The 57,671-nt window shown below is 47.3% G+C and carries 50 protein-coding genes (2 of these 50 cut by a window edge); 37 read left to right on the top strand and 13 right to left on the bottom strand.

Translation table 11 applies throughout. The features are described from left to right. The 18 genes from Q0090_RS02420 to queG all read left to right on the top strand — a co-directional run. Positions 1–201 carry the 3' portion of an OAM dimerization domain-containing protein gene (locus tag Q0090_RS02420; protein ID WP_297947088.1) on the top strand. 603 nt of this gene lie to the left of the window's left edge, so 201 of the gene's 804 nt are visible here — the last part of the coding sequence; the start codon falls outside the window, past its left edge; its stop codon occupies positions 199–201. Between the two features lie 45 nt (positions 202–246). After that, a complete protein-coding gene (locus Q0090_RS02415) occupies positions 247–909 on the top strand; it encodes a 3-oxoacid CoA-transferase subunit B (protein WP_297947086.1) in 663 nt (220 codons plus the stop codon). Positions 910–950: 41 nt separating this feature from the next. After that, positions 951–2,090: an acyl-CoA dehydrogenase gene (locus tag Q0090_RS02410; protein ID WP_004334333.1), complete on the top strand. Its 1,140-nt coding sequence runs from the start codon at positions 951–953 to the stop codon at positions 2,088–2,090. An 18-nt stretch (positions 2,091–2,108) separates the two neighbouring features. Next, on the top strand, positions 2,109–2,894 hold the full coding sequence (locus Q0090_RS02405) for an electron transfer flavoprotein subunit beta/FixA family protein (RefSeq protein WP_297947128.1): 786 nt from the start codon (positions 2,109–2,111) through the stop codon (positions 2,892–2,894). An 8-nt stretch (positions 2,895–2,902) separates the two neighbouring features. Then, positions 2,903–3,916 carry an electron transfer flavoprotein subunit alpha/FixB family protein gene (locus tag Q0090_RS02400; RefSeq protein WP_297947083.1) on the top strand — a complete coding sequence of 338 codons (1,014 nt, stop codon included), beginning with the start codon at positions 2,903–2,905 and terminating at the stop codon, positions 3,914–3,916. A 21-nt stretch (positions 3,917–3,937) separates the two neighbouring features. Further along, a complete protein-coding gene (locus Q0090_RS02395) occupies positions 3,938–4,714 on the top strand; it encodes an enoyl-CoA hydratase-related protein (protein ID WP_297947081.1) in 777 nt (258 codons plus the stop codon). 62 nt (positions 4,715–4,776) lie between these two features. Beyond that, positions 4,777–5,622 carry a 3-hydroxyacyl-CoA dehydrogenase NAD-binding domain-containing protein gene (locus Q0090_RS02390; RefSeq protein WP_297947079.1) on the top strand — a complete coding sequence of 282 codons (846 nt, stop codon included), beginning with the start codon at positions 4,777–4,779 and terminating at the stop codon, positions 5,620–5,622. A gap of 511 nt (positions 5,623–6,133) precedes the next feature. Beyond that, on the top strand, positions 6,134–6,889 hold the full coding sequence (locus Q0090_RS02385) for a CPBP family intramembrane glutamic endopeptidase (protein ID WP_297947077.1): 756 nt from the start codon (positions 6,134–6,136) through the stop codon (positions 6,887–6,889). Positions 6,890–6,898: 9 nt separating this feature from the next. Beyond that, a complete protein-coding gene (locus Q0090_RS02380; RefSeq protein ID WP_297947075.1) occupies positions 6,899–9,964 on the top strand; it encodes a PD-(D/E)XK nuclease family protein in 3,066 nt (1,021 codons plus the stop codon). Between the two features lie 91 nt (positions 9,965–10,055). Beyond that, positions 10,056–11,915, top strand: a complete 1,860-nt coding sequence (gene mutA / locus Q0090_RS02375) for a methylmalonyl-CoA mutase small subunit (RefSeq protein WP_297947073.1) — start codon at positions 10,056–10,058, stop codon at positions 11,913–11,915. A gap of 16 nt (positions 11,916–11,931) precedes the next feature. Beyond that, entirely contained in the window at positions 11,932–14,094 is a 2,163-nt protein-coding gene (gene scpA / locus Q0090_RS02370; RefSeq protein WP_297947071.1) for a methylmalonyl-CoA mutase, read from the top strand. 180 nt (positions 14,095–14,274) lie between these two features. Continuing rightward, positions 14,275–14,967, top strand: coding sequence for a tRNA (guanosine(37)-N1)-methyltransferase TrmD (gene trmD / locus Q0090_RS02365; protein ID WP_297947126.1), 693 nt, complete (start codon positions 14,275–14,277; stop codon positions 14,965–14,967). A gap of 13 nt (positions 14,968–14,980) precedes the next feature. Next, entirely contained in the window at positions 14,981–15,616 is a 636-nt protein-coding gene (gene pyrE, locus Q0090_RS02360; protein WP_297947069.1) for an orotate phosphoribosyltransferase, read from the top strand. A 27-nt stretch (positions 15,617–15,643) separates the two neighbouring features. Next, positions 15,644–16,060: a hypothetical protein gene (locus tag Q0090_RS02355; protein ID WP_297947067.1), complete on the top strand. Its 417-nt coding sequence runs from the start codon at positions 15,644–15,646 to the stop codon at positions 16,058–16,060. An 18-nt stretch (positions 16,061–16,078) separates the two neighbouring features. Beyond that, positions 16,079–16,537, top strand: a complete 459-nt coding sequence (locus Q0090_RS02350) for a hypothetical protein (RefSeq protein ID WP_297947065.1) — start codon at positions 16,079–16,081, stop codon at positions 16,535–16,537. 12 nt (positions 16,538–16,549) lie between these two features. Next, positions 16,550–18,613, top strand: a complete 2,064-nt coding sequence (locus tag Q0090_RS02345) for a putative porin (RefSeq protein WP_297947064.1) — start codon at positions 16,550–16,552, stop codon at positions 18,611–18,613. 78 nt (positions 18,614–18,691) lie between these two features. Further along, entirely contained in the window at positions 18,692–19,717 is a 1,026-nt protein-coding gene (locus Q0090_RS02340) for an SPOR domain-containing protein (RefSeq protein ID WP_297947062.1), read from the top strand. Between the two features lie 32 nt (positions 19,718–19,749). Then, a complete protein-coding gene (gene queG / locus Q0090_RS02335) occupies positions 19,750–20,715 on the top strand; it encodes a tRNA epoxyqueuosine(34) reductase QueG (RefSeq protein ID WP_297947060.1) in 966 nt (321 codons plus the stop codon). Here the strand turns inward: queG and Q0090_RS02330 are convergent. Then, the gene (locus Q0090_RS02330; RefSeq protein WP_297947058.1) at positions 20,696–21,469 is read right to left on the bottom strand and encodes a porin family protein; all 774 of its coding nucleotides are present in this window, start codon (positions 21,467–21,469) and stop codon (positions 20,696–20,698) included. The genes queG and Q0090_RS02330 overlap by 20 nt on opposite strands. A 69-nt stretch (positions 21,470–21,538) precedes the next feature. On the opposite strand from Q0090_RS02330, the gene upp reads away from it, so the two are divergent. From upp to Q0090_RS02290, 8 genes are all read left to right on the top strand, one after another. Then, on the top strand, positions 21,539–22,195 hold the full coding sequence (upp, locus tag Q0090_RS02325) for a uracil phosphoribosyltransferase (protein ID WP_297947124.1): 657 nt from the start codon (positions 21,539–21,541) through the stop codon (positions 22,193–22,195). 12 nt (positions 22,196–22,207) lie between these two features. Next, complete coding sequence (locus Q0090_RS02320; protein WP_297947056.1) at positions 22,208–24,073, top strand: U32 family peptidase; 1,866 nt, start codon at positions 22,208–22,210, stop codon at positions 24,071–24,073. 132 nt (positions 24,074–24,205) lie between these two features. After that, positions 24,206–24,475 (top strand): 30S ribosomal protein S15, encoded by a 270-nt coding sequence (gene rpsO / locus Q0090_RS02315; protein ID WP_004334214.1) that lies wholly within the window; start codon positions 24,206–24,208, stop codon positions 24,473–24,475. A 334-nt stretch (positions 24,476–24,809) separates the two neighbouring features. Next, complete coding sequence (sppA, locus tag Q0090_RS02310; protein WP_297947053.1) at positions 24,810–26,561, top strand: signal peptide peptidase SppA; 1,752 nt, start codon at positions 24,810–24,812, stop codon at positions 26,559–26,561. 110 nt (positions 26,562–26,671) lie between these two features. Then, on the top strand, positions 26,672–27,748 hold the full coding sequence (lpxK, locus tag Q0090_RS02305; protein ID WP_297947051.1) for a tetraacyldisaccharide 4'-kinase: 1,077 nt from the start codon (positions 26,672–26,674) through the stop codon (positions 27,746–27,748). Positions 27,749–27,780: 32 nt separating this feature from the next. Continuing rightward, entirely contained in the window at positions 27,781–28,854 is a 1,074-nt protein-coding gene (gene thiL / locus Q0090_RS02300; RefSeq protein WP_297947049.1) for a thiamine-phosphate kinase, read from the top strand. Continuing rightward, complete coding sequence (locus Q0090_RS02295; RefSeq protein ID WP_297947047.1) at positions 28,851–29,621, top strand: ABC transporter permease; 771 nt, start codon at positions 28,851–28,853, stop codon at positions 29,619–29,621. The genes thiL and Q0090_RS02295 overlap by 4 nt, the downstream gene beginning before the upstream one ends. Positions 29,622–29,627: 6 nt before the next feature. Further along, complete coding sequence (locus Q0090_RS02290; RefSeq protein WP_297947045.1) at positions 29,628–30,344, top strand: ATP-binding cassette domain-containing protein; 717 nt, start codon at positions 29,628–29,630, stop codon at positions 30,342–30,344. Positions 30,345–30,704: 360 nt separating this feature from the next. Here the strand turns inward: Q0090_RS02290 and Q0090_RS02285 are convergent, their stop codons facing one another. The 4 genes from Q0090_RS02285 to Q0090_RS02270 form a co-directional block, all read right to left on the bottom strand. Continuing rightward, complete coding sequence (locus Q0090_RS02285; RefSeq protein ID WP_297947043.1) at positions 30,705–31,250, bottom strand: DUF1697 domain-containing protein; 546 nt, start codon at positions 31,248–31,250, stop codon at positions 30,705–30,707. A gap of 153 nt (positions 31,251–31,403) precedes the next feature. Next, positions 31,404–31,883 (bottom strand): cytidine deaminase, encoded by a 480-nt coding sequence (gene cdd / locus Q0090_RS02280; protein WP_297947122.1) that lies wholly within the window; start codon positions 31,881–31,883, stop codon positions 31,404–31,406. 6 nt (positions 31,884–31,889) lie between these two features. After that, a complete protein-coding gene (locus Q0090_RS02275) occupies positions 31,890–33,578 on the bottom strand; it encodes an outer membrane protein transport protein (RefSeq protein ID WP_297947041.1) in 1,689 nt (562 codons plus the stop codon). A gap of 57 nt (positions 33,579–33,635) precedes the next feature. Beyond that, entirely contained in the window at positions 33,636–35,204 is a 1,569-nt protein-coding gene (locus Q0090_RS02270) for a hypothetical protein (RefSeq protein WP_297947039.1), read from the bottom strand. Between the two features lie 514 nt (positions 35,205–35,718). Between Q0090_RS02270 and Q0090_RS02265 the strand changes: the two genes are divergently transcribed. The 10 genes from Q0090_RS02265 (at position 35,719) to Q0090_RS02220 (ending at position 47,006) form a co-directional block, all read left to right on the top strand. Further along, positions 35,719–37,275: a glycine--tRNA ligase gene (locus tag Q0090_RS02265; protein ID WP_297947037.1), complete on the top strand. Its 1,557-nt coding sequence runs from the start codon at positions 35,719–35,721 to the stop codon at positions 37,273–37,275. Then, positions 37,268–37,822, top strand: coding sequence for an FKBP-type peptidyl-prolyl cis-trans isomerase (locus Q0090_RS02260; protein WP_297947035.1), 555 nt, complete (start codon positions 37,268–37,270; stop codon positions 37,820–37,822). The genes Q0090_RS02265 and Q0090_RS02260 overlap by 8 nt, the downstream gene beginning before the upstream one ends. 48 nt (positions 37,823–37,870) lie before the next feature. Beyond that, positions 37,871–38,650 carry a 5'/3'-nucleotidase SurE gene (gene surE / locus Q0090_RS02255; RefSeq protein ID WP_297947033.1) on the top strand — a complete coding sequence of 260 codons (780 nt, stop codon included), beginning with the start codon at positions 37,871–37,873 and terminating at the stop codon, positions 38,648–38,650. A 15-nt stretch (positions 38,651–38,665) separates the two neighbouring features. Continuing rightward, complete coding sequence (gene lpxB / locus Q0090_RS02250; RefSeq protein ID WP_297947031.1) at positions 38,666–39,811, top strand: lipid-A-disaccharide synthase; 1,146 nt, start codon at positions 38,666–38,668, stop codon at positions 39,809–39,811. Between the two features lie 26 nt (positions 39,812–39,837). Further along, positions 39,838–41,625, top strand: a complete 1,788-nt coding sequence (gene lepA / locus Q0090_RS02245; protein ID WP_297947029.1) for a translation elongation factor 4 — start codon at positions 39,838–39,840, stop codon at positions 41,623–41,625. A 31-nt stretch (positions 41,626–41,656) separates the two neighbouring features. Then, positions 41,657–43,150 carry a replicative DNA helicase gene (gene dnaB / locus Q0090_RS02240; RefSeq protein ID WP_297947027.1) on the top strand — a complete coding sequence of 498 codons (1,494 nt, stop codon included), beginning with the start codon at positions 41,657–41,659 and terminating at the stop codon, positions 43,148–43,150. A gap of 9 nt (positions 43,151–43,159) precedes the next feature. Continuing rightward, entirely contained in the window at positions 43,160–44,497 is a 1,338-nt protein-coding gene (mtaB, locus tag Q0090_RS02235) for a tRNA (N(6)-L-threonylcarbamoyladenosine(37)-C(2))-methylthiotransferase MtaB (RefSeq protein ID WP_297947025.1), read from the top strand. A 6-nt stretch (positions 44,498–44,503) separates the two neighbouring features. After that, the gene (locus Q0090_RS02230; RefSeq protein WP_297947023.1) at positions 44,504–45,517 is read left to right on the top strand and encodes a glycosyltransferase family 2 protein; all 1,014 of its coding nucleotides are present in this window, start codon (positions 44,504–44,506) and stop codon (positions 45,515–45,517) included. Between the two features lie 122 nt (positions 45,518–45,639). Next, positions 45,640–46,350 carry a hemerythrin domain-containing protein gene (locus Q0090_RS02225; protein ID WP_297947021.1) on the top strand — a complete coding sequence of 237 codons (711 nt, stop codon included), beginning with the start codon at positions 45,640–45,642 and terminating at the stop codon, positions 46,348–46,350. Positions 46,351–46,406: 56 nt separating this feature from the next. Further along, entirely contained in the window at positions 46,407–47,006 is a 600-nt protein-coding gene (locus tag Q0090_RS02220) for a LuxR C-terminal-related transcriptional regulator (protein WP_297947019.1), read from the top strand. Between the two features lie 550 nt (positions 47,007–47,556). Here the strand turns inward: Q0090_RS02220 and Q0090_RS02215 are convergent. Next, positions 47,557–48,432: a PepSY-like domain-containing protein gene (locus Q0090_RS02215; protein ID WP_297947017.1), complete on the bottom strand. Its 876-nt coding sequence runs from the start codon at positions 48,430–48,432 to the stop codon at positions 47,557–47,559. A gap of 66 nt (positions 48,433–48,498) precedes the next feature. Beyond that, complete coding sequence (locus Q0090_RS02210) at positions 48,499–48,948, bottom strand: PepSY-like domain-containing protein (RefSeq protein ID WP_297947016.1); 450 nt, start codon at positions 48,946–48,948, stop codon at positions 48,499–48,501. Positions 48,949–49,707: 759 nt separating this feature from the next. Between Q0090_RS02210 and Q0090_RS02205 the strand changes: the two genes are divergently transcribed. Beyond that, entirely contained in the window at positions 49,708–50,100 is a 393-nt protein-coding gene (locus Q0090_RS02205; RefSeq protein WP_297947014.1) for a hypothetical protein, read from the top strand. A gap of 916 nt (positions 50,101–51,016) precedes the next feature. Here Q0090_RS02205 and Q0090_RS02200 read toward each other — a convergent pair. The 6 genes in view from Q0090_RS02200 to Q0090_RS02175 are tightly spaced (at most 50 nt apart) and all read right to left on the bottom strand, a layout consistent with a single transcriptional unit that may run on beyond the window. Beyond that, a complete protein-coding gene (locus Q0090_RS02200) occupies positions 51,017–51,496 on the bottom strand; it encodes an ATPase (RefSeq protein ID WP_297947013.1) in 480 nt (159 codons plus the stop codon). 50 nt (positions 51,497–51,546) lie between these two features. Beyond that, positions 51,547–53,373 carry a V-type ATPase 116kDa subunit family protein gene (locus Q0090_RS02195; protein WP_297947012.1) on the bottom strand — a complete coding sequence of 609 codons (1,827 nt, stop codon included), beginning with the start codon at positions 53,371–53,373 and terminating at the stop codon, positions 51,547–51,549. Continuing rightward, positions 53,370–53,987 (bottom strand): V-type ATP synthase subunit D, encoded by a 618-nt coding sequence (locus tag Q0090_RS02190; protein ID WP_004334374.1) that lies wholly within the window; start codon positions 53,985–53,987, stop codon positions 53,370–53,372. Before Q0090_RS02190 ends, Q0090_RS02195 begins: the two co-directional genes overlap by 4 nt. A gap of 12 nt (positions 53,988–53,999) precedes the next feature. Continuing rightward, entirely contained in the window at positions 54,000–55,331 is a 1,332-nt protein-coding gene (locus tag Q0090_RS02185; RefSeq protein WP_297947009.1) for a V-type ATP synthase subunit B, read from the bottom strand. Positions 55,332–55,370: 39 nt separating this feature from the next. After that, positions 55,371–57,122: a V-type ATP synthase subunit A gene (locus tag Q0090_RS02180; RefSeq protein ID WP_297947007.1), complete on the bottom strand. Its 1,752-nt coding sequence runs from the start codon at positions 57,120–57,122 to the stop codon at positions 55,371–55,373. A gap of 7 nt (positions 57,123–57,129) precedes the next feature. Continuing rightward, positions 57,130–57,671: the 3' portion of a DUF2764 family protein gene (locus Q0090_RS02175; protein WP_297947005.1), read on the bottom strand. The gene runs 370 nt beyond the window's last position; the window shows 542 of its 912 coding nt (coding positions 371–912); its start codon lies off the right edge, out of view; it ends in the stop codon at positions 57,130–57,132.

Below are 57,671 nucleotides of genomic sequence, written 5' to 3'. Positions count from 1 at the left end.
GAACTCGTAGAGTTGCTCGAAGCAGAAGGTCTCCGAGATAAGGTTATATTGGCTTGTGGTGGTCCTCGTATTACGCATGAGCTTGCCAAAGAGCTCGGGTATGATGCAGGTTTTGGTGCTAATACTTTTGCAGACGATGTGGCATCCTATATAGCACAAGAGCTCCACCGTCGTATGGAAGAAGGGCTAGTAGAAAAATAAATCTCTGAACAAGACAATAAGAAGATTCAATAAAAACATATAGCCATGGATAAGAATGAGATAAGAGAGACTATTGCACGTCGTGTGGCTCTCGAATTGAAGGATGGAGATGTTGTTAACCTCGGTATAGGTCTGCCGACAATGGTTCCCAATTACCTCAAAGCTGATGTTGAGGTGATGCTCCAGAGTGAAAATGGAATGATCGGTATGGGGCCTGCTGCCAAAGAAGGCGAAGAGGCCGAAGAATGGACCAATGCCGGAGGCGGTTTTATCACACCGGTACCAGGTGCTGCTTCATTTGATAGTGCCACTTCGTTTGGGATCATCCGTGGTGGACATGTGGATGTAAGTATTTTGGGAGCTCTCGAAGTAGATGAAAACGGAGACCTCGCAAACTGGATCATCCCGGGCAAAAAAGCTCCGGGGATGGGAGGGGCTATGGACCTCCTCGTAGGTACTCGTAAAGTAATTCTTGCTATGGAGCATACCGCAAAAGGGACTCCAAAGATTCTCAAAAAGTGCCGTCTTCCTCTTACAGCACAGGGGCAAGTAGATTTGATTATCACAGAAATGTGTGTAATCGAGGTGCGCAAAGGTGAGGGTTTGGTAGTAACAGAGCTTAATGAGCACTTTACTCGCGAAGAAGTTATTGCAGCTACAGAAGCATCTATTATCTTTGCAGAAGATTTGCGCCCAATGCGTCAATAAGAAGAAAAGAGAGACTATTATTAAGATTCAAATAAATCACTATGGATTTTTCACAAACTCCACAAGAGCAACTGTTCTTGCAGATGATCACTGCTTTTGCAGAGAAGGAAGTAAAACCCTTAGCTGCAGAGATTGATGAACAAGAACGCTTCCCCATCGAAACAGTTAAGAAGATGGCGAAGTTGGGTATTATGGGGATCCCCATTCCTACTCAATATGGCGGTGCCGGTGCAACCAACCAAATGTACTCTATGGCTGTAGAGGAACTAAGCCGCGTATGCGCTACCACTGGGGTAGTCGTATCGGCTCACACCTCTTTGTGTTGTGCTCCTATTCTTGAGCATGGTACTGAGGAACAAAAGATGAAGTATCTACCCAAGCTTGCCTCTGGTGAGTGGATCGGTGCATTTGGTCTCACAGAGCCCAACGCCGGAACAGATGCCTCTGCACAACAAACCTTCGCTGTAGATAATGGCGATCACTGGGTGCTCAATGGTACTAAGATCTTCATTACCAACGCTGAGTACGCTCACGTGTACATCATCTTTGCAATGACAGATAAGAGCCAAGGTAATCATGGTATTTCTGCATTTATTGTAGAAAAGGATATGCCCGGCTTTAGCATCGGTAAGAAAGAGCTTAAGCTCGGTATTCGTGGTTCTGCTACGTGCGAGCTTATTATGGAGAACTGCATTGTTCCCAAAGAAAACCTCCTCGGCAAGATCGGAGGTGGCTTCAAGATTGCTATGAAGACCCTTGATGGTGGTCGTGTTGGTATCGCATCTCAAGCTGTAGGGATTGCCCGCGGTGCTATGGACGAAACGGTTAAGTACACTAAAGAACGTAAGCAGTTTGGTCGCAGCATTGCCAAGTTCCAAAACACACAATTCCAGCTTGCAGATCTACAAACTCGCATCGAATGTGCTCAGCTTCTCATCCGTCGTGCCTCTTGGCTCAAGGATGCCCAGCTCCCCTACTCTGTAGCTGCAGCTGAAGCAAAGCTCTTCTGTGCAGAGACTGCTATGGAGGTAACAACCAAGGCTGTACAGTTCCATGGTGGTTATGGTTATACTCGCGAATATCCTGTTGAACGTATGATGCGCGATGCCAAGATTACTGAGATTTACGAAGGAACCAGCGAAGTTCAACGCATGGTTATTTCTGCAAACCTATTAAAATAAGAAGGAGGACTATAGATGTTGAAAATAGTTGTTTGTATCAAACAAGTTCCCGATACAACTGAGATTAAGCTCGATCCCGTAAAAGGAACGCTCATCCGTGATGGGGTACCTAGCATTATGAACCCCGATGATAAGGGTGCGCTAGAGCAAGCCCTTCTCTTCAAAGACAAGTTTGGTGCTGAGGTGACCTGTATTACGATGGGACCTCCTCAAGCAAAGGAAATCATCCGTGAAGCTTTCGCTATGGGTGTAGACAAGGGTTATCTTGTAACAGACCGTCGTTTTGGTGGTGCTGATACCCTTGCAACAAGCTACACTATCTCTCAAGCTCTTCGTACTATCGACTATGATATTATCTTGGCAGGACGTCAAGCTATCGACGGGGATACCGCTCAAGTTGGTCCTCAGATTGCTGAACAACTCGATCTCCCCCAGGTTACCTATGTTGAGAACGTTGAGTTCGATGGTAAGGACCTATTGACCGTTCGTCGCAATGTAGAAGAGGGTCACGAAGTACTCGAAGTAAAGCTTCCTTGTATGCTTACCTTCCTTGCTTCTGCCTACGAACCTCGCTACATGAACGTACGTGGTATCATGGAAGCCTTCGACAAAGAAATTGTAGAATTGAATGCTGATAGCTTCCCCGTAGATCCCGAACGTTTGGGTCTTAAGGGATCTCCTACGAGCGTTAAGAAGTCATTTACCAAGGGAGCTAAGGCTATGGGGACTCTCCACGACGAGATCACTCCGGAAGAGGCTGCCGATATTATTATCGAAAAACTCAAAGAGAAATTCATTATCTAAAGCATACTATGGATAAGGAACAATATAAAGGAATTCAAGTCTTTGCGGAACAACGTGAAGGTGTAGTTCAGAACGTTGCATTCGAGCTAATCGGTAAGGCACGTGAATTGGCAGACTCCATCGGAGAAAAGGTTACAGCTGTTCTTCTCGGACAGAATGTAGCAAACCTCAGCCAAGAGCTTATTGCTGCCGGTGCAGACCGTGTACTCCTTGTTGAGCACGATCTTCTCAAAGACTATGTAACAGAGCAATACGCACAAGCTATTACTCACATCCTCAATACATACAAACCCGAGATATTCCTCTTAGGAGCTACAACGATAGGTCGTGACCTCGGTCCCCGCCTCTCTGCACGTATGCACACCGGTCTTACAGCAGACTGTACCTCTCTTGAGATCAATGAAGATCGCAATCTTCTCATGACCCGTCCCGCCTTTGGTGGTAACCTTATGGCTACAATTATCTGTAAGGAACATCGTCCTCAGATGTCTACAGTACGTCCCGGCGTGATGCGTAGAAAGGAAAGCGATCCCTCTCGTAAGGGTGAAGTAGAAAAGGTAGAAGTACCTTTTGACGAATCTAAATGCCGCGTTCGCTTAGTACGTAAGGAGCGTGAAGAAAAGAACCTCATCGACATTACAGAAGCAACAGTACTCGTATCTGGAGGTCGTGGTGTTGGTACCAATGATGGTTTCGAAAAGCTCAACGCTCTTGCTACAACCCTCGGAGCAGAAGTTTCTTCTTCTCGTGCAATGGTTGACGCTGGCATTATGTCACACGATCGTCAGGTAGGTCAGACAGGTAAGACTGTTCGTCCTGACCTCTATATTGCATTGGGTATTTCCGGAGCTATTCAGCACCTTGCTGGTATGGAAGAGTCTGAATACATTATCGCCATCAATAAGGATAAGTTTGCTCCTATCTTCCAAGTTGCAGACCTTGGTCTCGTAGGCGACCTCCACAAGATTGTACCCATTCTCAACGAAAAGCTGAAAGTAGAACTTGCTAAGTCGGGTCGCTAATCCCGCTTAAAAAGATTTGCTATGAGTACTTCGTACACAACAATTCGTCTCGATTGTAACGGTGCTATAGCAACGCTTACAATCGACCGACCAGAAAGCCTCAATGCGCTCTCTCGTAAAGTATTGGAGGAGCTAGAACAGGCTTTGCACGAAGTCGCTAGTAATACGGAAATCCGCGTCCTTCTCCTCACCGGAGAGGGGCGCGCTTTTGTTGCCGGAGCCGACATTGCCGAGATGCGCTCGCTCACCCCGTCCGAAGCTAAGGACTTTGGAGCGTTGGGTAGTAGAGTATTTCGCACGATCGAATTAATGCCAATGCCGGTCATCGCAGCCATCAACGGATTTTGTTTGGGAGGTGGATGTGAAATGGCACTTAGTGCAGATATCCGTATTGCTTCGTCTAAAGCAAAGTTTGGGCAACCTGAGGTGGGCTTGGGTATTACGCCCGGCTTTAGTGGCACACAGCGCTTACCTCGTACAATTGGTGTAGGGAAAGCAAAAGAATTGATCTATACGGGTCGCATTATCAAAGCAGAAGAAGCTCTCGCCATAGGCTTGGTCAACCACGTTGTAGAGCCGGAAGAACTTATAAACACAGCTCTTGAGCTCGCCCAGGAGATTGCATCCCAATCGCCTAATGCGGTGCGCCTATCCAAAGAGGCCATCAATAGAGGGTTACAAAGCGACATTGATACAGGTATTGCAGCAGAGAACACGCTCTTTGGTCTTACCTTTGCACATCCCGATCAACAAGAAGGGATTGGAGCATTCTTGGAGAAGCGTAAACCTCAATTCTAAATCAAAGAATAGACATTCTCCCCTTTTTGGGAGGTTGTATTCAAATTAATACTACAGATAAGATGAAAATAGCAGTTATCGGTAATGGTACCATGGGTGCAGGCATTGTACAATGCGCTGCTCAGCACAATATGGATATCATAATGAAAGGGCGTAGCAAGGAGTCTCTTGATAAGGCAATGCTCAAGCTAAAAAAGAACTTCGCACGCCTCGTAGAAAAGGGTAAGATTACAGAAGAACAATCTGCTCAGTACTATGCTCACATTAAGACTACGCAAGACTTTACAGATATAGCCGACGCCGATCTCATTATCGAAGCTCTCTCCGAGGATATGGAGGTAAAAAAGGCAACGCTTCGCAATCTTGATGGTATCATCAAACCAGAAGCAATCTTTGCTACCAACACGTCTTCTCTGAGTATTACAGAACTAGCCTCGGTAACGAATCGCCCTACAAAGGTGATCGGTATGCACTTCTTCAATCCAGTTCCTCAGATGAAGTTGGTAGAAGTGATCAGCGGACAATGTACATGTCCTGAGGTGCTCGCTGTAGTTCTTGACCTTTGCGCACAACTCGAAAAGACCGCAGTGCGTGTGAGCGAAGCTCCCGGGTTCGTTGTAAATAGGATTCTTATCCCCATGATTAACGAAGCTATCGGTGAACTTGCTGATGGCGTAGCTACTGCAGAAGAGATTGATGCCGCTATGAAGCTTGGAGCCAATCACCCCATGGGTCCTCTCGAATTGGGAGACTTTATCGGGCTTGATGTTTGCCTTGCCATTATGGAAGTGCTTTATAATGAGTATGGCGACGATAAGTATCGCCCCCATCCTCTCTTGCGCAAGAAGGTACGCGCCGGTCAGCTCGGACGTAAAACGGGATATGGCATCTACGATTATTCTAAATAAGATCGCCACCGTTTAAGGTCATTCTAAGCTAAACAATATCGCAGGGTTGAATGCACCATGGGGTGTATTCAACCCTATTCTTTTTCTATTCATTTGCCATTGGGAGGTACCTCGAAGCATCCTTTTTGAAAAGGAGAAGAGAGGGTATTGATCCCCTTCCTTCTCTTTTTCTAGAAATCTAGTACCACACAAAAGGCTCCATTTCTGCCAAAAAATCTTTTCCCTCTTACCTAAAAAAGGAACCCGATTTCACCCAAAAGGAGGGGACACTTTCAGCTAAAAAGGGCCCCAATTCTACCTGAGAAAGATTTCTATTTTAGCTAAATATGGGGAGAGTTCTTCCTCAACCTTTTCTCTGTACCTGCAATAAGTCCATTAATCATACCTATTTCCTTTTCCTTATTACGAGAGAAAGAGGTACGGGACCTAGCCTATTTTGTATCTTTGTAATAACTATTCAGAAGACCATTTTAGTAAGAAATAATAGACTCATCTACCAATAGGATCCTCTATGATTTTGCACTCCCCCGCACGACTCATTTCGCCACGTCCCGGTATCTCTCCGGCGAAAGAAATCCTCGTTTTTATCTTGAGTCTTCTTTTGGGATTTGGGCTGTTTGGCGCAATTTACGCCCTGCTTTCTCCCCTATTGTCACACTCTATATTCGGTATTGCCATTACGCAAAATGTCGTTGTTTTCTTGGGGTCAGCAGTGCTCTATGCCTATTTTGTCTTCTATCGAAAGGCTCCCAAAGCATTGGGTCTAAGAGCAGCACAGCCTATTATCCGAGGTAAAAACAGATGGTATGAAGGGGCAATTATATTGGGAATAACCTTGCTTGTTTGGGGTCTATCGGCTCTACTGCAATATGCCGTGGGCGAAGCCATCCAGGCACTCCCCAAGGATGTAAGCGCATGGATTAGCCAATTCGATGCGGAAAGTGAGGCAATGCTAGAGAAGTTGCAAAACGATAGAGAGATGGCAAGTCGCCTCAAACAACTCCTTATTATCGGTATCCTAACGGGCATTTGCGAAGAGATTTTGCTAAGAGGGGCTTTACAACCTCTGCTTATACGCCTAACTCATAGTCCCATTGCCGGCATTCTCTTGACAGCTATCATCTTTAGCTTACTACATCAGTCTGTCCTCAACTTTCTTCCCATCATGGTACTAGCCCTCTGGTTTGGCTGTCTTCGTCACTATTCCGGATCTATCGTTTGGGGGGTACTTATCCATATACTCAACAATAGCTTAGCTCTCTTTTAATCGCCTATCATGATGCAATCTCAAGAAGACTCTTTTCTCGCTCTCCTTGCCTCTCGCTGTATCGATAAATATGGTGCCGAACTTCATCAATGCTGTTTTGTATTCCCATCACAGCGTGCCGGCACCTTCTTTCGCTATGAGCTAAGTAAACGCCTAAATCAGCCCTCCTTTTCTCCACAGATTATCACAGTCGCAAGCCTTACAGAGAAGCTATCCGGGCTTAAATTAGCACAGCGCACCCAGCAAGTTTGCCTTCTCTATCGCGAGATTGTAACCCTAAGAGAGGAACTTGGGTTCCCCATTGACGAAAAAAGCAACCCACACCTTCCCTTTGATCATGCTGAGAAACTTTTGTCAGACTTCAACGATATCGACAACTACCTCGTAGAGCCGGATGAGATTTTCCACAATCTAAAGGCGCTAGACGATCTTACCTCACTTGATTACATAAGCCCGGAGCAAAAAGAAGCAATCGAAATCTTTTTTGGATATCTAAGCCAGGTTAATAGCGACAAGAAAGAGCGCCTAGAAGAGCTATTCTCGGCAATGACCACCGAGATGCAACTACTCTACCATCGATTTCGTGATACCCTAGAGAGTCTGGGATTAGGGTATAGTGGGATGCTTGCCCGCCGTGCCTCAGAAGTAAACGAAGAGGATTTCGACAAGAACTTGCAAAAGCTTCTCTCCCCATCTGTTAGGCATATTATCGTTGCAGGTCTGTACCATATCTCAACGGCTGAGCGAAAGATACTAAAACGCCTGCAATACAGCCACGAGCGCTATACCACCTCATTTTATTGGGAAGAGGTGAAGCTTGCCAATCACACCACCCCTTCTGATTGGGATTATCTTATCGGCAAAACGATGCAGGCGAGTAAGCAAGAACTAAGGGGAGAGTGGCTAAGTCCTCAAGAGCGGCTAGATCCCAAGATAGATATTGTACAGATCCCTTCGGATATAGGACGGAGCAAATTAGTTCCGACTCTACTGCAAGAGCTCATAGACGATGCCCCTCGTGCTGTCGAAGACTTGCAATGTGCCATTGTACTCCCCGAAGTCAATACGTTACTTCCTTTGCTCGATGCCCTGCAAGGGATCTCCCATCCCATCAATATAACCATGGGGTATCCCCTTCATCTCTCCTCCGTGGCGGTATGGCTCCACAGATACATTGAGCTACAGCAGTTTACCCGATGGAGTGAAAAAGGGGAACTTCTCCCACTTGACGCTCTTGAGCACCTCATCAAGCATCCTCTAAGCAACCTCTTGGTAAGTAGCGAGGAATTATCCCCACTCAACGAGGCTCTGCGCTACAACTATTACTATATCGACTATCAAAAGATATGCGCTCTTTACCCTCAAGAGCTACCCGAGCCTCTTCGCCTTCTTATCGAGCCTATATCGGATAAGTCAGCCCTAATCCAAAGACTGATCACCCTACTCGACCAACTTGCCTCTTTGCTCCAAGATGAGGATAATACGGCAGAGGATGAAGCGGACTCAAAGGCGGAGGCCGACCACGTGCACTACATCCGAGTGCTCGAGATAGAGTTCATCAAAAAACTAAGAGACCTCGTAATACAAGTGGGCAACCTGCTCCCTCTGATGGGAGATACGGCAGAGCGCACCATTCTCTACCGCCTACTCTTTAAGTTGGTAGGGGAAGAGACGCTTCCCTTCGAAGGAGAGCCACTAGAGGGGCTACAGATTATGGGATTCTTGGAGAGCAGGCTCATTAACTTCGACTACCTCATTATCCCGGAGAGCAACGAGGGAGCTCTCCCCCACAAACGCCCTATCAACCGAGGATATATCCCGTACAACGTGCGCCAAGGGTACAATATGCCTACCTATCAATCTGATGATTATACAGAGGCTTACTACTTCTATCGCCTTGTAAGTCGTGCTCGTAGGGTTTTCTTCATCGTGGATAGTAGAAGTGAAAAAGAACCCTCTCGCTTCTTGGCACAGCTACGCTACCTATTCCACCTCACACCCCAAGAGCATACCGTAAAGGTATCTATGCTCGCCACCCAAACTCCCAAGATTACCATTCCTAAAGATGAGGCGGTAATGGCAGTTCTTAGGGAATACACAACGAGCAACAGAGACAATGTAAAGAAGGCTCTCTCGGCTAGTAGCCTCTCTACCTACGCCCTGTGTCCTCTACAATTTTACTACAAATACATACGACAGATTCCCGAGGTAGAAGAACGCACAGACCTACTCTCCCCCGGAGACTTTGGTACCGTTATACACAATGTAATGCAGGAGCTATACAAGCCTTATGAGGGTAAGTCGCTCTCTTCTCAAGACTATGAGTGGTTGCTCGATCCCCATACATCTTTACCGAGAATCAGTGCTGTAGTAAACTCCTACTATGCCCAAGATGTTCTACATCAAAAGAGCACTCCCAACGAAATTGAGGGGATGCACCAAATGTACATTAGGATGATCATGGAGGAGGTTTATGCGGTTCTCAAGTTTGATGCACAATACACCCAAGGGGGGCATCAGCTCGCTTATGTAGCCTCCGAGCAGCGAATCGATATGATAGAGTCTCTCCCGGAGCTAGGGATTGATGTACGCTTTAAGGGCTTTATAGACAGATTGGATGAAGTAGATGGTCGCTTGCGCATTGTGGATTACAAAACGGGGACGGACTCTCAAACATTCAAGGATTGGAGTCAGCTCTACTTCGCTCAAGAGAAGACTCAACACCGCAAGGCTATTGCTCAAATCTTCCTTTACTCGGAGGCTGTTCTCCGCTTGGTAGAGAACGGAAGGGCTCAGCAAGAAGGACTAAAGTGGCTACAACCCAGATACAATCAGGTACAACCCTCTCTGTATCAACTAAAGGGAATGTGTAGCAATAAGGAGAGTTACAATCCCTTGATAAGGTTAGAGCAAACAGAGATAGAGGACTATGCAACCTCCGAGATACGTAATTCGTATTGCCACGAGCTGCACGAAGTACTCCTCCGTCTCTTCTCCCCGGATATTCCCTTCACTCAAGCAGAGGATGAAGATGCGTGTCGTTATTGTGCTTTTAAAGCTATTTGTGCTCGCTAGAGTATCGTCAATAGCTTATAAAGTGCTTACTTTGCATAGCCGATAAGCGTATCGGCCCCATTACTTTGAGATAGAAAAGACAATACACAATATGGCAACAAAACAAAATCTTTTTGCAGACTTCTCTCCTACTTCAGCAGAAGAGTGGAAAGCAAAAATTACTGCTGACCTCAAAGGCGCTCCCTACGACAAAAAACTCGTATGGCGCACCAAGGAAGGCTTTGACGTACAACCGTTTTACCGCCGTGAGGATCTCGATGGATTGCTCACCCCTATGGTTGCTCCCGGCGAGTATCCCTATGTACGCTCTACGAAACTGAATAACGAATGGTACACACGGCAGGAGATTCAGGCCTCTTCGCCGGAAGAAGCGAATCGAATAGCTCTTGATTTGCTCTTCAAAGGCGTAGATGCCCCCTCATTTACCCTTGCTACATCATGGATTACCCAAGAGGGTCTCTCCACACTCCTAAAAGATATCGAACCAACAGCTATCGAATTAAACCTTAGCTGCTGTGTATCTCAAGCCGCTCGCTTGGCCCGTGAGCTTACTCAATACTTACAAGGTAGAGGCATTGACCCCGCCCAAGTGATTGGCTCCATCAACTACAACCCCTTCAAGAGAGAGCTTGTACGAGGGAAGCGCAATCCGGATTGGCGCGCTGAGGCTCGTGAGGTCGTAGAGGCAGCTCAAGCCCTCAAGGGGGTGCGAGTACTACAAGTGGATGCTTATATGCTTGCTAATGCAGGGGCATACATAACTCAAGAACTAGGCTATGCCCTAGCCTGGGGAGCCGAGATGCTTTCCGCCCAAGTAGAGGATGGCTATACTGTAGAGGAGGCAACAAAACGTATCAAGTTCAATTTTGGCATCAGCTCTAATTACTTTATGGAGATTGCCAAATTCCGAGCAGCACGTTGGCTTTGGGCGGAGATCGTGGCAGCGCATGGCGAAGAGTATCGCAAGGTGGCAAAAATCAATCAACATGCCATTACTTCGCAATGGAATATGACCCTCTACGATAGCTACGTGAACCTACTCCGTACGCAAACAGAGGCCATGTCCGCAGCCCTTGGCGGCGTAGACTCTATCACAGTACTTCCCTTCGACACCCCTTATGGTTCGAGCGACGACTTCTCCATGCGCATCGCTCGCAATCAACAACTTCTACTCAAAGAAGAGAGTCACTTCGACAAGGTTATAGACCCCTCTGCCGGCTCTTATTATATCGAAACTCTAACCTCAAACATTGCTCACAAAGCCTGGGAATTGTTCCTCTCAATTGAGCAGGAAGGCGGTTTTGCCGGGGCTGTGCGAGAAGGAAAGGTACAAGAGAGAATCAACGCAACCAATCGCTTTCGACACGAAGCAGTGGCCCAACGCAAAGAGTCTCTACTCGGCACCAACGAGTTCCCCAACTTTGGAGAGACAGTACACGACAAGCTCCCTCAGACAAAAGCACACCACCACTCTTGTGGCGTAGACCACTCCAAGGAAGAGGATGTACTCGCTTTGGACTTCAGCCGTGGGGCTTCGGACTTCGAGGCACTACGCCTTAGTACAGAGCAGGCCAGCAAGCAACCCGTAGTTTTCATGCTTACGATTGGTAACCTTGCCATGCGCCTTGCTCGTGCCCAATTTGCGGGCAACTTCTTCGCTTGTGCCGGATATAAACTCATCGATAACCTAGGGTTCGACTCTATCCAAGAGGGAGTAGACGAAGCATTTAGCAAAGGAGCTGATATCATAGTACTCTGCTCTAGCGACGATGAGTATGCCACCTACGCTCCGGAGGCCTATCAAGCCATTGGAGAGAAATGCCCCATGGTAGTAGCAGGGAATCCGGCTTGTCGCCCCGAGCTCGAGGCTCTGGGAATTGAGCATTACATACATGTAAAGAGCGATGTCTTGGCCACGCTCGCTAGTTTCAATAAGCATTTCGGCATCTAATCCGTAGAGCAATATTATGTACACAAGACCCAATTACGCCGCTATCGACATAGATAAGCAGGGCTTTACTACGAACCCTACGGTACAGAGTATGCCCTCTATAGAAGAGGAGGCTTGGCTCACACCCGAGCAAATCCATGTTAAGAAAGTATATACCCACGAGGATATAAAAGACCTAGAGCACCTCGATTTTGTATCGGGGATCCCTCCCTATTTGCGAGGGCCCTATAGTGCGATGTATCCTCTCCGCGCCTGGACGATCCGACAATACGCCGGCTTCTCTACGGCAGAAGAGTCCAACGCATTCTACCGACGCAACCTTGCTTCGGGGCAAAAAGGGCTCTCTGTTGCCTTTGACCTCCCGACACACCGTGGATACGATGCCGACCACCCCCGAGTTGTTGGGGACGTAGGTAAAGCCGGTGTTTCTATCTGCTCTCTAGAGGATATGAAGGTCCTTTTCGATGGGATCCCTCTATCTAAGATGTCCGTTTCGATGACGATGAACGGAGCCGTTCTTCCCATCCTTGCCTTCTACATCAATGCCGGTCTAGAGCAAGGGGCTAAGTTGGAAGAGATGGCAGGTACCATCCAAAATGACATCCTCAAGGAGTTCATGGTACGTAACACATACATCTATCCTCCCGAGTTCTCAATGCATATCATTGCGGATATATTTGAGTACACTTCGCAGAAGATGCCCAAGTTCAACTCTATATCCATCTCAGGCTATCATATGCAAGAAGCCGGGGCTACGGCAGATATCGAAATGGCCTACACTCTTTGCGACGGTATTGAGTACCTCCGTGCCGGGATTAACGCCGGGATAGAAGTGGATAAGTTTGCTCCTCGTCTCTCTTTCTTCTGGGCCATCGGAGTAAATCACTTTATGGAGATTGCCAAGATGCGTGCAGCTCGTATGCTTTGGGCAAAGATTGTCAAAAGTTTTGGAGCTACCAATCCTAAGAGTTTAGCTCTTCGTACACATAGTCAGACGTCGGGCTGGTCGCTTACAGAGCAAGACCCCTTCAACAACGTAGGGCGTACTTGTATCGAAGCCATGGCAGCTGCTCTCGGGCATACTCAGTCTCTGCATACCAATGCATTGGACGAAGCTATTGCCCTTCCTACCGACTTCTCGGCTCGTATCGCTCGCAATACTCAAATCTACATCCAGCAAGAAACTATGATCTGCAAGGAGATTGATCCTTGGGGCGGTTCCTACTATGTAGAGATGCTTACCCACCAGCTCGCCGAGCGTGCCTGGCAGCATATCCAGGAGGTAGAGGCTATGGGCGGTATGGCCAAAGCCATCGAAACTGGGCTTCCCAAGATGCGTATCGAAGAGGCTGCAGCTCGTACCCAAGCTCGCATCGACTCTCATCGCCAGATCATTGTGGGGGTAAACAAGTATCGATTGGAGAAAGAAGCTCCTATCGATATCCTTGAGATTGATAATACAGCCGTGCGTGAGCAACAAATCGCCCGCCTTAAGGAGTTGCGTAGCAACCGCGACGAAAAAGCCGTACAAGAGGCCCTTGCTGCTATTACTCAAGCTGTAAAAACAAAAGAAGGCAACCTGCTGGATCTTGCCGTAAAGGCAGCATCTTTACATGCGTCTCTAGGAGAAATCTCGGATGCATGTGAGGTAGTGGTAGGTCGCTACAAAGCCGTAGTTAGAACAATTTCCGGAGTGTATTCAAAAGAATCTGGCGAGGATAAAGACTTCGCCTATGCTACTAAGTTAGCAAAAGAATTTGCCCAACGTAATGGGAGACAACCACGTATTATGATTGCCAAAATGGGGCAAGATGGTCACGATCGTGGGGCCAAAGTGGTAGCAACGGGATACGCCGATGTTGGGTTCGATGTGGATATGGGTCCTCTCTTCCAAACCCCGGAAGAATCGGCTCGTCAGGCTGTGGAGAATGATGTAAACATCCTGGGAGTTAGCTCTCTTGCTGCCGGGCATAAAACTCTTATTCCTCAAGTTATTGCCGAACTAGAGCGCCTCGGGCGCCCCGATATTATCGTAACGGCCGGAGGGGTTATCCCTGCTCAAGACTACGATTTCCTCTATCAAGCAGGAGTTGCTGCGATATTTGGACCGGGTACTCCCGTTGCCTATTCTGCCGCAAAATGCCTCGAGTTACTCCTCGAAGAGGGGGATAACAAGTAGGCCCTAGCTCATTTTTCCATTTAGGTATCAATCGGAAGTCTCTTTTCGATTGATACCTTTTTTGTGAAGAGCTACCCCAGAGGAGAGCGAGCTCCATGCATTTATCCTTATCACTTGACGCAAGGTACTCGGATATTGGGTAGGTCTTAGTACTTTTGTATTCAGAGTAGAGACTATATGATACGCATCGACATTATAACGGTACTCCCGGAGATGATAGAACCTCTCATAGGATATTCTATACTAGGAAGGGCACAGCGAGAGGGTTTTGCCAAGATTGTTTTACACAATCTTCGGGACTACTCTACCGACAAGTGGCACCGAGTAGACGACTATCCCTTTGGGGGAGAGGCAGGAATGGTTATGAAGATGGAACCCATCGTCAATGCCATAGAAAGCCTACAAAAAGAGCGTACCTACGATGAGGTTATCTATACATCTCCCGATGGAGAGCAGTTTAATCAAGGGATAGCAAACGATCTAAGCCTGAGAGAAAACCTCCTCATCCTATGTGGGCACTACAAGGGTATCGACCACCGCATTCGTGAACATTTCATTACCCGAGAGATATCTGTTGGAGACTATGTACTCACGGGGGGCGAGCTCCCTGCGGCTCTTATGACTGATGCTATTGTACGTCTCTTACCGGGCGTATTGGGAGATGCGGAGAGTGCCCTAAGTGATACATTCCAAGATGATCTGCTAGCTCCACCCATATACACACGCCCTGCCGAATTTAGGGGATGGCGTGTACCCGATATCCTACTCAGTGGGCACGAAGCCAAAATCAATGCATGGCGAGAAAGCCAGGCACTAGAGCGCACAAAAAGACTTCGCCCCGACCTCCTCGAAAAGTACAATAAAAAACCATAGCACTACGATAATTATGTCACAGCTAACCGAACAAACCGTTGCCCGCTACCTCCTTGAGGTCGAAGCCGTAAAGTTACGTCCTAATGAGCCTTTTACCTGGGCATCAGGCTGGAAGAGCCCCATCTACTGCGATAATCGTCGCACCCTATCCTACCCTTCAGCACGCGATTATATCAAGATGGCAATGGCAAAGGAGATTGCCGATCGTTACCCTCAAACAGAGGTAATAGCCGGAGTTGCTACAGGGGCCATCTCTTGGGGGGCTCTAGTGGCAGATGCTTTACACCTCCCCTTTGTGTATGTTCGCTCTCAAGCTAAAGACCACGGTATGCAAAATTTGATTGAGGGTTACCTCCCCGAACAGAGCAAAGTACTCGTGGTAGAAGACCTTATTTCTACCGGAGGGAGTAGCCTCAAAGCGGTAGAGGCTCTACGTGTAGCAGGTGCTGATGTGTTGGCGCTCTATGCAGTATATACCCATGGCTTTGCCGTAGCCGAAGATCTGTTTGCCGAAGCCAAAGTGCCCATGCATACACTGAGCAACTACGGAGCCGTACTTACCGAAGCAGAGAAGATTGGATATATCACACCCGACCTCAAACCTCTACTCGATGAGTGGCGCAAAGATCCTGCGCATTGGCGTCAATAACTTTTTGGAGGAATAATAGTTCGATTCATGTCCGACTTCAAAAGCAAGAAAGCCAACATCGAGGCCCCTTGTGAGGCTGTCTTTGCCAAGCTTTCTAATCTAGAAAACCTTCGTCCGCTTGCTCCGCTTGCAGAGAGCAAGGGTATCGAAATTAAGGATATCACCTCCGATAGTTGTTCGCTCAGCGTGCCCAAAGCCGGGGATATAGCCCTATCTGTAGAGAAGCGTGTACCTCATTCGCTTATTCGTCTTGTGGGGCAAACAGTCCTTACCTCGTCTCTCAGCATTGAGATACAGCTCTCTTCGGAAGCTCCATCTAGCACCGGGCTCGTCCTTGTGTTGGATGCTGATATTCCTTTTTTCGCTCGCATGATGGTAGAGAAGCCCCTCAAGGAGGGCTTAGACAAAGTGGCAAAAATGCTCACTAAGGTACAGTACACTTAAGTAGTCGACACGCTAATCATGGTGCACCCCAAGTCTCTTTATCTCGGGATTACCCTTCTACTCCTCCCTTCGTGTGGGGTAGATGTGCGTTCCACAGTACCCGATGCACCGGTGTACTACGAGATAGACTTTGCCTCGTCGGAGGCAGTCTCATTGCGACAACCCTCCGGTTATCTTCGCATTGAAGAGCGCTCTATTGAGAATAGCGCCATAGGTTTTGGGGGACTCCTCGTTGTTCACAGTATGCTCGAGAATGGAGTTTACTATGCCTACGACCTTGCCTGTCCGCACGAAGTTAGCGCAGATGCCCTTCTCTTTGTAAATGATCAATTGGAAGCCGAGTGCCCCCAATGTCATAGTACTTATAGTATCCTCTATGGGGGAGGTGGACCAACCGGAGGGCCTACCAAGGCTCCTCTCAGGAGTTATGCCACTCAGCGAACCTCTCGCGGTCTCCTTATTTACAATCGCTATTAGCCCTCTGTTTGCATGATCCGTCCGTATCGAGTCCATCGGCCATTTCCCCGGATAAAGCTACTGTTTGCCCTTATCTTCTTGAGTATTTTCTCGAGCAAGAGCCTCTCTGCACAGTCCGACTATAAGATTGGCGTAGCAAAAGATTTTGGCGACACTGAGCTTATCAACCGAGGCGAAACCCTCCGAGGATTCCGTCTGCATCCCTATACAGGCGCTCCCTACCAGAGCAATATCGATACCATGGCGCTCGACTACTACCGACGAAAGATGGTGGAAGGGAAAGGGCTTGCCATGGGATATACCGCCAATCTAATTAGCCCTCGCCACTTCAAAACATTCTTTGACAGGGAGGCCGACTATCCTACTTTTAGTTTTGCTTCGGCTTATCAAGGGATCCTTTACCACCCCGATAACCTACTCTTCTACAATACCAAATCGCCCTACACCAACCTACTCTACCAACGCAATGGTGCCGCAGAGCAGCGAGAGGAAGAGCTAGATATGACCATGGCGGTAAACCTAGGGAAGGCTATCAATTTTGGGGGAGACTTCAACTATTCTTATTCAAGAGGTCAATACATTGCCAACCACTCTAGTGGGGTCAGTTACCGGCTTTTCACGAGTGTTCTACTGCCTAGATATGAGCTATTTGCCTCAGCGGGTAATAATTATATCAAGCAAAACGAAAATGGAGGGTTGGCCAAAGATAGCTACATAGACTCTCCACAAGAGCACGGATCCGGACGTACAAATATTAGCTCTATTGAGATGCCTGTTAAGTACTCTTCGGGAGTAGGTAATGCCATGTGGGTAGGCCATGTTATGTTGGCTCACCGCTATAACTTGGGATCTCTGCGGGACTTCCGTAGGGGAAGTACCCTCCCCAATGGCACAATTTCTGAGCGAGATACCGTCATGTTTGTACCTGTTGGTAGCATCGGACACCGTTTCTCGTATGATCGTGGGGTACGTCTCTTTATTGCACAAAGAGCCGGCTCTCTTCCCTCCGTTTATGGGAATAAATATAGTCATCTGTGGCGGAAACCCGGGGAGGATCGGGATACCCTCTCTTTCTATCCACTGGACTCCACTCGCATGGTTCAGTTCTCCAACACCTTTTCTTTATCCCTCCGCGAGGGCTTCCGCCCCTGGGTAAAGATGGGGATCACAGGCTATGCTCGACTCGAAAATCGTGCGTTTTATGTACAAGACTCAATTGCCGGAAGACAAGATACCAAAGAGTTTGCCACCTATATAGGGGGACGAGTGGAACGGCATAATGGTACCGGATTAAACTTCGATGCAGGAGGAGAAATTGCCGTTCTGGGAGCGGATATAGGCTCTATGCGCTTATCTGGTAATGTATCGTCCCGATTTTCTCTATGGGGAGTACCTGTTGGTATTGAGGCCGATGCACGCTTTCACTTCCTACGGGTCCCCTATTTGTGGAGTCATCACCACGGGTCTTATGTCTGGTGGGACACTAAATTCGGCTTTACAAAGCAATTCGTAGTGGGAGGGACGCTCTCTGCACCTCAGTGGGGTACTGAGTTTTCTCTGCACTCAGCCACACTTGCCAATACCCTCTATTTTGACTCAACACGCACTGCCCAGCAGCATGCAACGCCCATCGAGATACTTGAGGGAAGACTAAAACATCAGTATCATTGGGGTATTTTGGGGTGGCAAGCCGAGGTTGCCTATCAGCTATCCAGCAACCAAACGGTGGTGCCTCTACCTACTCTTTCGGCCTATGGCTCGCTCTATCTAGACTTCTATACGGCACGTGTTATGCGCACTCAGCTAGGGCTCGATTGCCACTATCACACGGAGTACTACGCCCCCTACTACGAACCTGCTGTGCAGCAATTCGTCAATCAGCAAGAGGTAAAAATTGGGAACTTCCCCATGATCAACCTCTTTGCCAACTTCAAACTAAGAAGAGTGCGCTTTTTTGTAATGCTCTACAATGCCGGAGAGATGCTGATCCAGCCCTCTAGACGCTGGTCTCTGGCTCACTATCCTATCAATCCGATGACCCTCCGCTTGGGTATTAATTTCGACTTCAACAACTAACGGAGCCTGCCATCTCGCAAGAATGCCGTATCTTTGTCTCAAAGAAAAAAGGAACAAATAAGGATCTCCTCACCATACATGTACCGACTCGTAAGCCATCTTGATAAGCTACTTGCCCTGCACGATTGTGTGATTATACCTTCGCTAGGAGCTATTATCAAAGAGTACGTACCTGCTCGCTATAGTGATGCAGAGTATATGGTATATCCTATGGAAGAGTGTTTCCATTTCAATGGAGAGCTTCGTGAGCGTGACGGACTTTTGGACGACTTGTATGCCAAGAGCTACCATGTAAGTATGCGCCGAGCTCGCAATTTGGTGGATACCGATGTGGAAGAACTTCGTCGTGAGATGATTCGTCTTGGGGGGATCTCAATAGGTCATGTAGGGCGACTTATGATTGGGGCAGATGGAAAAATGGACTTCCAGCCCGAGCATAATCGTCTCCCTCTTGGGTATGGCGAAGCCTATGGTCTCAGCACCTATACCCTACCTCGCACCTTAGAGAAAGCCCTTACTTCCGTTTTTGTAGAGGCACAAAATCCCCTTACGGAGGATACAGAAGCCACTTCTGAGAAATCAGATACCCTGCAGCAAAAGTCGGATACCAAATACCTGCATTTTCGGGTTTCGCGCCGCGTTGTGGGTTGGGCCGCTGCCGCTGCTGTATTCCTCGTCTGCCTACTCCCGGTAACCACCCACCCCGTACAAGAATACTTTAGTGCCAGCTTTGTTCCTACAGAGACGCAACAGACTTCCATTTTGCCGGGAGAAAAAACTTTGCAACAGGGTAAAATTGCTACAGAAACTACCTGCGAAATGGAAAAATCTCAGGTAGAATCCGAAGAATTATCACCCAGTTCTCTAGGCGATTATTACGTGATAATTGGATCTTTCCGGACCGAGGCTAAAGTAAACGAATTCCTAGAAACTCACAGAGATAGTGCCTTTGCAACCACTATGGGTGCTGTAAAAAAAGGAAAGAATCGCCTGATCTATGCCAAGCGCTTCACCTCGAGCGACGAGGCCGAGAGCTATCTTGCTACCCTTCGCAAGTCCGGAAAGGAATACTCCGAGGCTTGGTTGCTCCACTATAGCGAGTAATCTCTACTCACTTACTTATCTCCCCAAGAGGCGTGGTGCCCCCAAACGTCGTTGAAGAAGTAAAAGCCTTGGCAAAAAGCCTTGGCTTTGTTGCTTTAGGGATTGCGAGGTCACACCCCGTCCCCGAAGAGGTACGAGATAGCTATATATCCAGCCTGCAAGAGCAAGGTGTTGGGGACATGGGGTATCTCGAACGCAACCTAGAAGTACGATTCGATCCCGACAAATTGGTGTCGGGAGCCAAGAGCATCATTGTAGGGGCCTTCAATTACTTTCCTGAAAAAACACAACGCATTGATGCCCCTCAAATTGCCTACTACGCCTACGGAAAAGACTACCATCGGGTAGTAAAAGACAAGCTGTTTACTCTACTCAAGTATTTACAAGAGCGAATAGAAACGCCCTTTTCTTCGCGTGTTTTTGTGGACTCGGCTCCTCTGATGGAACGCTACTGGGCGGTACAATCCGGGGTCGGGAAAGTGGGGCGTAATGGGCTCCTCATAGTACCCCATTTCGGTTCGTTCTGCTTTTTGGGAGAGATTGTAACCACACTAGAACTACCGGCAGATACTCCCAGCGAAGGATCTCCCTGTGGTCGCTGTATGCGCTGTGTAGAGCACTGTCCTGCCCAGGCAATTAGCAAAGATGGTCGCCTCTCTCCAACTCGTTGCCTTAGCTACCAAACTATTGAGCACCACGGAAGCCTCGAACCCAAAGTAATAGCGCAACTCGGAGAGCGTATATATGGCTGCGATGCCTGCCAATTGGTATGCCCTCACAATCGCTTTGCTTATCCGCATCAAGAGGGGCTATTGAAACCTGCTCCCGACCTATTGGAAATGACAAGTGAGGACTGGAAAAATCTGGATAACGAGACGTTTGAACAACTTTTTGAACACTCTGCCGTCCAACGTGTCGGGTTTGATGGACTCCGCCGCAATATCAATTCGCTACTTACCTCCGAGGAGACAGAAGCCACTACTCAAAGTGAAAAGTAAGTAGGATCATACGTGGAGTCGCACTCCTCAAGGCTTGAGTAAACTGGTATCGAGCATCATCCACTATATCGGGTCGCTCGTGCTGTATCGCATCTCCTAAGCCATAGGATAGAGACAACTCGGGACAAAGTTTGAAGAAGGGGAGATAGATATCACATCCGATCCCCACCTTAAGACCATATTCTAGCGGTTTGAAATGAATGACATCGCCTCGCTTTTGCCCGATCTGCAACGCAGCATAACCTCCGGCAAGCATATAGGGACGGATATTGTTCATCCGCTGAGAAGAGTACTTGAGCAATAGAGGGAATTCAATCAAATTGGAGCGTGAAGAGAATCGTTCGATCTGATTTTCGCCATCAGAAAAAGAGATAGATCTCTCCGATAAATGTAGCGTAGGCACAAAGCGAAGCTCCCAATTTAATTTGATTGTATAGTCGGCAATCAAGCCTACCGAGAAGCCCGGGGTGTAGTCCATAACCTCTCCATACAGAGGGCTGCCGGGAGTGCCACTTACCGAAGTTGGGACCACTCCCGAGTTTAGAATTGCGAGGTCTTGCGTGTGCATCCCTACATGGAAACCAAGATGAAACACACGATAATCCGCATAAGGGCGACGCTGAACTACTTGCTTTTGCCCCCATGCAACGGCTACACTCCCCCCTAAGAACAGAAGGGTTAGCAGGAACCATCTCCATAGAGAAGAGGTGTATTGTGCGACTAACTTATGTACTACCACGCTGAGATAACGCACTAGCTTGGCTTTTTATTGTACTTTTGCCCGTTAGATATACTGCAATGAATTAGTAGATAAAATAGTATGATAGAAGTAATCAATTTCTCCGATCGCCCGTCGTTGATGAGTGACTATATGGCTGAGCTCCGAGATGTGAATGTACAAAAAGACTCCATGCGTTTTCGTCGCAACATAGAGCGCATAGGTGAGCTCCTTGCCTACGAAGTAAGCCAGCATCTCAACTATGCAAAAGAGGAAGTACAGACACCGCTTGCCATCGCACACAATTATCGTCTGCAAGATCCTGTGGTTATCGGTACTATCTTACGAGCCGGACTACCTTTCCATGCCGGCTTCTTGAATTACTTCGACCATGCAGAAAATGCCTTTGTATCAGCCTATCGTAAATACAAAGACAAACTCAAATTCGACATTTTTGTAGAGTACATCGCTTGCCCCGATCTCACAAACAAGGTACTCATTCTCACCGATCCCATGCTTGCTACCGGCGGAAGTATGGAACTTGCCTATCGTGCGTTGCTCTCTCATGGCAAGCCCCGCCAAGTACACTTTGTATCGGTAATCGCTAGTCAGCAAGCCGTAGACTATCTAAGAAATGCCATTGATCCGGATACTGATGCAACTATTTGGGTAGCATCCATAGACCCTGAGCTTAACGATCACTCCTACATCGTACCGGGCTTGGGAGACGCCGGAGATCTTGCTTACGGAGAGAAGCTCTAATCATTCCTCTCTTTGGCATCCCCCCCTACCCCTATTCCACTTGAGTTACTTGCCCCTGCCGGGAATCTAGAGTGTGGCTTGGCTGCTCTCTCCTCGGGGGCAGATGCCATATATGTGGGTGCTCCTAAGTTTGGGGCACGGGCGGCGGCCAATGTCTCTTTATCAGACATACAGCACCTTGTCTCCGTAGCACACCGCTATGGGGCAAAGGTCTATGTCGCTTTCAATACCATCCTATACGATAACGAGCTCTCAGAGGCTGAGGCTCTCATTCGTCGTCTCTACCTTATAGGTGTTGATGCTCTTATAGTGCAAGACATGGGGCTCCTCACGCTTGATCTACCCCCTATTGCTCTGCATGCCAGCACGCAATGCCATAATGCCTCAGTAGCTCAATTACAACGCCTGTCCGCCTTAGGTTTTGAGCAGGCCGTTCTCGCTCGTGAGCTTACTATAGAGGAGACGGCTACGCTACATCAAGCAGTTCCTGACCTTCGTCTAGAGACCTTTATCCATGGCGCCCTCTGTGTCAGTTATAGCGGTCATTGCTATCTCTCCCAAGCATTTGCCGGCAGAAGTGCCAATCGAGGAGCCTGCGCACAGTATTGCCGATTACCCTACACATTAGAGGATGCTACGGGGCGCAAGATTGTAGAAGGCAGCCACCTTCTTTCCCTCAAAGACCTGAATAGGTCATCTATTCTCTCCCAACTGGTAGACACAGGTGCAGTTAGTTTCAAGATTGAGGGCCGGCTCAAAAATGCCTCTTATGTACGCAATGTCACCGCCTATTATCACCAACTCTTAGAAGACATTGTTGCGGCTCAACCTGAGCGATATTCAAGGTCTTCGATGGGACGAGTTTCCCTATCTTTCACCCCCGATCCTTTCAAGAGCTTTTCGAGAGGAGCCACTACCTACCAACTCAAGAAAGGGGACTTTAATGAGGTCTTAATACGCCCGGAAAGCCCAAAGAGTGAGGGAGAGTTTATCGGGGTTATCTCCAAGATAGAAGGGAATAGCCTATGGCTCGATCGCAGTTGTGACCTTGCCAATGGGGATGGAATCGCCTTCTATACACCTGCGGGTTCGATGGAAGGGACGCGCATCAACCACCTGCAAGAAAAAGGGAAAATCGTAGTGGACAACCCCTGGAATCTTAAGACGGGCACAAGGATCTACCGCAATTATTCTACTCAATTTGAGCGCGTAATCAATCGCCCCGATAGCTCAGAACGATTATTGCCCGTGAGGCTCAAATTGGGAGTCCTTCCGTGGGGATTTGTGCTCGACTTGGAGGTTGACAGCCCTCAATCTAAGGTAACAACTCGCGTCACATTCCCCCACAAGATGGAAAAAGCCATGCAAAACGGGGAGGATCGCCTGCGAGACGCTCTTGCCAAATTAGGGGGGAGCGGATTTTTCTCTACCACGATCGAAATTGACACTAAGGGATTTTTTGTACCCCTATCCGTTGCAAGTTCGCTAAAGAGATTGGGTGTAGAGGCTCTTGATAGAGCTCTCCGATTGCACTATTCTGCTCACCCGATCTATCGTCCCTCTTACACAAGGATCCCACAATCCGTAGGTACCGGTAACATGATTGGCTTTGATTACAATGTTGCCAATTGTGCTGCAAAAAAAGCCTACCAGAGCTGGGGAGCTCAACAGATAGTGCCAGCGTACGAAGTCACCCCCACAAAAGACGCTCCCCTTATGACCTGCCGGCATTGCATTCGCCGCCACTTGGGCTATTGTACCCGCAGCAAGCGAGAGATGCCCTATAAGGAGCCACTCTACCTTGTACACGGCAAGGAGCGTATCCGACTTGCATTTGATTGCAAAGAGTGCAGCATGAAACTTTACTCTGCCCAATAGGCAGAAGACTTGTGCATGGGGATTGCCTAAAATGTATTATCTTTGCAGCCAGTCTGCAACCGCTGAGCACAGCAAAGCCTAGTCGAAGCGGGTGTAGTACCCTAAGTTTAACTCGTTAATTGATAAGACGAAATGTATCTAGACTCAGCAAAGAAGAAAGAAATCTTCGAAAAACATGGTCAATCTGCTACTGACACAGGTAGCGTAGAGAGCCAAGTTGCTCTTTTCACCTACCGTATTGCCCACCTTACAGAGCACCTCAAGAGCAATCGCAAAGACTTTGCAACGGCTCGCGCCCTTAAGATGCTCGTTGGTAAGCGTCGTCGCTTGCTCGACTATGTAGCAAAGAAAGACATCGAGCGCTATCGTAAACTCATTGCAGAATTGGGTATCCGTCGCTAATTGATATTCACTTCTGCTCCTCTCGAAGGGTTGCTCTTAGGGCCTTCCCCAGAGTCTCTTCTATAAGAGTGGATCATCGCCTCTCTCTTCTTCGTCTTCGCCTTGTGCGTAGCATGGAAGGGAGAGGTCATTTATATTAGATCATTGATATTTACCGGCACTAATCCCTTAACTCACACATAATACATATATTTGTAATAGGAAATGTGTGTGTACTTGACTAATCTCCCGAAGGTTGCTCTGGGTCACCCGTATTTTCGCAGGGGGTAACGCTCCCCAAACATTTGAGAGAAAGACTAACGACAAGTAGCAAACAAACGACAAACTAACGAAAATGAAAGATTTTTTGAAGATGTTCTTAGCCTCGATACTTGGCTTTATCGTGGCATCGGTGATACTCTCTTGCATTGCAGCTTTTTGCATGATGGGCTTCATTGCCGTAGTGGCAAACCAGACAAACAAGAGTACAAGTATCCCTAAAGAATCTCTCTTGGTAGTAGATTTATCCTCAATCAAAGAGATTGAAACGGACTCTCCTTTCGATAATTTCTTAGGATCAAACCGAGAAAGGAGTCTCACACTTACCGAAGCTATCCGCAGTATACGATATGCCGCAGAGAACCCACGCATCGAGGGGATCTACCTCACAAGTGCTATGCCGGAAGCCGGTTTGGCATCAATTGACGAGTTGCGTCGTGCTCTCAAAGAGTTCAAGGAGTCTGGCAAGTTCATTGTTTCCTATGCAGATCAATACAGCCAAAAAGGATACTACCTTGCCTCTGTTGCCAATGAGATTTATCTCAATCCCCAGGGAGCTGTAGAGCTTGATGGTATGTATGTTTCTAATGTGTTTTACAAGAATGCATTGGAGAAGTTTGGTGTAACCATGCAGGTATTCAAGGTGGGTACTTACAAGGGAGCTGTAGAGCCATTCCTTCTTGATAAACTAAGCGAACCCAACCGAGCTCAGATCACCTCATTTACTTCCGAACTTTGGAATAACATGCTCCAAGGGATCTCTCAAGAGCGAAATATCGCCCTAGACTCACTCTCTAGACTTGTAGATCGTGCTCCCATGTTCCTCTCTCAGCAAGAACTTGTGGATACAAAACTCGTTGATAAACTCTGCTACGAGCGTGAGGTTATCAAGATGTTTGAGGATGAGTACGGAATAGATGAGGATCACTTTGTAACCCTCAATCAAGTATACAACAGCGAGCGTCGCTACGACAATTCGGGAGATGGCACGGTAAAGGTGCTATATGCCGAAGGTGAGATTACATCAGGCGTTGAGTTTGGTACCATTACCGAAGCTCTTGTAGATCGCCTACTAGACGTTGCAGACGATGACGATATTGATGCCGTAGTTCTCCGCGTAAACTCTCCGGGAGGTAGCAGCTACGTCTCTGATCAAATTTGGGATGCCGTGCGCTACACCAAGAGCAAGAAGCCTATTGTTGTTTCTATGGGAGACTATGCGGCATCCGGTGGTTACTACATCTCATGTGCTTCTAACTACATCTTTGCCGAACCCTCAACCATAACGGGTTCTATCGGGATCTTTGGATTGTTCCCCAACTTTGCGGGGACGGCTCAAAAGTTCTCTGTTACCGAGGATGGTGTAAAAACCGCAAAATATGCCGACTTTGGCAATATGTTCCGCCCAATGACCGACGAAGAGCGTGCTTTGATGCAAGCCCATATCGAGCGAGGCTACGACACGTTCCTCTCTCGTGTTGCAGAGGGACGTAAGCTAGAAAAGTCTCAAGTTGATCTTGTGGCACAAGGCCGTGTATGGACCGGAAAGCAAGCATTGGCTCGTCACCTTGTAGACGAACTCGGCGGACTAGACGAGGCCATTGCCAAGGCTGCAGAGTTGGCAAACATAGAAAATCCTTCGGTTTGGTATGAATCTAGTCGTCAAGACAAGTTCTCAAACATCATGGATAGCTACTTGTCAGAAAGCTCCGATAAGGTTGTGAACAACATACTTACCGAAGAAGAAATCGAGGCTCTCAAAAAAGCTCGAATCATGCGCAGTACTACGGGCGTACAAGCTCGTTTGCTGTACGACATTCAGTTTTAATAAAGCAGATTAATCGCACAAAAGAGGAGCAAGAGACCCCTAAGAGGTCTTACCCCATCTAGCGGTGGTCTCTTCTCCTCTTGCCTATGAGGTGATGCAAGACGTATAGAATGAAACCCCTTGGCACATCCCCCTGGCTCACCCCGGCTGCTGCACTCTATGGTGTAGGAGTGAGGTTGCGCAATTGGCTCTACGACCGGAATATACTATCCGGTAGGAGCTTCCCTATCCCTATTATCTGTGTAGGGAATTTGGCTGTTGGGGGAACGGGCAAAACACCTCTAGTAGAGTACCTAATAGAAACGCTCCAAACCGACTACCGAATAGCCGTTGTAAGCCGAGGATACAAACGTGCCACCAAAGGCTTGATACACGCAACAGCAGCATCCACAGCACGTGAGATTGGAGATGAGCCGAGGCAAATACTCCGCAAATACCCTCATATTACGATGGTTGTGGAGGGGAATAGGAATCGAGCCATTGAGTACATTATGACTCTTCCTGAGGAGGAACGCCCACAAATTATCCTTCTAGATGATGGTTTCCAACACAGAGCGACAAAAGCTTCTCTAAGTCTATTGCTCACTGATTGTCAGCATCCATTTATGAGTGATAGGCTACTACCGGCAGGGAGACTTCGCGAACCTATAAAGGGGAGACTTCGTGCAGATGCCGTGGTGGTAACGCGATGCCCTAAGGATATGTCTCCCATGGATCAGCGCATTATGGAGCGGAACCTATCACTTTACTCTAATCAAACAATCTATTTTTCAACGATTCAATACGGTCAGTTGTCCCCTCTATTCCCAGAGGAGGCAACACCCCAATTGATCCAAGAAACCCATACAGCACGTGTTATCGCCATCGCAGGTATTGGGCAACCTGAGCTTTTCTTTCAGGAGTTGTCTCGCAGATTCCCTCAGGTTGAGACGCACACCTATGCAGATCACCACGACTTTTCGCTTCGAGAGATCGCACAGATGGAAACGTGGTTGCACTCTTCTAGCGATTTTATTGTCATGACAGAGAAAGATGCCATGCGCCTAGAAGGGAAGGAGCGCAACCTCTCACCACTTCTCCGGCAGCGCATTTACTATCTTCCCATCCGACCTCTATTTTTGGGACATAGTGAGGAGCATCTGCAAACGCTACTGCGCACCACACTACAAAAGTATTATCCCAGATAAATCACTTCCAACGTTTACTACATCTCACATATATGCCAACTCCTATTGCTGAATTGGGCGAGTTTGCCCTGATCGATAGACTAACCAACCAACATCATACAACCCAATCTTCTACCCTCAAAGGGGTGGGCGATGATGCCGCTGTGCTCTGGGCACCTGAGGGGCAAGTGCAAGTGGTAACAACCGATTTACTTCTAGAGGGAGTGCATTTCGACCTAACCTACGTGCCCCTCAAGCACCTAGGCTATAAGTCCGTTATGGTCAATCTATCTGACGTATTCGCCATGAATGCCAAGCCCGCTCAGATAACCGTCTCCATTGGCATCTCCTCTAAATTCTCTATCGAACAGCTCGACGAACTCTACGAAGGGATTTATCTTGCGGCCTCTCGCTTTGGTGTGGATGTTGTGGGTGGTGATACAAGCGCCTCGCTAAATGGGCTTGTTATCAGTATCACGGCTCTCGGCTATGCTCCCAAAGAAGCAGTTGTATATCGTAGTGGAGCCAAGCCTACGGACCTTATTTGTGTATCGGGGAACCTAGGGGCTGCCTATATGGGATTAATGCTCTTAGAGCGCGAAAAGCGTGTGTTTGAAACGGATCCAACCCCCTACTTTACACCCGACTTCGATGGTAGAGAATACCTCATAGAACGCCAACTAAAGCCCGAGGCCCGAGGTGATGTGATCTCCACTCTTCTCTCACACGGCATACAACCCACGGCCATGTTGGATATCTCAGACGGGCTCTCTAGCGAACTTCTACACCTCGCTCAGGCCAGTCAAGTGGGCATCAGACTCTACGAAGAGCGAATCCCCATAGATCACGAAACATTTGCTGCGGCCGAAGATCTCCATCTCTCCCCCATTGCCGTGGCTCTCAATGGAGGGGAAGATTACGAACTCCTATTCACCATTCCCCTTTCGTATGCCGACCAGATACGAGCTATCCCCGGGGTACATATAATTGGGCATACAACAGAAGCCGATGAGGGTTGCCACCTCATTACTGCAGACGGCTCACTTGCTCCCATCGAGGCGCAAGGGTGGAATGCGCAACAAAAACTCCAAGAAATTTCTCAAAATAATACCTCACACCAACAATGATCACAACAAGATTACTGGGAAAATTCACCGCCTCCTTCCGAGCTGTTGGGGAATATACCCTACTGATGCGACAGGTTTTCACTCGCCCTGCTCGCTGGAGCATGTTTTTCAAGCAACTAGTACGTGAGATATCCAAGATTGGACTAGACTCCATTCTTATTGTAATGATTATCTCCTTCTTTATAGGTACGGTTATTACCATACAGCTTGCCATCAACATGAGCTCCCCCATGATCCCTCGCTTTACGATTGGTTACTCCACGAGGGAGATCGTATTGCTCGAGTTTTCCTCCTCCATTATGTGTCTTATCCTGGCGGGTAAGATCGGGTCGAGTATAGCATCTGAGCTCGGGACCATGAGGGTGACAGAGCAAATTGACGCCCTAGAAGTGATGGGGATCAACTCGGCGAACTTCTTAATCCTTCCAAAGATTGTGGGACTTCTGCTCTTTATCCCCGTGCTCTCCATCATCAGTATGGCTACGGCTATTGGGGGCGGATTCTTGGCAACCTTCCTAACTCCCTCTCTCACGGCAGAAGACTTTGAGTATGGAATGCAGCTCTACTTCAATCCCTACAACGTGCTCTACTCCATCATCAAGAGCCTTGTGTATGCCTTCATTATCACCTCCGGCTCTAGTTACTTCGGCTACAATGTAAAGGGAGGTGCCTTAGGTGTAGGGGTGGCAAGTACCAATGCTGTGGTAACAAACAGTGTGCTCATCCTTCTGGCCGACGTATTACTCACTAACCTATTGCTCATCTAACGAACTATGATAGAAGTAAAGAATCTTGTCAAAGAGTTTGAGGATAAGCAGGTCCTCAAGGGGGTTTCGGTCGTCTTCAAGAGTGCCACTACCAACCTGATCATCGGAAAAAGTGGTGCCGGTAAGACGGTGTTGTTAAAGTCACTCATCGGGCTAATCATCCCCACCAGTGGAGAGATTCTCTTTGATGGGGAGAGTGTCCTTCAGCTCGATAAAGAGAAGCGGAAGCAACTCTACCGCAAGATGGGAGTTATGTTTCAGGGGTCGGCACTATTCGATAGCATGACAGTCTTGGAGAACGTACAGTTCCCCTTGGATATGTTTCTCCGTAAGTCTCTCAAGACTCGCCGATCCATAGCCAAAGAATACCTCAAGAAAGTGGGACTAGCAGATGCCGCTAACAAATTCCCATCTGAGATAAGTGGCGGTATGATGAAGCGTGCTGCCCTTGCTCGAGCCTTGGTAACAAAACCCAAATACCTCTTCTGTGACGAACCCAACTCAGGCCTAGACCCTAAGACCGGCGGGCAAATAGACCAACTCATCCACGACCTAACCAAAGAGTTTGAGATAACGACCGTCATCAATACGCACGACATGAACTCGGTGCACAATATCGGTGAGAATATCGTTTACCTCTACCATGGGGAGAAAAACTGGGAGGGCCCCGCTAGCGATATCGAAAAGATGGGGACACCCGAAATAAAGCGGTTTATCTTGTAACCCACGCCCCACTAGGAGAAGGAAGCAACAGAACAAATAGGCTCGGGAGCGTAGCTCCGGACCAAGTCGAGAAAGACGTAAGAAAAGGGTCGACACTTATGATAAAAGTGCCGGCCCTTCCTTGTCAAAAGGAAGCTCTCTCTGGAGGACCTATTACAAGGGTAATTGACTTGTCGCAAAAAGCTAATGAGCTTTCATCTAATTCCTAATGAGCTTTCAGGAAAAAGCTAATGAGCTTTTGTCGGATTCCTAATGAGCTTTTCGTGTAAAGCTAATGAGCTTTTGCCGGATTCCTAATGAGCTTTCGAGAAAAAGGCCATTTGCAGCTTAATTTACACCGCTATATATCTTGATTACCGACTATTCCTTTTCTTCAAGAATCTCCGCTATCTTTTCATACGTCTTCCCATTTCGGATTGTAATGTACTTATAGAAATCTTGTTTCATCAGTTTCCTATGATATGTGGTTTTCAGGTATTCAGCCTCATCATACTTTCCCCAAAATATCGCATTTCTACCGATATAAACTATCTCGTTGCAAAATTCTGATTGGGTTATAAAATCTACAATGACTGATTTTTCAACTTGATTGGGTATAAAAAGGACATCCTTTCTTGCTAAATCTTCCCCCCACCAACTAGGTAAATCCGCTCTTTCTTCTAAATAATCTTCCTTGCTAATCAAAGCAAAAGGAATGGGAAAGTCATAATTTCTTTCTAATGCATCTGCTATCGTTGAGATGCAACTTTCAAGACTTTGAACACTTTTGAAAAACAAATTTCCACTATTAATGTACGAATCAACACCTTCAAATCCCTCATCCGAAAGTATTTTTTTCAAATCACCCATGGAGACTTTGTGTTTTCCGCCCACATTGACACCTCGCAATAAAAGTATATATACCATACAACTCATTCTCTAAAAGATTTCTTACCAATCATATTTTCTCCTTCCATTGTTGTTTAAGTAGAAAAACAATAGACCCTATCGATAGAAAAAGGTTGGCCTCTCAAAAGGGAAAGAGAAGCCAACCTTTTAGTACGGATCTAGGTTTTGTATCTATTCGGGCAGGTCGCTGCCATCGAAAGCGAAGGGCAAGAGTCCTCTATTATCATGGAGTACGAGGGCTTGTTCCTTGCCTGCCATAACTACCTTAAAAGGCTTCTGATGCCTACTACTTGTCTCCGCAAGTACCTGACGACAGGCCCCACAGGGAGTTATGCTCTCTACTCTATTCTCTTCGCTAAAGGCGACCAACAATAGGATCTCCACAGCCTCATCGGGATACTGCGCTCCGGCTGCAAAAAGAGCCGTACGCTCAGCACACAAGCCCGAGGGATAGGCGGCATTCTCTTGATTGCTCCCCACTACGACTACGCCATTAGAGAGCAGAAGAGCAGCCCCTACTCGAAAGCGGCTATAGGGAGCATAGGCATTACGAGCGGCCTCCACGGCAGCCTCCTCCAAGCGAAGGAGCGTGGCATCGAAGTCTTTTCGTTGGATTCGTTCGTAAGGAATGGACAGCGTGTGCATTGTTATAGGGGATCAGAATTTATAACCAAAGGTGATTGTTGCGCGAATGTTGCTGTTCGAGAGCTTTATCGCATTGGGGGTAGCAAAAACATCCGACTTGAGAGGATCTCCATTGCGATCCGACAACATCGGGAAGGCATAAACATAGCTATCGTTCTGAGTTCTCACGAGAGCGGCATCCATATAGAAACTCTTGGAGAAACGATATCCAACCCCTCCACCAAAGAGCCACTGCACCTTTTGAATGCTATAATGAGGCAAAGTACCTGCTACGAGTATCGGGGTTTGACTACTGCCCTCGAAGGTGGTAAGTCCATTACCCGCCTTCATAGGAGTGGTAGAATAGGCCCCACCCAAACGCAAGCTAAGCGCAGGTAATACACGCACTTCGCCCCCTACACGCACAGTGTGTTGCAATCCATAGTGAGACTCAATGGCTCTATTATCCAAACTTGCGGATGTCGATCCCGGGAATTTAATCCTCATCCAGCTATAAGGCATCAAGTCGTAATCTACGCTAATGAGCCCCCTATTGCCAAATGTATAGGCGAGCCCAACTACAAATCTGCTGGGAGTAATGATAGAATAGGAATTGCTACCCTTAGGCTTAGGCGTTTTTCCCTCCAGTTGGTACACTTTATTTACGTGAGAACCATCATTCGATAGCGATGTGTAATGGGTTTTGGCCGTAGCGTAGTAGCGATCTACCAGCGAAAGCCATGTGGGAGAATGGTAAGCAAGACCAATCCGCAACCCATCAGTTGGGCGCAAGATCGTACCCACACTGAGACCAAAGCCACTCCCCGTGGTCATGAGTTCGTTGTAAAGCTCAAGATAGTCGTTGTACGAAAAGTCTTCTCCATAGAGTGAAACGAGTTGCTTCTCTACAGAAGTGTACTTGAGAGATGCACCTAGATAGTAACGATCGCCCCAGTTATACCCAAAGTTGAAGTCGTAGGAATGCATATAGCCTCTCTCCTGCATCTGTAAGGTAGCACGTTTGGGACCAAAGGGAACCTTAGAACCCGATCCATCGGGGTAATAGAAGTTCGTGACATAAGGGCCTGCTCCTCCAGCACCCGGATTGATAAAACCGGCCTCATAACCAAGGATCGTCATCCACGAAGCATTGGCATCGTAGAGTCCACCTTTTTGAGGGTCGTAAAAACTATCATAACGTAGGTTTTCGGGAGTGATCAAGCCCGTATAGTCTGCAATAGAAAAGGGAATGCCCTTAACGCCATTATAGTCGAGGAGAGTACCCTCAGGGTTTGTTTCTGCGGAAAAATCTCGGTCGAAGCGAATCACTCTATTGCGGTTAATGGCAAACGTAAAGCCATTGCCGGTAGAGGCATCGTAGTAAGAAGAAACATAACCTATCTGCGGCATCTTTACGTTACTGCGGCTCTGCCTCGATTCCTGATTATACCAATGGGCGGTTGTGGCACGGTTGTCAAAACCGAGAGTCATCGACATTTCCGATTTGTGGAAGACGGCTCCACCTGCGGGGTTCTGAGATATAGATGAGAGATCACCTCCCAGGGCAGCAAATGCCCCCCCCATAGCCTGAAAGCGAGCCGTCCCATCTGTCTCTGTTCTACTTAGAGAAAAAGCATCCGTCTCACTCTGTGCATGGATCGAGCCCACCCCCAGGAGAGAGCAAGCTACGATCCCTAAATACATTTTCAAAAGTCCATTCATGATCTATGTATGTTGTATTGGTGTTTGTCTATTTCTGCGGATATATCCTTCGAATGCTTAGCGACGTCCTCGAGAAGATGAGGAAGAACCGCCTCCATCATAGCTACCACGAGAAGAGCTACCGCCACTACTCTGTGAAGAAGAGCCCGGATCAAACGAACGATACTGCTGTATGGTTTGCTGAGAAGAAGAGCTACTACGTCTTGGCTCAGAAGGTGTATCGTAAGAGCCTCTGCGCTGAGGTTGGTAAGACTCGTATTGACTTCTCTGCGAGCGAGAGGGTACATCTCGTTGCTCTATACGTTGCTGCGAGCGGTCGATCCGTTGCGGTGTTGTTTCTTCGTATGTACCACGACGTGCGGGACGTTCGGTAATGCCTTCGGTACGATGGCGCATGGGCTCATCCGTAGATACACGAGAATTGTTCGTGCGGGAGTCTTCACCATAAGAACCACGAGCGTTGCCCGATCGAGAGGGACGATAATCTCTAGGATTGTATGCCGTATTATCGGTTACACGATTAGTATTTTCCGTCCAATAATTTCCTCTTGTTTCGTTTATCGCTTCTATGCGACGCGCTTCACGATCGGAGAGCTGTCGGTTGGAGCTAGCTGTGCTCGTTACAGAGCCATTGTTATTGCGAGAGCTATTATATGAGCCTCCATAGTACTCGTTGTTGCGACGGCCATTAGGGGTACGATTTACCGAGTGGTAATAAGAACCAACATAGGGATCGTAGCCGTAACCACTACCATAATATCCGCTATAATAACCATCTACAAAACCTTGGTGGTAGCCACTATTCCAAGCATAGTAGGGATCGCTGTAGTAGCCCCAAGAGGAGCCCCAACCCCAGCCCCAAGAGCTGTATCCCCACCAGCCATATCTGCGGTAGCGAGAATAATAGGGGCCATACCATGCCGAGTACCAGAAGGGATCGCTATACCAAGGCGAGTACCAAGGATAGTAATAACCGGGATAGCCGCCATAGTAAGACGAGCCGTAGCCGTAGCCATAGCCACTACCTACACCCAGATAAATGTTTATATCTCCTCCACCGGAGTAGTACTGATCATAGTCGTAGCCATATCCGTAGTAATCGTCGTCTGTATATATGACGATACTATTCCCATTCTCTATAACGATAGTAGCGGGATCGTGGAATCGTGCAATGCGATCGGCATAATACCCACGAGAGGAGCGTGAGCGATTTTTGTAGCTACGCCCTCTTTCTCTAGAGGCATATTGCTTCGATGTATTGTTTCCTCTCTTTATAGAGCGACCAGACGAAGAGTCCTTTGCATCCCCTCTTCGGTTGTAGGCATCAATATCCCGATCCGAAGAGTCGTCATAATACTCATCTTGGTCATATTCATCCTCGTAATTATCGTTTGCGTAGCGAGAGTTTTCTCTATTGGCACGAGCCCATTCTTCTTCGCGTTGTCTGCGCTCTTTCGCAATTCTCTCGCGTTCTGCCTTCTCACGAGCTGAGATAGCCTTACGCTGCTCCTGCACCTGCTTCTGATTGTTGTAGATGTCATCAAAATCCCAATCATTTTGGGCTGATGCAGAGGTCATTGCCAAAGCTGCTATCCCCATAAGGATTAGCCATCTGTTTCGTTTCATAGTTCGTATAATTAAAGTGTTGATGTTCGTCTTTTTACTTATTGGTAGCAGTTCTCCCGCCCGGAGAACTAGAGACACCGACTCTGCCTCTTTACTTTTTAGTATTAGATAGTGGAGAGACACTTTTGTTTAAGTATGCTAGGACACTATCCGCAGGTAAAGATACACAATTCCCGCAACTGAGAAACACAATGCGCCCAAAGAAGAAAAAGAGACAGGCTGATAATGAAAAATTTCTAGGGTGAAAATCGAAACTTTTCTGGGCAAAATTCTCCCCTCTTACTGGCTGAAAAATCTTTTGTTGTAGGCCTAAATCCGAAAAAATTCCACCCTGCCTCTTTTTCCGCTTTCACAGTGCGTCTCATGTTTAGGCAACTCGGCCTGCCATCTGGTGCAAAATGATTACTTTTGCAGGCAGCACTCTTGTTTTTTGTCTCACCCCGGCGTGAGAAAAATAGAGCGGAGTGAGAGATTTATTGACGACAAAATACACTCATAAAATAGAATAGGATAAATGGCTCAAGAAGATCTTTTCAAGAAAATAGTATCCCACTGCAAAGAATATGGATTTGTATTCCCCTCTTCGGAGATTTACGATGGGTTGGGAGCAGTGTACGACTATGGGCAATATGGCGTTGAGCTGAAGAATAATATAAAAGCCTTTTGGTGGAAGAGTATGACTCTATTGCACGAAAATGTAGTAGGTATAGACTCGGCCATCTTTATGCACCCCAAGATTTGGCAAGCCTCGGGGCATGTGGAGGCTTTTAATGACCCCCTTATCGACAATAAGGACTCGAAGAAACGCTATCGTGCCGACATTCTAATCGAGGACTATCTGGCCAAGCTTGACGAAAAAATCGACAAGGAGGTTGCAAAAGCTGCAAAGCGTTTTGGAGAATCTTTTGATGCTGCACTCTATCGCGAAACCAATCCTAGAGTACAGGGCTATCTAGCCGAGAAAAACGAAACACTAGAGCGATTCTCCAAAGCACTCAACGACAACGATCTTGAGGCAATCCGCGCCATCATCGTAGACAAAAAGATTGTTTGCCCCATTAGCGGCACCTGCAATTGGACCGAGGTGCGCCAATTCAATTTGATGTTTGCCACAGAGATGGGGTCTACAGCCGATGGTGCATCGAAGATCTATCTGCGTCCGGAGACGGCTCAAGGGATCTTTGTCAACTACCTCAATGTGCAGAAAACAGGGCGCATGAAGCTCCCCTTTGGGATTGCTCAGATAGGGAAAGCCTTCCGCAATGAGATTGTGGCCCGTCAGTTCATCTTCCGCATGCGTGAGTTTGAACAGATGGAAATGCAGTTCTTTGTTGCCCCCGGCGAAGAGATGAAGTGGTTTGAGTACTGGAAAAAGACACGTATGGCATTCCACAAATCACTCGGACTGGGCGACAGCAAATACCGGTATCACGACCACGAAAAGCTGGCTCACTATGCCAATGCGGCTACAGACATTGAGTACGAAATGCCATTCGGATTCAAAGAAGTAGAAGGAATTCATAGCCGTACCAACTACGATTTGAGCCGTCACGAGGAGTTCAGCGGCAAAAAGCTCCGCTACTTCGATCCTCAAACAGGAGAAAGCTATATACCCTACGTAGTGGAAACCTCTATCGGGGTAGACCGCCTATTCCTCAGCCTGATGTGTGGTGCTTACTGCGAAGAGCCTACAGAAAATGGCGAGATGCGCACCGTACTACGCCTCCCCGCAGCCTTGGCTCCTATCAAACTCGCGGTACTCCCGCTCGTGCGCAAGGATGGCTTGGACGAAAAGGCTCGTGAAGTGGTACGTGAGCTTCGCTTCGACTTTACTTGCCAATACGACGAAAAAGACTCCATTGGGAAGCGGTATCGTCGCCAAGATGCCATAGGGACCCCCTACTGTATCACTATTGACAACCAAACAATGGAGGACAACACTGTTACCATCCGAGAACGTGACACGATGGAGCAGCATAGAGTTGCCATAACAGATCTCCGCAAAGAAATCGCCCAAAAGGTAGATATGGGGACTTTACTACGGAAAATAGCTTGTGACAGCCATGAATAAGAGAATATATCCCATCCTAATAGCGGTTGCCACCTTGATGGCAACCCTACTCCCTGCATGCCAGAAATCAGTTGACAGCACCGAAGAATGGCGCCGACGCAACGAAAAGGCCTTTGCAGACTATGAGAGCAAAAGTGACTACCAAAAGGTTACAACAGACGGCTCTATGCCTTACGTCTTTATGAAGACGAAGACCAAAGGTACCGGTACTGAGCACCCTATATCCACCTCGCGTGTGATTATCCACTATGCTATGTACCTACTTGTTCCCACCTCATCAACGGGCACAGCGCCCCTAGATGGGAACTTCGATCAGGAACAAGGATTACGCCTTTCGCTCAACAGAGGCGAGAAGGAGAGAGCTATTGCAGGTGTGCAAATTGCACTCCAAAATATGGTTGTAGGCGATCATACCGAGGTAATTATCCCCTGGTATCTAGCCTATGGAGCTAAATCGTCCCCCTCTCAGACTTCAACAATCCCCGCCTACTCGGCTTTGAGGTACGAGGTTCGTCTCGACAGCATCGTACCAGAATCTGCCGAATAATACCCCAAAAGGTGACTTATATTTTACTAGCAATCCAACTAGACATTAATGGTATCCAGACCCCATATTCTCATATCTAACGACGATGGTATTCACGCCCCCGGCATAGCCGCCCTGAGCGCTATGCTTCGTACAATTGGGGATGTTACCGTTGTTGCCCCGGACGGTCCTAGATCAGGCGCATCGTCCCAAATCTCAACTAGTCTGCCCCTGAAGCTAACGAAGATGCAGGAGGAAGAGGGGTATAGAGTCTATCGCTGCTCCGGCACCCCTGCCGACTGTGTAAAGCTCGCCCTTAACACACTATTCTCCAAGGAGTGCCGTCCCGATCTCGTTGTAAGCGGGATTAACCATGGGCGCAATGATGGTATTTGCGTTGTTTATTCGGGTACTGTAGGGGCAGCCCTCGAAGGTTGCATTGCCGGAATCCCCGCCCTAGCAGTCTCGGTCAACGACCACGGAGAAGATGCAGAGATGCGCTATGCCGTTGAGTACACAGCGCCATTGGTCCGTTGGATGCTCTCAAACAAAATACCAACGCATACGATGCTCAGCCTCAATCTGCCTACGACAGCTCCCTTGGGACTCAAGGTGGCCCCTCAAGCAGTAGGACGGTTTATGGACGAATTTGTAGAAAGTACAAACGGCTCCGGAGGACGAGTATATTGGATGGTAGGAAGCCAAATCAAAACAGAAGATGAACCCAATACGGACTGGGATCTCTTGGAAGAAGGGTATGCGACCCTCACCCCAATCCGTATCGACATGACCGATAGGGAATTCTTACCTCACCTCTACGAGGCATTCCGCGAAGGGCTCCCCCAATAAAATCACCTCCCCACAATGCGATATTTCTTGATAGCAGGAGAGGCTTCGGGAGACCTTCATGGTGCTCACCTCATCAGAGCCATAAAAGCCGAAGATCCTTCGGCTACCTTCGCCTTTATGGGAGGAGACCAGATGGCTTATGAGTCAGGAAGGCGACCCGTTGTGCATTACAGCAAGGTTGCCTTTATGGGGTTTATCTCCGTTTTGAGACACCTTCCCAAAATTCGCTCCGCAGCTCATCTTGTACAACAAGAGATCAAGGAATTCGATCCACACGTGGTGATTCCCATCGACTACTCCGGGTTCAACTTTCGTTACATTCTTCCATTTGTAAACAAGTCATTGCCTCGCACTTCTGTCTTTTACTACATTCCTCCCAAAGTGTGGGCTTGGAAGAAAAAAAGAACAAAGCAACTGCGAACCCTTTGCACACAAGTGCTGAGCATACTGCCCTTTGAGGAGGAATTTTTGATTCGCTATAAGGTAAAAGCCTACTATGTGGGCAATCCTTGTGTAGATGCCGTGGGAAAGTATTGGGATACATGGGGCGACCCACAAACAAAAATAACCCTGTGCAATAAGACCCCACAACTCACAATAGAGCGCCCGATTGTGGCCATACTGGCAGGGAGCAGACGTGCCGAGATAAAACAAAATCTCCCTCTGATGCTCACTACCCTACGGACTCACTACCCTAACTATCAGTGCGTCATAGCAGGCGCTCCGGGTATTGAGGCCGAGTTTTATACTCCGTTCGTACAGGGATATAAGGCGGAAGTGCTTTTTGGTCAGACCTATGACATCTTGGCAGCTGCAGATTTTGCCCTCGTAACATCGGGCACCGCTACCCTAGAGACAGCACTCATAGGCACTCCACAAATAGTCTGCTATCGAAGCATCGGATCCCCTCTTATCAATTGGGCTTTTTCGCAATTCCCGATCTCCTACTTCTCTCTGGTTAATCTCATATTAGATACCCCTTTGGTAGAGGAGCTACTTGCAGCCAAAGCAACTCCCAAGCATCTCCACAAGGCTATTGAGCGACTTCTAGCCTCAACTCAAGAGATCTCAGAAGGCTATGCACGCCTTCAATCCCAACTCGGACGCGTACCGGCTGCTCGCACTGCTGCCCAAGTTATCACTCGCTCTATCATTCATTAGTAACAAAGACATCACGCTATCTTTCAATGAAGAATATCCGCAATTTTTGCATTATCGCCCATATCGACCATGGTAAAAGCACCTTGGCAGACCGTCTTCTGGAGTACACCAAGACCGTCTCTGGCAAGGATCTTCAAGCTCAAGTACTCGATAATATGGACTTGGAACGCGAGAGGGGTATCACCATCAAGAGCCATGCCATACAAATGGAATACGAAGAGGGCGGAGAAAAATACATCCTCAATTTGATAGATACTCCGGGACATGTGGACTTTAGTTACGAGGTCTCCAGATCTATCGCAGCCTGCGAAGGTGCTCTCTTGGTAGTGGATGCGACACAGGGTATTCAGGCACAAACCATCTCCAACCTATACATGGCGATAGAGAACGACCTGACCATCATTCCTATCATCAATAAGTGCGACCTTGCGAGTGCAACTCCCGAAGAAGTGGAAGATCAGATCGTAGACCTGCTAGGCGAATCTGCCGAAAACATCATACGAGCAAGTGGTAAGACCGGCATGGGAGTTGAGGCTATTCTTCATGCCATTGTAGAGCAAGTCCCCCCTCCAAAGGGAGACCCGGAAGCTCCCCTTCAATGCCTTGTTTTCGACTCCGTTTTCAATCCTTTCCGAGGGATTATTGCCTACTACAAGGTGGTTAATGGCTCTATCAAAACGGGAGATAAGGTGAAATTTATCGCCACGGGTATGGAGTATGAGGCCGACGAAGTAGGTGTACTCAAATTGGATATGGCCCCCCGCAAAGAGGTAAAAACAGGCGATGTGGGCTACATTATCTCGGGGATAAAAACGAGTAAAGAGGTGCGAGTGGGCGATACCATTACCCATATAGCGCGCCCCGCTCTAGAGGCTATTGAGGGATTCGAAGAGGTGAAACCGATGGTATTTGCCGGGGTATACCCCATCGAGACAGAAGAATTCGAAAACCTTCGTACCTCTCTCGAGAAATTGCAACTCAACGATGCCTCCCTCACATTTACGCCCGAGAGCTCGGTAGCCTTGGGCTTCGGATTCCGATGCGGCTTCCTAGGGCTGCTCCACATGGAGATTGTACAAGACCGATTGGATCGCGAGTTTGGCATGAACGTGATAACCACGGTCCCCAACGTTTCTTACAAAGTGTACGACAAAAAGGGGGCTATGAGCGAAGTGCACAACCCTTCCGGCCTACCGGATCCCACTCTCATCGATCATATCGACGAGCCCTATATCCGTGCCACTATCATCACGCAAGCGGCCTATATTGGCCCTATCATCTCCCTCTGTATGGATAAGCGGGGGATCCTCATCAAGCAGGAGTTTATATCGGGGAATCGAGTAGAAGTGCTCTTTGATATGCCTCTAGGCGAGATCGTTATCGACTTCTATGACAAACTAAAAAGTATCTCTAGAGGATATGCCTCTTTTGACTATCATATCAGCGACTTCCGCCCATCCAAACTCGTTAAGTTGGATATATTGCTGAACGGAGAACCCGTTGATGCCCTCTCTACCCTAACCCATATAGACAACAGTGTATCCTTCGGGCGGAGGATGTGCGAAAAGCTCAAAGAACTTATCCCTCGTCAGCAATTCGATATTGCCATCCAAGCTGCAATTGGTGCAAAAATCATTGCACGAGAGACAATCAAAGCCGTGCGTAAAGACGTGACTGCCAAGTGCTATGGAGGAGATATCTCACGTAAGAGAAAACTTCTGGAAAAGCAGAAAGAGGGAAAGAAACGTATGAAACAGATCGGTACGGTAGAGGTGCCCCAGAAGGCATTCCTAGCTGTACTCAAACTCGACTAAACCTATAAAAAATAGGGGCGGAGGATCCGATATGGCAAAAAACGACACAAAAGGGAAAAAGAGTAAGGCACCTGCCAACCAAAGTGCAGTAACGGCACTTGATGGGCATGTACCCCCTCAGGCGATAGAGCTCGAGCGTGCTGTACTAGGCGCAATACTACTGCAACCCGGAGTTATGGGCGAAGTGGCAATGATTCTTAAGCCGGAGAGCTTTTATATGAGATCGCACGAAACTATTTTCAGGGTGATCTGGGAGCTCGAAGCGAATCAGAAGCCGATTGATATGCTCACCGTTACGGAGGAGCTTCGTCGTACAGATCAACTCGAAGAAGTAGGCGGAGCGGCCTACATTGCCAACCTGACAACAAGCGTAGGGGCCACTGCCAACGTACTCTACCATGCCCATATCGTTGCCGGCAAATCCACGAGCCGCAATTTGATTTCCTTTGCCTCCGAAGTGCTTACCAAGGCATATGAAGACTCTATTGAGTCTGAAGTGCAGATGCAAGAAGCCGAGGCCGCCCTCTTCGAGCTCTCAAAACAGAATATCCAGCAAGACATCCGCCGAGCCGACTCTCTCCTAGAGGAGACCATATCGGAGATACAAGAGGCCCGAAATGTTGGGGATGGTATTAGTGGTATATCCTCCGGGTTCCCGGCAATAGATAAGATGACGGCAGGATGGCAGAAGTCCGATCTTATTATTGTTGCAGCACGTCCTGCCATGGGTAAAACGGCATTTGTCTTGTCAATGGCCAAGAATATGGCTATCGACATGAGCATACCGGTAGCTATATTCAACCTCGAAATGAGTGCGAAACAGCTTATAAAGCGTCTCATCAGTAACGTATGTGAGATACCGGGAGAGAAGCTAAAGAATGGTCAACTTGAGGCCTATGAATGGACGCAACTTAGTACCAAGCTACGTGAGATCCAAGACAAACCGCTCTATATAGACGACACCCCGAGCCTCTCTGTTTTCGAGTTTCGTACCAAGGCACGCAGATTAGTCAAAGAGCAAAAGGTAGAACTTATTATCATTGACTACCTGCAGCTGATGAATGCCCAAGGGATGAACTTTGGTAACCGAGAGCAAGAAGTAAGTACAATATCCCGCTCTCTCAAGGTCCTAGCCAAGGAGCTAGACATCCCCATTATAGCCCTCTCCCAGCTCAACCGAACCCTCGAAACACGACAGGGGGACTCTAATAGTAAGAGACCTCAACTCTCAGACCTTCGTGAGTCCGGAGCCATTGAGCAAGATGCCGACATGGTATGTTTTATCCATCGTCCCGAGGTGTACAACATCAAGGTTAACCCCGAAGACAACACATCGACCCAAGGGATGGGCTTCTTCATTATCTCTAAACATCGTAATGGCCCTATCGGAGATGTAAAACTCATATTCCGTGGCGAATACACCAAGTTCGCCCCCTACGATAGTGTTAACTTCGTCACCATCGATAGTGGTATCGGAGGCAACTTCTCTCCCATCCCTCTTGATGGGAATTCCGTTCCATTCTAATACTTATCCATGCATCCAGACGCAACGGTATTACAGGGTAAGACAGCTTTATTTTTCACCTTAGGGTGTAAACTAAACTTTGCAGAGACCTCTACCATAGGTCGGCAATTGCGAGAGTTGGGAGTCGTATTGAGTACAGAGGGTACCTCTGCCGATATATGCATTATCAACACTTGCAGTGTAACGAGTGCAGCCGACCGCAAAGATCGGACCCTCATCCATCGAGTAGTTAGGGAGAACCCCCATGCAGCCATAGTGGTTATGGGGTGTTACGCCCAGCTAAAGGGGGAAGAAATTCTCAATATCCCAGGGGTAAATATAGTAGTAGGGGCTGGTAGAAAAAGCGAAGTCGTAGAGCACCTCATCACCTTTTTCTCCGGAGAAGGAGTTACCTCCACCCATAAGCACCACTACGCAGGTGAGCGGATTCATCTCCACCGCTTCGAAGAAGGCTGTAGCAGCGACGACAGAACTCGGCACTTCCTCAAGGTTCAAGATGGTTGCAACTACGGCTGCACCTATTGCACCATCCCCAAGGCTAGAGGGGCAAGCCGCAATGGTAGCATTGCCTCTTTGGTGGCTCAAGCCGAAAAAGTAGCTCGGGAGGATGGGAAAGAGATTGTGCTTACCGGAGTCAATATTGGAGATTTCGGTCGCTCTACGGGCGAACGATTTGTAGACTTGGTGCGGGCTTTGGATCAGGTAGATGGCATAGAGCGCTACCGCATTAGCTCTCTAGAGCCCGATCTGCTCTCCGATGAGTTGCTCGAAGTTGTAGCCCAATCGAGAAGCTTCATGCCCCATTGGCACCTGCCGCTACAGAGTGGCAGCGATACCGTACTTGCCTTGATGAAAAGACGCTATCGCTCTCAGCTTTTTGCTGATCGCCTCAATCGTATCAAAGAGGTTATGCCGGATGCCTTTATCGGGGTGGATGTAATTGTAGGGATGAGAGGCGAAACCCCGGAGTTTTTTAGGGAGAGTCTCGCCTTCCTCGAGGGGCAACCGGTAACACAACTCCATGTATTTAGTTATAGTGAACGTAGTGGTACACCTGCACTTTCCATCCCTCTCGTAGTCTCTCCCGAAGAGAAAAAAGAACGTAGCAAAGCCCTTATCGATCTATCTAATCGTAAGCTAAGCCTTTTCTATAGGGAGCATGAGGGAGAGAGCCGGCCCGTCCTTTGGGAGCACTCATGTGTAGATGGCAAGATGTATGGTTTTACTGATAATTATATCCGACTAGAGCACGAATTCTGCCCCGATATTGCTCTATCAGGAGCTATCACACAAGCCACAATTGGAACGGAAAAAGAGCCGGGTGTAGCCCTTTGCACCCTAGAATAAAAAGATATGAGCTCGGCACCTCTTATCACCGTAGGGATCCTCAATTGGAATGGGAGCCATCTGCTCCGTAAGTTCCTCCCCGATGTTGTACGTTTTACTCCTTGTGATAAGGCCTGCATTGTGATCATCGACAATGGTTCTACAGACGACTCCATTGAGGTGGTAGAGAGGGAATTCCCCACTGTAAAGCTCCTCAGATTCTCCGAAAACTACGGATTCGCCAAAGGGTACAATCTAGCGCTAGCAGAGTGTGAGACCCCCTATTATTGTTTGCTTAATAGTGATGTAGCCGTAACGGAGGGGTGGCTAGAAGCTCCCCTTGCCATGCTTGAGGCCAATGCACGTCTTGCCGCAGTACAACCCAAAATACGGAGCTTTCACCATCCCGCCCAGTTTGAGTATGCAGGGGCCGCAGGAGGCTTTATAGATCACCTGGGGTATCCATTCTGTCGGGGGCGGATATTCGACACCATAGAGGAGGACAAAGGGCAATACGATACTGAGGCCTCTATCTTTTGGGCTTCGGGAGCCACTCTGTTTGTTCGCCGTGATGCTTACCTCGAGGTGGGCGGGTTAGATGAACGATTCTTTGCCCATATGGAAGAGATTGATCTCTGCTGGCGCTACCACCGTAATGGGTATGAGGTGAGATATACGCCCAACAGTACGATATATCATTTGGGTGGAGCCACTCTCAGCTCCAGCAATGCTCGCAAAGTATATCTCAACTTTCGCAACAACCTTCTGATGCTCTACAAAAACCTCCCTAGAGTGGAGGCTAAGAGGCTTCTCCCCAAACGTATGCTGCTGGATGGACTATCGGCCGGGATGTATCTAGCCAAGGGAAAGGCCCGCTTTGTGTGGGCTATCTACAGAGCCCATAGAGACTTCAAGAAGATGAAACGGCACTACACTCCCCCTCTTACCCCACCAGTGCAGCCAATGGGCCTATATCCACACTCTATTGTCTGGCAATACTTCTTCTCAGGCAAACGGTATTTCTCCGATCTAAAGCCCTAAAAGGGGCAAATTCAACACTACAGTAGAAAGCGTATCTCACTACTTTTGGGGATAGCTTTTACTTGTATAGTATACTCGGCTAGGCTATCTTTGCATTGTATTACTAATTGATTGTAAGAAGCATGTCACTACGCATAACACAATTCTACTCGGCAGATACGCTCATGAGCGATCTTATTTGTGAACGATACGAGCTCCTGCTCGTTATTACTCGCTTTGGTATTCCCCTCGGGTTTGGGGACAAGACTATACGGGAGGTTTGTGAGCAAAATAATGTACATGTAGAGACACTGATTGCTGTGGTCAATACCATTGTATCTCGCAATACCAAGCCAAGCCAAGAGCTACTTGCCTCGCTTTCGCCTATGGCTTTGGTAGACTTCTTAAAGCGTTCTCACCATTATTTCTTAGACTACCGCCTACCTAAACTCTTGGTACACCTCCGTCGTGCCATAGAGGGAGGGCCCGAAGAGATTGTTTTTCTTATCAATAAATTCTTCGATCAATACGTAACCGAGGTACACAAGCATATGGGATATGAGGATAAAAACGTGTTTCCTTATGTGCGTGCTCTGGTGGATGGAACTCAAAAACAAGGCTCAGGATCCTACAATATCGACATATTCTCTCGCCGGCACGATAAGGTAGAGGCTCGTATTGGAGAGCTTAAGAACATCTTGATTAAGTACTTCCCCGATGGGAGCGGCTACGAGCTAACAAGTGTGCTACATGAGCTATTCTCTGCCGAAGACGACCTCGCCACGCACAACTTTGTCGAAGACTTCCTTTTTGTTCCTCTCATCCGTTCGATGGAGCTGAAGCAACACGCATAATCCCCACAAACCCTTATAGGACTAAAGTCTGATTCTTAGAGGAAATAAAATTTGAGATGATACAAAGCGTACATAAACTACTCATCGTAGAGCCCAATCCGGTAATTGCTTTGGGGATAGAGGCTGTGATCAAGCGCTCGAATAAGTTCAGAACGCAGATTGCATTTGATATTGATGTAGAGAGCATTATCTCTAGCATTCATTTCTTTACTCCCGATATTATCTTGATGAATCCCATCATAATGGGGGTACACTTAGACGAACGATTCTTAAACGTAGCACACGCCAAGATCTTGGCGCTTACGACCGGGCCCGTTGACCCCTCCCTGCTTTATAGCTACGATGCGACTATCAATATTGGAGACTCTGCTGAATCCATCCTGCAAAACCTCCTCTCCATTGTTAGCCAAGCCGAAAACGAAGAGATGGATCTAGACAGTGAACGCCTACTCTCACCAAGAGAAAAAGACGTGGTAGCTTACGTGGCAAAGGGGCTTACCAACAAGGAAATTTCCACCAAGCTCTCCATCTCTATTCACACCGTAATTACCCACAGACGCAATATTGCCAAGAAGCTTAAGATCCATAGCCCTAGCGGACTCACGATATATGCCATCGTCAATAAGCTTGTAAATATCGACGAAATTCATACCTAGTAATAGGGGTACATTTTCCAAAAGGTCTCCCCAGAGAGTGTTCTCATCCCCCCGAATACTCTCTGGGGATTCTTATAAAAAGGACTCTTCTCACACACAAAATAACGGGCAAGTCGTTAGCAATAGCGCTCAAGGTCTTGCTTTTCTAGTTCCATGATTTATTTATCTCGATTTTATTTTTACCTTTGCATCAAAGATTGGTGAGATGGGAACCATACCCATCACGCCCCTCCTCCGCCAAAGGCCTCTAGACCTTTGGCGGTTGTATCTTATGGGGGCATGCATTACTTCATATCTGCTCTCTAGTTAAATTTGTAGTCAATAATAGATGCTAGCTCCCTTTGTGCGCAGCAGTGGCTCTCCCCTCTGTCCCATAATAAAGAGGCTCAAGACAAGCAGATTCGGTATACACCCTTTAGTATCTGTCATAAGAATGTCATCTGCTCTTTTCCTTTTATTTCCAGCCTTAATCCATATAAAAAGGGGCTCCTCACAAGAGAAGCCCCCACCTTATAATCCCCAAAGGGTCTCTATTTTAGAGATAAAGTATTTAGTCGTCGATCTCCTCTTCTAAGAGTTCTCCCGTATAGGAGAATTTCAAATCGTACCTTCCAGCTTCTACCTTATACACATTCTTATCGAGTTCCACGTCAGAAACAAAAGCTAGAAGCTTCTTATTCGCAAGATAGGTTATAGCAGGAGCTGGCAAGAAAGCACGCAATGCACTTTCGGGGATAAACAAACGCCAATCCTCGTCTCCCTCAATCTCTACCAACGTATCGGGGGTTCTGTACTCAAGTTTGTAACCTTCGTTATAACCCTTTTGGAGGTAGAACTTATGGTGCAAAGCACCATTTTCTCGTTCTGTGTTGGTACGAACGATCCGATAACCAGGGAAGTGAGCATTCACAAAACTCAGTGCAGCCCTTGTTATAGTCTCATCTACATTTACAACCGGATCTTTTGGCTCATTATTGCCGATTAGGTTTCCACGTTTGTCGAAGAAGTACTTAGCATCCTCCACGGTTTCTACCTTAAAACCATAAGATTTACGCTCAATCTCCTCTACCAAAAGACGATTCTTCTCGATATATTCAGCAATTCTTCTAGGGAAGTAGCGCAATCTCATGATTACCTCCAGGGGGATATGGCCATTCTCGGCCTCAATATCCGTCCAGATACCATTCATATCAAACTCGATTTCGAGAATCGTAGCTGCCGTTCTCATCTTAGACAGCAAACGAGATTCGAAAAGAGAACCTCTGTCTGTGAGAAACGCAAACTTAACAGAAGAGGCTACGTCATAGCCCTTAATGGCATCAAGGGTCGTTCTAGCCTCAGATGGCAATAGATCTGTGCTCACAGGAGTTGTTGGGACGGAATCGCTATCCAACCCTCGTCTACCGCAGCTAACCAATCCAATCATCCCTATCAAAAGGGAGAAAAACAAGACTTTCCTCATAGCTTCTTTCTTTTTGATTTATACTTGTATTTAGTCATCTATACGTACAAACTTGAGGTTCGAATCGAACGTCAATTCCAACCCATTAGAGAGCTCCACTTGGTAGCCCCCTCTCCTACGCTTCTCTATCTGCTTAATGGAGGTACCAGAGAAATTCTTGGCTACATAGCTAGAGATAGCATTAGGAACAATCTTTTGGGGGACTACTCCATGCTCAGCATCAACCTCTTTCCAATTGCCTTTCCCGTCAAACTCTATGCGAGTAGCATTCTCCAATATCACTTCGTAGCTCTTACCAATTAGGTCATTATCGAGAGTCACTAAAGAGACTTTCGATGTAAAATTCGCTTTCACAAACTGCTGAGCCACTTTGGGCAATTGTGCAAAGGAGATCGGTTTATCATCATCCTTCATCGAAGTCAGTGACAACATTAGCGTTAGGCTCACAACCGAAAAGAGCGCAAATACAATCTTCTTCATCTTCATTCTCATTAAATCAATACTAATACTAAGGGACACACTCTGTCCTTATTCCCACTAAACGTAGGCGGAAGGAATTAGTTCAAACCGCTCTTAGGATAGTGGCATTTATCAAAAATCGCCTTGAGAAAAAAAGGGATAAAAATAATACCCTCCCATCAATCTCACGGCAAACATAATACAAAACCTACAAATGGCACACATTTCATCTAGATATAACACACTGATTATAAGGATGAAAACTAGTGAAAATAAAGGAATATATCCCCACTCTACACTCCCCTCCTCTATCCACATTCAATACTCTGTCCCCGTTCTAGAGAATCAATCCTAAAGGAAGATCTCAAGCAAAGGAAAGTGAATCCTCCCTTGCCCCTCTCTTTGCCCTTTTACCGCCCCGCCCTCCATATTTCAGGCCCCCGGTACAAGGCCTCTAAAAAACAGCTAAAACCCCGACAAATACTAGCTAAAATGCACTTCCTTACCAGGTGAGAATTATTTTTATTTTGGGTAAAAGAGCTTCGGGTTTCTAACCTAAAAACTTTTCAAATCCAGCCAGAGAATGACTCAATAGAATCCAACTTACCCTTTTAGAGTCATTTATGAGGATTAGAGAGATAGGGATAAAAGACTTTACAGCCCCCTAAAACCAAGATTATAGGAAGGAAAAAGAGACTATATAGCAGCACTTTATTTACAATTCTGTTGCAAAAAAAGACTATCTTTGTATCAGCATGAATTTGTAAAAACAGATCGAGTATGGAACCAAATATACCCCAAGTACCACGAGACGACGAGGAATCAAGTTTTAGACCGACCCCGCCTCCCATTAGGCCTGCAACACCCCCTATTAGGCCCGTAACTCCTCCCTCATATGGAACTCCACAGCAAACAATTATCATTCGGCATGAGGAACAAAAGACAAACGGAGTAGGTACAGCAGGGTTTGTTCTAGCCACAATCAGCCTAATCCTTTGCTGGATCCCTGTTGTGAATGTCATCCTGTGGATCTTAGGTGTAATACTCTCTGCCGTAGGTATGGCAAAGAAGCCCAAGGGACTTGCTATCGCCGGTTTGTGCATATCCTTTGTCGATCTTATCATATCGATCATATTCTTTGGTATTTTTGCCGCAGTACTAGCAGCCTCGTAAATTCATCACGAGTAAATAGTAAGAAGGGGATGCGCTCCAATAATCTGGAGTTCATCCCCTTGTTTTATTCAGGCGAATAGGACAACTACCGGGCAAGAAGCTAGCAGAATGGGATATGTACAAATTGCCATATTGTTGTACTCTATGTCAGCTCTCTGTATACGAACTTGAATCGAGATTAAAACGACAGAACGGATTCAAGGGGACAGTCAATGGAACGCCATTGACGAGATTATACTAGGAACAGAAGATAGTCGGTTATATAAAGTGAAAGTCAACTATCGAAGTAGTGAGCTTTCTGAGCGTGGGGCGGGCTCTCCGAAAGAGCTTAACGACACCCTCGCACTGCGAAGATAAGATAAACTCGAAATAAACAAGCAATGGAACTAGACAAGCAAGATCTTGACGCATTAGCTAACGGACCTACTGGTCATTATTGCAAGAGGAGCTAACGAGGCTCCTATACACAGCGAGGGAGGGATTGTACAAGTCCCATCACCAAGAAGATGAATAGATATTTAGGTGATGAACAAATGTACATCTATATAGGGGGAAAATAATAGCGCACTATTTCTAGTGCGCTATTGGGAGCGACGAACGGCGGGGCAAAAGCCCGATCTTACCACCGTACCTCACACCACGAAGGTAACAATAAACTCGAAATAAACAAGCAGTGGAACTAGACAAGCAAGATCTTGACGCGCTAGCGCCCCTCTTGTCATCATGCAAGAGGGGACAGAATAGGCATCATACGCACGGAAAATGGAGTAAGGCAATAAACCATCCATACCCCCTCCCACGATAAGGCAAACAAAAGGACATAAAAAAACTCCTGCTCTACTGGAGTGAGAGCAGGAGCTATAGAAATGATTTATCTCCCTAAAGAAAGGGAAACAAGATTATTCTCTAGATACTCTTAAGCTGCGATTGCTGCTGCAAGTTCGGGAGTAGCACCGAAGATCAAGATAGCAACGAGAAGGGCAAGAATAGCGTAAAGCTCGGGGAATACGGCCATCACCATAGTTGCACCGAATACGTTGTCACCACCACCAATCGTCTTAATACCATTAGCACAAACTTGAGCCTGACGAATAGCAGAGAGAAGACCTACAACACCAAGGGTAAGACCTGCTCCAAAGATAGCCCATGCAGCGATAATGTTGAGGCCGGCACCGAGTTGTTGTACAAGACCAAGAGCCATAAAGAAACCAACGAAGCCGTAAAGACCCTGTGAGCTAGGAAGAGCTGAAAGAGCAATGTACGAACCCATTGCATCGGGATTCTTCTTCATAGCACCAACGGTAGCGTTACCGCAAATAGTTACACCAATTGCCGAGCCAATACCAGTGAGGGCCACCATGAGGGCAATTCCTAAGTAGGTTAGAACGTTAATCATACTTTGAACTGTAATTAATTGATTGAGTTATTTGATTTTTCTATTATTGATTACTTGAAAGGAGTGTATTGACGCCCCCCACCTTCAAACTCTGCATTCTTGTAGAATTCAACAAATGTAAGACGTAGAGGGTGCACCAAAGAGCTAATCATACACAGCCCAAAATTGAGACCATGACCAAATAGCAAAATGATTGCCATTACCACAAAATTGAGACCTACAGGGAGCCCTCCGCCCACTTGTACGGCAAGGTTATTAAACACCCCACCCAAGATACCACCGGTCAAACCGATAGCAAACAGACGAATATACGAGAGCGTATCCCCTAGAAGTCCGGAAGCATTGTTGTAGGTTGCCCATAAACCGGAACCAAAATTGAGGAAGATATTCTTGCCCGGTGTATTGTAGAACAAAGCAATAACAAAGGCGAGAGCAGCAATCCCCAAGAGGACTTTTGATGCCATAGCAAGCATGGGATTACCTTCTCCTAACTTCATTGCTACAAGCCCAAGACCTCCTAAGAGGATCAAGGCAGCCCAGCAATAAGTGGCCAAACCATACTTAAATCCCTTCTGTACTTGCGTCTTATAGCCGGCAATAAACTTACCGAATACAATCTGAACAAGCCCCAGCACAACGGACAAATACATCATTGTGTTCTGGTTGAGGATGTAGGTATCGGGCACAGAGCCGAGTATCGTACCACCGGTCCAAGGCATTACCATACCAAAGACAGTTCCCATAAGAGAACCTACGATGGCTGTGGTTCCACCTAGCCACATAAGCATACTGCACACAGACTTTACGCTGTCCTCTTTAGCTTTTACCTTAGCAACGGTAGCTCCTATCAAAAGCAAGAGTCCATACCCACCGTCTCCAAAACAAAGAGCAAAGAAGAGCATAAAGAAGGGAGCAAACAACGACGTAATGTCCAATTCGCCATAGTTAGGGAGCGAATACATCTTCGTTATCATCTCGAAAAGACGAGCATAACGATTGTTTTTGAGCTTTACGGGTACGTTGTCATTAGCCTCGATCTCTACCTGCTCGTAGTAGCAAGGTACACCATCTAGAGCGGGAGCAATTTTGTCTGCCACTCTCTCGGGGACCCAGCCCTCCAATACCATAAGGGTATCGTTGGCCTCGGGTTCAGCCTGCAAGAGGGCATTAGCGAAATCAAAATCGCGCTCGATGAATTGATCATATCCATCCAGTTCGCCCAAGCGAGTATCAGCAAATTCAACGATCCTATTATGGGCCTCTTCTGCTTCCTGCTGTAGGGTTCCTAACTTTCTCTGCATCTCATCCATGGATGCCGTTGGGGCCTTTACCTCTTCGGCTTCGGGGCGAGCGTCGCCACTTTGCCCAATCGTAACAAAGTAGGCTTGAGCACGAAAATCATTAACCTTAATGGCGCGATACTCATCAATCCATTCCTCCTTGAACTGCTGCGAAGCCACTACATAGAAGTGTAGCTTGTAGCCCGCATTCTCAAGTTTTTTCATCAGATCGAGGTCATACTCACCCCAAATACTCCAATAGTCGATCTCTCGTTGTTGAGCGGTAATCTGACTAGCAAGATCCCGTTCCTTCTCCAAGAGTTCTTCTATTTCAGACTGCACAGCCACTCCTTGCTCCTCAGATTGAGGGAGGATCATAGAAACCTCTGGAGCATCTTTGGATCGCAATGATTTTACACGACGACGCAGGTCTGCCAAGTCTTTACGCTTAGTGAGGAGGGCTTGTAGGTTATCGAACTGCTTAGGGCTCTTAGTTTCCTTGATATGTACCACACCAAGCTCACGAAGACTCTGCAAAAAGCCTTCATACTCTCTGTGGTATATCAAGAAAAGATACTTCTGCATTTTTTCAATCATAGCAGTGCCTCCTTTTCTTTGCGTTCGCGTTCTTCAATATTGGCTCGCATGATCTTCTGGGACGATTTAGAGAGACTCTCTTCATCTTCAAGGTATCGCTTAATCTTACGAATAGCATCCTTATACCCAGGGATCTGCACCTTCTCAAAAAGATTTACCTTCTGAGTGGTCTTCTTACGAGCATACTCCAAGAATTCTAGTTTGAGGCCAAGGAACTCAGCTTCTATACCAGTAGTAGCAAGCACCTTGAGCAACTCTAGTCCCTCAGAGAACCACGAAGGAGAATTGAACAAACTAAATGGCTTCACCTCAAAGTCTATCTTATCCAAGACCGGCACTATAACACCGGCAATCTTCTTGGTAGACAACTTCACATCCTTCACAGATATAAGCTCCGGATTAAACTCATTCCAAAGCCCTACCATGTGCTGATAACTAGAGATGCCATCTTCTAACTTTTGTTCCAATTTCACCACTTCGTCTTTCGTCTTCTTCACCTCAAGACGGAGAGCACTCTCCTTACTTTTGATCGTAGGGAGCGTGCGCACTCGCATCTTCAGCTGCTTCTCTTGCTGATGGAGCGAAGTTTTGTTGTATTGAAACTTAATAGCCATGACTCTTATCTATCAGGCTTTTTTCTCACCAACCCAATACTTCTCTACAAGAGATTGCTTAATGTTTACTTCTGCAGGAGTAAAGTGCTCTCCAAAAAGTTTCCAAGCAATATCAAGCATTTCTGTCGTATCCACGTTTACGTCAATAGCGAGCAATTGACGAGAGTAATCGTCTGCAAAAGCAAGAGAACGATTATCGTAGTCGGTAAGGTCGAAACCGTTCTCCATCTTCGTTTGTGCATTGGCAGCATCGGAGAATAGACGTACAGCGGCATTCATCACCTGAGGATGGTCATCGCGAGTCTTCTTACCGATTACAAGCTGCTTCAAGCGAGAGAGAGAGCGGAATGGGTCGATAATAACTTTACCCACATTGCTATCCTTACGGAGATAGAGCTGCCCCTCGGTGATGTACCCGGTATTATCGGGCACAGCGTGGGTAATATCGCCACCACTCAACGTTGTAACGGCAATGATGGTGATAGACCCTCCATCGGGGAATTGTACCGCCTTTTCGTAGATCTTAGCAAGGTCTGAATAAATCGAACCCGGCATAGAGTCCTTCGAAGGAATCTGGTCCATACGATTTGATACGATAGCCAAAGCATCCGCATAGTTGGTCATGTCCGTAAGGAGCACGAGCACCTTTTCGTTCTTTTCTACCGCAAAATATTCTGCTGCTGTAAGAGCCATATCTGGGATAAGCAGACGCTCTACAGAGGGGTCTTCGGTTGTATTGATGAAGCTAACAATACGATCGAGAGCACCAGCATTGCTAAAAGTGTTCTTGAAGAAGAGGTAGTCGTCATTGGTCATCCCCATCCCTCCAAGAATAATCTTATCACTCTTGGCACGCATGGCCACCATAGCCATTACTTCGTTAAAGGGTTGGTCCGGATCCGCAAAGAATGGAATCTTTTGTCCGGTTACGAGGGTATTATTGAGGTCGATACCTGCAATACCGGTTGCAATCAACTCAGAAGGTTGCTTACGACGTACGGGGTTTACAGAAGGTCCACCAATTTCCACTTCACGCCCTTCGGGCTGCGCTCCTCCATCGATAGGAAGACCATAAGCATTGAAGAAGCGTCCTACAAGCTGATCGCTCACCTTGAGCGTAGGAGCCTTGCCGAGGAATACAACCTCTGCATTGGTAGGAATACCTTCAGTACCCTCGAATACCTGGAGGGTAACTTCGTTGCCAACGATTTTTACGACCTGAGCCATTCGTCCATGGATCAAAGCCAACTCGTCATTACCAACCCCTGTAGCACTTAGCATACAAGTTGCCTTGGTAACGTTCGAGATCTTGGTATATATCTTTTTAAAAGCTTGTGTTGCCATATTAATTTTCTCTATACGAGGTCTCTCTTTCCCTGGAGATTACTTGCCACCTTTGGCAATCATCTCTTCGCATTGTGCCAAGTACTTCTTAAAGTCATCGCTCTCAAACTCTGAGTAGTTCATCTGCTTGAGGACGTTGATAAGGCCCTTAAAGAACGCCGTTACCTGATTGAAATCTTCAAACTCAAACTCGGTATGGCAGATCTTTGCTACAAGATCCAACATGTACTTTTGGCGAGCAAGAGGAGAGTTACAATCGATATCGTCGAAAGCATCTTGCTGAAGGATTACAAAGTCAATAAGCTCAGCTTTCCAGAATGTAACGTGATACTCTACAGGTACCCCATCGTCCCCTAAGATGTTGATCTGCTCAGAAATTTCCTTACCACGCTGCAAACGCATCTTTAGCTCATTTACTTTTTCGAGCCAATCGGGTGCAATGTGTTGCGAGATGTACTCTTTGAACTCAGGATATTCGAGATACTTAGAATAACTATCAATAGGATTAACGGCCGGATAACGCTTACGGTCGGCACGTTCTTGCTCTAGAGCGTAGAAGCATCGAGCTACCTTCTTGGTATTTTCTGTAACAGGCTCCTTAAGGTTCCCCCCTGCAGGAGATACAGTACCAATGAAGGTTACAGAACCGGTTTTGCCATTTTTGAGATAAACGAACCCGGAGCGAGCGTAGAAGTTGGCCACGATAGCCGAAAGGTCCATCGGGAAAGCATCAGGTCCTGGGAGCTCTTCTAGACGGTTTGACATCTCACGAAGAGCTTGTGCCCAACGAGAAGTAGAGTCCGCCATGAGGAGAACACGAAGACCCATTGTACGATAATATTCAGCAATAGTCATTGCCGTGTATACAGATGCTTCACGAGCCGCAACAGGCATGTTTGAGGTATTAGCAATAATGATCGTACGCTCCATGAGCTTACGTCCGGTGTGAGCATCTACAAGTTCGGGGAACTCGGCAAAGATTTCCACAACCTCATTTGCACGCTCACCACAAGCTGCCATAATTACGATATCTGCCTCAGCTTGCTTAGAAATAGCATGCTGCAACACTGTCTTACCTGTTCCAAAAGGTCCAGGGATAAAGCCCGTACCACCCTCTACGATAGGATTGAGTGTATCGAGCGTACGTACTCCGGTTTCGAGCAACTTAAATGGACGGGGCTTCTCTGCATAGCAAGGAATGGCTTTCTTTACAGGCCATTTCTGAATCATTGTAACAGAGTGCTTTTCGCCATTCTTATCCTCAAGTACTGCGATTTCTTCATCAGCACGATACTTGCCGGCAGGCTTGAGGCTTACAACTTTGTACTGCCCCTCGAAAACAAAGGGAACCATTATCTTGTGGGGTTGGTAGTTTTCATCAACCTCACCAAGCCAACCACCGGCCTCTACAATATCACCTACCTGAGCGAGAGGTTTATACTCCCACAATTTATCTTGCTCTAGAGGATAGGTGTATGTACCACGTTGTAGGAAAACCCCATCCATCTTATCGAGGTCATTTTGCAGACCATCAAAGTTCTTGGAAAGGAGGCCGGGACCGAGTGTTACCTCCAACATGTGACCTGCAAACTCAGCCACATCCCCTACCTTCATACCACGAGTACTCTCAAACACCTGCACAAACACCTTGGCACCGATGATCTTGATCACCTCACTCATCAGGCGAGTTCCACCCACCGTGATAAAGCAAATTTCGTTTTGAGAGACTGGTCCATCTACCTCAACGGTCACAAGGTTGGACACAATCCCCTTAACAACTCCTTTTGTCATGGATATATTATTTCTTTTGATTTCTCTTGAACTCGTTGAGAGAGTCGTTGCTCTCCTTCTTGAGTGTTGCTACGATGGAACGGAATGTTTCTTCGCCCGTCTTCTCATTGAGCTCCGTCCAGCGCTCTATGATACGTAGCTGTAGATAGTATGCCAAGATGGTCTCAACATTGAACGTACGATCGAAGACACGCTCCTCTAACCAATTCCATTTGAGGACATCCAACATACGCTCCCGACGAGTAATGTCAGTCTCATTTTGCACTGAAGTAAGAGTAGCGATGTACTCCATCTCCTCTTCGGAGAGACCAAAATTGGTAGCTGTTGACGTCTTTAATTTACGCTCTACCTCGGAGTCTCCCACGATATAATCTTTGGGATCCCAACCTAGGTTGCGACTTGTAAAGGCTGCAAAGACATTCCTTATATCAAGATTAAGACGTGACCACTCTGCCACAAACTGATTTTTGGCAGGGAGGGCAAACTTGGTATAATAGTAATCGGCAAGTTTATCTTCGAGGCGAAGGGGCCACATACGCACCTCTTCCT

The sequence above is a fragment of the uncultured Porphyromonas sp. genome, from assembly GCF_938023125.1.
Lineage (GTDB): Bacteria > Bacteroidota > Bacteroidia > Bacteroidales > Porphyromonadaceae > Porphyromonas.
This window is presented reverse-complemented; position numbering and strand designations above follow the sequence as displayed.

Bases quoted from the DNA above. Each gene is read 5' to 3' on its own strand.
- Q0090_RS02415 (WP_297947086.1), top strand. From the start codon at position 247: ATGGATAAGAATGAGATAAGAGAGACTATTGCACGTCGTGTGGCTCTC.
- Q0090_RS02410 (WP_004334333.1), top strand. From the start codon at position 951: ATGGATTTTTCACAAACTCCACAAGAGCAACTGTTCTTGCAGATGATC.
- Q0090_RS02400 (WP_297947083.1), top strand. From the start codon at position 2,903: ATGGATAAGGAACAATATAAAGGAATTCAAGTCTTTGCGGAACAACGT.
- Q0090_RS02395 (WP_297947081.1), top strand. From the start codon at position 3,938: ATGAGTACTTCGTACACAACAATTCGTCTCGATTGTAACGGTGCTATA.
- Q0090_RS02390 (WP_297947079.1), top strand. From the start codon at position 4,777: ATGAAAATAGCAGTTATCGGTAATGGTACCATGGGTGCAGGCATTGTA.
- Q0090_RS02385 (WP_297947077.1), top strand. From the start codon at position 6,134: ATGATTTTGCACTCCCCCGCACGACTCATTTCGCCACGTCCCGGTATC.
- Q0090_RS02380 (WP_297947075.1), top strand. From the start codon at position 6,899: ATGATGCAATCTCAAGAAGACTCTTTTCTCGCTCTCCTTGCCTCTCGC.
- mutA (WP_297947073.1), top strand. From the start codon at position 10,056: ATGGCAACAAAACAAAATCTTTTTGCAGACTTCTCTCCTACTTCAGCA.
- scpA (WP_297947071.1), top strand. From the start codon at position 11,932: ATGTACACAAGACCCAATTACGCCGCTATCGACATAGATAAGCAGGGC.
- pyrE (WP_297947069.1), top strand. From the start codon at position 14,981: ATGTCACAGCTAACCGAACAAACCGTTGCCCGCTACCTCCTTGAGGTC.
- Q0090_RS02355 (WP_297947067.1), top strand. From the start codon at position 15,644: ATGTCCGACTTCAAAAGCAAGAAAGCCAACATCGAGGCCCCTTGTGAG.
- Q0090_RS02350 (WP_297947065.1), top strand. From the start codon at position 16,079: ATGGTGCACCCCAAGTCTCTTTATCTCGGGATTACCCTTCTACTCCTC.
- Q0090_RS02345 (WP_297947064.1), top strand. From the start codon at position 16,550: ATGATCCGTCCGTATCGAGTCCATCGGCCATTTCCCCGGATAAAGCTA.
- Q0090_RS02340 (WP_297947062.1), top strand. From the start codon at position 18,692: ATGTACCGACTCGTAAGCCATCTTGATAAGCTACTTGCCCTGCACGAT.
- rpsO (WP_004334214.1), top strand. From the start codon at position 24,206: ATGTATCTAGACTCAGCAAAGAAGAAAGAAATCTTCGAAAAACATGGT.
- sppA (WP_297947053.1), top strand. From the start codon at position 24,810: ATGAAAGATTTTTTGAAGATGTTCTTAGCCTCGATACTTGGCTTTATC.
- lpxK (WP_297947051.1), top strand. From the start codon at position 26,672: ATGAAACCCCTTGGCACATCCCCCTGGCTCACCCCGGCTGCTGCACTC.
- thiL (WP_297947049.1), top strand. From the start codon at position 27,781: ATGCCAACTCCTATTGCTGAATTGGGCGAGTTTGCCCTGATCGATAGA.
- Q0090_RS02295 (WP_297947047.1), top strand. From the start codon at position 28,851: ATGATCACAACAAGATTACTGGGAAAATTCACCGCCTCCTTCCGAGCT.
- Q0090_RS02290 (WP_297947045.1), top strand. From the start codon at position 29,628: ATGATAGAAGTAAAGAATCTTGTCAAAGAGTTTGAGGATAAGCAGGTC.
- Q0090_RS02285 (WP_297947043.1), bottom strand. From the start codon at position 31,250: ATGGTATATATACTTTTATTGCGAGGTGTCAATGTGGGCGGAAAACAC.
- Q0090_RS02275 (WP_297947041.1), bottom strand. From the start codon at position 33,578: ATGAATGGACTTTTGAAAATGTATTTAGGGATCGTAGCTTGCTCTCTC.
- Q0090_RS02270 (WP_297947039.1), bottom strand. From the start codon at position 35,204: ATGAAACGAAACAGATGGCTAATCCTTATGGGGATAGCAGCTTTGGCA.
- Q0090_RS02265 (WP_297947037.1), top strand. From the start codon at position 35,719: ATGGCTCAAGAAGATCTTTTCAAGAAAATAGTATCCCACTGCAAAGAA.
- Q0090_RS02260 (WP_297947035.1), top strand. From the start codon at position 37,268: ATGAATAAGAGAATATATCCCATCCTAATAGCGGTTGCCACCTTGATG.
- surE (WP_297947033.1), top strand. From the start codon at position 37,871: ATGGTATCCAGACCCCATATTCTCATATCTAACGACGATGGTATTCAC.
- lpxB (WP_297947031.1), top strand. From the start codon at position 38,666: ATGCGATATTTCTTGATAGCAGGAGAGGCTTCGGGAGACCTTCATGGT.
- lepA (WP_297947029.1), top strand. From the start codon at position 39,838: ATGAAGAATATCCGCAATTTTTGCATTATCGCCCATATCGACCATGGT.
- dnaB (WP_297947027.1), top strand. From the start codon at position 41,657: ATGGCAAAAAACGACACAAAAGGGAAAAAGAGTAAGGCACCTGCCAAC.
- mtaB (WP_297947025.1), top strand. From the start codon at position 43,160: ATGCATCCAGACGCAACGGTATTACAGGGTAAGACAGCTTTATTTTTC.
- Q0090_RS02230 (WP_297947023.1), top strand. From the start codon at position 44,504: ATGAGCTCGGCACCTCTTATCACCGTAGGGATCCTCAATTGGAATGGG.
- Q0090_RS02225 (WP_297947021.1), top strand. From the start codon at position 45,640: ATGTCACTACGCATAACACAATTCTACTCGGCAGATACGCTCATGAGC.
- Q0090_RS02220 (WP_297947019.1), top strand. From the start codon at position 46,407: ATGATACAAAGCGTACATAAACTACTCATCGTAGAGCCCAATCCGGTA.
- Q0090_RS02215 (WP_297947017.1), bottom strand. From the start codon at position 48,432: ATGATTGGATTGGTTAGCTGCGGTAGACGAGGGTTGGATAGCGATTCC.
- Q0090_RS02210 (WP_297947016.1), bottom strand. From the start codon at position 48,948: ATGAAGAAGATTGTATTTGCGCTCTTTTCGGTTGTGAGCCTAACGCTA.
- Q0090_RS02205 (WP_297947014.1), top strand. From the start codon at position 49,708: ATGGAACCAAATATACCCCAAGTACCACGAGACGACGAGGAATCAAGT.
- Q0090_RS02200 (WP_297947013.1), bottom strand. From the start codon at position 51,496: ATGATTAACGTTCTAACCTACTTAGGAATTGCCCTCATGGTGGCCCTC.
- Q0090_RS02195 (WP_297947012.1), bottom strand. From the start codon at position 53,373: ATGATTGAAAAAATGCAGAAGTATCTTTTCTTGATATACCACAGAGAG.
- Q0090_RS02190 (WP_004334374.1), bottom strand. From the start codon at position 53,987: ATGGCTATTAAGTTTCAATACAACAAAACTTCGCTCCATCAGCAAGAG.
- Q0090_RS02185 (WP_297947009.1), bottom strand. From the start codon at position 55,331: ATGGCAACACAAGCTTTTAAAAAGATATATACCAAGATCTCGAACGTT.
- Q0090_RS02180 (WP_297947007.1), bottom strand. From the start codon at position 57,122: ATGACAAAAGGAGTTGTTAAGGGGATTGTGTCCAACCTTGTGACCGTT.